The sequence below is a fragment of the Curtobacterium sp. MCBA15_007 genome (genome assembly GCF_001864905.1).
Classification (GTDB): Bacteria; Actinomycetota; Actinomycetes; order Actinomycetales; family Microbacteriaceae; genus Curtobacterium; species Curtobacterium poinsettiae.
Genome location: NZ_MJGM01000003.1, coordinates 86,758 through 143,423 on the forward strand (window position 1 = coordinate 86,758; position 56,666 = coordinate 143,423).

Below are 56,666 nucleotides of genomic sequence, written 5' to 3' on the forward strand. Positions count from 1 at the left end.
CCCGGCGCGGTTGCGGACGATGGAGGACTTCCCGAACGACGACCTCGACCGGTCGATCTCGGACGGCGACCTGCTGCTGCAGGTGTGCGCGCACAACACCGACACCGTCCTGCACGCCGTCCGCGACATCGCCCGGGCCACCCGCGGCGGCATGCAGGTGCGCTGGCGCCAGGACGGTTTCGCGTCCCCGCCGCGCCCCTCCGGCACCCCGCGCAACCTGCTCGGGTTCAAGGACGGCACCGGCAACCCCTCCACCGCGGACCGCAGCGTGATGGACGACCTGGTCTGGACCCGCGGTGGACAGGACGGCGAACCCGACTGGGTCACCGGGGGCAGCTACCACGTCGTGCGGACCATCCGGATGTTCGTCGAGTTCTGGGACCGCGTCTCGCTGCACGAGCAGGAGAACATGATCGGCCGGCACCGCGACTCGGGTGCCCCGCTCACCCGCAGCGGCGAGTTCGACGACCCCCGGTACCAGGACGACCCGACCGGCGACGTCATCCAGATGGACGCACACATCCGGTTGGCGAACCCGCGCACCGCCGAGGCCCGTGCGCAGCAGATGCTCCGTCGTCCCTACAACTACGACAACGGCACCGACACGAACGGCGACCTCGACATGGGCCTGTTGTTCGCGTGCTTCCAGGCCGACCTGGAACGGCAGTTCGTCGCCGTGCAGAAGCGCCTGGTCGACGAGCCCCTGGTCGACTACGTGTCACCGGTCGGCGGCGGCTACTTCTTCGCCCTGCCCGGGGTCCGCCACGCGGACGACTGGCTGGGCCGTCGACTGCTCGCACGGACCTAGCAGGGCCGACGCTCGCACATCCCAGCCCGGGCCGTCGCCCGCACGGCCCCGCCCGCACGGACCCGCCCGGACCCGCCCGCCCGCCGGGCCCCACCGCTCCCCCACCACCCCACCGTCCCGACCAGTGAGAGGTTCCACGTGTTCCGACCTTCCGAACGACGCGTCCAACAGGGCGCGCTCGCCATCATGGCCCTGGCGGCCGTCGCCGGGACGGCCCTCGCCATCCCGCAGTCGGCGTCCGCCGCGGACAACTCCCTCAGGACCACCACCCCGATCAAGCACGTCGTCGTCATGTACGACGAGAACGTGTCGTTCGACCACTACTTCGGCACCTACCCGAAGGCCGCGAACACCGACGGCACCCGCTTCACCGCCGCACGGAGCACCCCGAAGGTGAACACGCTCGCGTCCTCCGGCACCCTGACGAAGAACCCGAACGCCTACGCCCCGTCACGGCTGACGCCCGCCCAGGCGCTCACCTGCGACCAGAACCACAACTACCTGCCCGAGCAGAAGGCCGTCGACGGCGGTGCCATGGACAAGTTCGTCGAGAGCACCTCGGTGGACACCTGCACCGGGCTGTACGGCTCGCCGGGCCTGACGATGGACTACTACGACGGCAACACCACGACCGGGCTGTGGAACTACGCCCAGAACTACGCGATGAGCGACAACGCCTGGGACACCGGCTTCGGACCCTCCACCCCCGGGGCGCTCAACCTGATCAGCGGCAACACCCACGGCGGCACGGGCGTGGACTCGGTCACCGGTGCCACGGTGCCGACCTCGACCGCCGTCGTCGCGAAGGACGCCGCGGGCCAGGGCACCGTCACCGCCGACCCGGACCCCGCCTACGACGACTGCTCCGACAAGGACCACACGTCGACGTCGAACCTGGTGAAGATGTCGGGCAAGAACATCGGCGACCTGCTCAACGCGAAGGGCGTCACCTGGGGCTGGTTCCAGGGCGGCTTCACCCCGACGACGGCCTACGCGGGCACCGGCACGCTCGCCAAGTGCGACGCCACCACGACGAACGTCGGCGGCTCGGTCAGCAACGACTACTCGCCGCACCACAACCCGTTCGCGTACTACGCGTCGACGTCGAACCCGCACCACCTGGCACCGACGAGCGACCGCATGATCGGCTCCACCGACCGGGCGAACCACCAGTACGACCTGTCCGCGTTCGACACGGCCCTCGCCGAGCACCGGATGCCCGCCGTGTCCTTCCTCAAGGCACCCGAGGCCCAGGACGGCCACGCCGCGTACTCCGACCCGCTCGACGAGCAGAAGTTCCTGACGTCGAAGATCAACGAGATCGAGCGGTCGCCGGAGTGGTCGAGCACGGCCATCGTCATCAACTACGACGACTCGGACGGCTGGTACGACCACGTCGCGCCGACGATCCTGAACGGCTCGACGGACTCCTCGAACGACACCACGGTCTGCACCACGGCCGCGACCAAGGTCGGTGTCGCCGGTGGGTACCTCGACCGCTGCGGCCCCTCGCAGCGGCTGCCGTACCTGGTCATCTCGCCGTTCGCCAAGCAGAACCACGTCGACCACACCGCCATCGAGCAGACCTCGACCACGAAGTTCATCGAGGACAACTGGTCGACGGGCCGGATCGGTGACCAGTCGTTCGATGCTCGTGCCGGGTCCCTCCGGGGCATGTTCGACTTCACGCACCCGCAGCACCGCGAGGTGCTCCTGAACACCAAGACGGGTGCGGTCTCGCGGATCGTGTCGACGGCCGTCACGCCGAAGCCGACCCCGAAGCCCACGACGAAGCCGCACACGGGCTCCGGCAGCGGTACGGGCGCGAGCACCGGTTCCGCTGGTGGGACCGGCAGCGGCTCGAGCACGGGTGCGGGCACGGGGAGCGGGGCAGCGCCGGTCTCGAGTGCCTCAGCAGGAGCCGGGGCCACGGGGCAGACCGTCGCCGCCGACCCGTCCGCGACCGACCCGTCGGCGACGCGCCTGGCCTTCACCGGTGCGCAGCTCACCGGGGTCACGATCGCCGCGATCGTGTTCCTGATGTCCGGCATCGCGCTGGTCGTCATCCGCCGTCGCCAGCTCCGCCGTCGGGCCGACTGACACGGAGCGTCGGGCCGACTGACACGACGCGTCGGGCCGACTGACTCGACAGACCGGTGCCCCGGAGCGTGCTGCGCTCCGGGGCACCGTCGCGTCCGCGCGGGCTCGCCCCGCGCCCGTCGGCGCAGCGCCAGTCGGCGCAGCGTCCGCCAGTGCAGCGCCCGTCGCGTCCGTTCCCTCAGACCACGTCGGCCTGGAGGCGCGGCTCGCCTCCCGGCACCACGACCGCCCCCATGGGCGGTACCGTCCGCCACCGCTTCGCCAGCCGCCGCGGTCGGTCGTCGTACCAGGCGACGACCCCGCCCGCCACGATGCCGAACGCGAGCACCCCGAACGAGAACAGCCCGATCAGGCCGAGCAGGGTCAGCTTCCCGAAGTCGCCCGTGTCCGCGGTCGCCGAGAACCCGATCGACCCGAAGTCCCAGAAGGCGTGCAGCAGCACCGGTGCGAGCAGGGACCCGGTCAGCCGACGCGCGACGTACAGCGTCGACCCGAACGACGCCGCGAACACGACCTGGATCAGCGTCGGTCCGATGCCCGCCCCGGCGAGCGCGTTGAGCAGGTGCAGCAGCCCGAACAGCACACACGACAGCGCCCAGACACCCATCTCGGGCAGGCGGCGGCGCAGCCCGACGAGCAGGGTCCCACGGGCCATCAGCTCCTCGAACACCCCGACGAACAGCACCCCGACGGCGAGCAGCAGGAAGTAGTGCGCCGGCAGCGCCGTCCAGTCGATCAGGGGCAGCCGCACGACGCACACCACCAGCACGAGGATCGGCGCGAGCATCGTCCACCGCACCCGCGTCCGGACCGGGTCGACCGTGGCGATCCGCCACCAGCCGAGCGCCGTGACGAACACGGCGAGCGCGGCGACGGCGATGCCCTCGGGGATGACCAGGGCGTGCACGACGCTGTCGACGGTCTGCGCGAGGGTCGCGTAGTCGTCACTCGGCCGCGAGCGCCAGGCGCTGATGGCCGCGAACACCACGAGCGGCGCGAGCCCGAGCAGCAGCGACGGGGGCACCGGCCAGCGACGGCGGCGGGCTCGGGTGGGGGTGGTCGTGGTCACCTCCCGGTTGTACCAGGCGGGACGTACGATTGGCGGTATGCGCCTGCCCTCCCTGTCCACGATGGCAGAGGACTACGTCAAGCTCATCTGGAAGGCCAGCGAGCGCGGCGGGCCCGGGCTGGCGACGCGGGACATCGCCGCGTCGCTGAAGGTGTCGGCGTCGACGGTGTCGGGCAACCTCAAGAAGCTCGACCGTGACGGCCTGATCGAGCACACCCCGTACTACGGCGTCGTCCTCACGCCCCTGGGCCAGCAGGTCGCGGTGGCGATGGTCCGCCGGCACCGGCTGATCGAGACGTTCCTGGTGCGGCGGCTCGGCTACTCGTGGGACGAGGTCCACACCGAGGCCGAGGCCCTCGAGCACGCGGTCTCGGAGCGGTTCCTGGACCGTGTCGACGCCGACCTCGGGCACCCGACGCACGACCCCCACGGTGACCCGATCCCCGGCGCGGACGGCATCGTGCCGGACTCCCCCGGCACGCTCCTCGGCGCGATCGAGCCCGGTGCGTGCGGCACGGTCGACCGGGTCTCGGACGACGACCCGTCGCTGCTGCGGTACTTCGACGAGCTCGGGGTCCGGCTGGGCACGCACCTGCGGGTGGAGAGGGTGCGCGACTACGCCGGCGTCATCGCGGTGTCACGACGCTCGACCGACGGTTCGGAGTCCCTCGTCGACCTGCCGGCCGCCGCCGCCGCGTCCATCTGGCTGGCGCCCGACGGCGACTGACCGCGCTGCGGGCGCTGGCCGGCTGGTCGCGGCCGGTCGGCCGGTCGGCCGGTCGGCTGGTCGGCTGGTCGCGACACGCCGCTCACGTCCGCCGAGCGGTCACGAACTGTCGTCCGACAGCCCCGCAACCGACGATTCGCGACCGCTCGGCGCCGAGCGCACGGGGTGTCACGACCGCACCGCGGCCCGCGAACGCGCGTGGCGACGGACGGGAGGCTCAGCGCGCGACCGCCACGCGCCTCCCGTCCGGCACCCCCGCCGGTCACGACACCCCGCTCACGTCCGCCGACCGGTCACCATCCGTCGCCCGACAGCCCCGAAACCGACAGTCCGCGACCACCCGGCGCGCCCGGCCGGGCGCGCCCGCCGGCCCTACCCCTTGACCGAACGCGTCCGGCCGAGGGCGACCTCGCGCCGAGCCCGTTCGAGCGCGTACTCGGAGGCGACGCCGGGGTCGTGCAGCAGGCGTTCGGTCTCGCGCACGTGCTCGCGGACGACGTCGGAGCCCCGGTCGGCAGCCGCTGCCAGCACCGGCGCGACGGTGTCCTCGCCGAGTCCCACCAGCGCACGCGACAGGCTGAGCCGACGATCCCGGTCGCCGACGCCGAGCTGCACCGCGAGGGTCCGCGCGAGCGACGCCCGCTCGTCGCCGGGGACCAGGGCGACCGCAGTACGCCAGGCGGCTCGGAGCACCTCGTCGTCCTGGTCCCCGAGCAGCGGGCGCACCGCCGGCCAGGCGTCCGGGTCACCGATCTTCGACAGGGTGTGCAGCGCCTGGCTGCGGGCCTGCGGCTCGGGGCGCTCGAGTTCGGGCAGCACCCGGGCCACGACGTCCTCGGCCCGGTGTCGGGTCAGTGCCCACGTCAGCATGTCGCGGACGAAGAAGTCCGGCTCCACGGCGCACTGCGCGACGAGCACCTCGAGGTCCGACGGGTCCGGGGTGGTGCCCGCGGCCATCACGGCCTGCAACCGGGCAGAGGATCGCGCGTCGGTGAGGGCATCGGTGAGCGTGGTCATCCCTACATCGAAGCCCCTCGCGCCGGGGCCGTGTCAAGCATCGGGGCATAGCGTCGGGAGACGTGCGGTTCGCTCCCACCGCACCTCCGACCACGAAAGGACCTCCGCATGCCCCGCATCGGTACCAGTGACCTGCACGTGTTCCCACTCGCCCTCGGCGGCAACGTCTTCGGGTGGACGGCGGACGAGTCGACCTCGCACCAGGTCCTCGACGCCTACACCGCGGCCGGCGGCGACTTCATCGACACCGCCGACGTCTACTCCGCGTGGGCGCCGGGCAACTCGGGTGGCGAGTCCGAGCGTGTGATCGGTTCGTGGCTCCGGGCCTCGGGCAAGCGGGACGACGTCGTCATCGCCACCAAGGGTTCGCAACACCCGGAGTTCCAGGGCCTGGGCGCCGACACCGTCGCCGCCGCTGCCCGCGCCAGCCTCGAGCGCCTCGGCACCGACCGGATCGACCTGTACTACGCGCACTTCGACGACCAGTCGACCCCGCTCGAGGAGACCGTCCGCGCCTTCGACCAGCTCGTGCAGGACGGTCTGGTCCGGTACACCGCGATCTCGAACTACTCGAAGGACCGCGCCGCGGAGTGGATCCGCATCGCGACGGAGAACGGCCTCGCCCAGCCCGTCGCGATCCAGCCGCACTACAACCTGGTCACCCGCCAGCCGTACGAGTCCGACATCGCACCGCTCGCCCACGAGCACGGGCTCGGCGTCGTGCCGTACTTCTCGCTCGCCGCGGGGTTCCTGACCGGCAAGTACCGCACGAAGGACGACTTCGCCGGCAAGGACCGCGAGGGCCAGGTGTCCGGCTACTTCACCGACGAAGGGCTCGCCGTCGTGGATGCGCTGTCCTCGATCGCCGATGCGCACGGTTCCGAGATCGCCACCATCGCACTCGCCTGGCTGCAGGCGCAGCCCGACGTCGTCGCGCCGATCGCGAGCGCCCGGAACACCGAGCAGCTGCCGGCGCTGCTGGCCTCGGCGGAGCTCGAGCTCTCCGCCGACGAGCTGCAGACGCTGTCCGACGTGTCGGCGAAGGTGCCCGCGAGCGCCTGACGCCCGCGCGCCAGCGGATGCGCGTGCATGTTCCGACATCCCACTCGTCGTTCGACGGGTGGGATGTCGTTCGTTGCGCACGCATCCGCTGCGTGTGCAAGTTCCGACAGAGCACCCGTCGATCACGGGGTGGATCGTCGCAGAACGGGTGCGCCCCGCCCCGCGCCCCTACGCCCCCGGAGCCAACGACCCGGTCAGCGGCTGCCCCGACGACCGCGTCACGAAGCACGCGATGAACCGGTCACCCTGGTCCCACGTCGCCTGGTCCGGCGCGTAGGAACCCTGCACCTGCACGTCGCCCACGGCAGCCGCGGCCGAGGCGTTCAGGGCCGTGTCGGACTGGCACTGGTCGGCCGCCTGGGTCGCAAGGGCCTCGGCACCGGGGTAGGTGTCACCCTCGACGGCGAGGCGTGCGGTCAGCTGCCCGATGTGCGGCGTCGCGCAGTCCACCACCGTGAAGGTCTGCGACCACGCGTTCGTGAACGGGGACAGGCACTCCCCACCGGCCAGGTCGGTCCACGGGTGCTCACCGGGCAGGGCAGGGGTCGTCGCGAACTGCAGCGCGGCGGCGGGTGCGGTGGCCTCGCTCGACTGCGCGGTCGAGGGAGCGGCGGTCGGGGCCGCCGATGCCGAGGACGCAGCCGAGGGCGACTTCGTCGGGACGGCCTGGTCGGCGATGTTGTTGCCGAGGATCCACTTCGACAGCAGGAAGACCAGCACGATGAGCACGAGGATCAGGGCGATCGACCCGTAGATCAGCAGCTGCTTGCCGCGCTTGCCCTCGTTCCGCAGCCGCGCGAAGCCCTCGTTGATGAAGTTGTCGCGTTCGCCGGGCTGTCGGTCCGGAGCAGCCGCGGACCGGCCGACACCAGCACCAGCAGCAGGGCGGGCCGCAGCCGGCGCAGCAGCAGCCGTGGGCACGGCAGCCGCGGGCATCATCCGCGTGCCGGTGTCCTCGGGGTCGTAGCCGGTGTCACCGAGCTGCCCGACGGCCTCGGTGCCGAACAGGTCCTTGATGGCGCTCGTGTCGCTGGTCTCGCGGCCGTCCCACTCGGACTGGTCCAGGTCGTCCGGCGCGGCGGCGGGCAGCGACTCCGGCTGAGGACCGGTCTCGGTCCGGCCCAGTCCGAGCACGGCGTCGAGGTCTTGTCCGACCGACGGCGGCAGGTGTGCCGGGTACTCCTGGGCACCCGCGGTCGGCTCCACGAGCGGCGGCGCAGCGGTCGGCGGCACGGTCGCGTCGGGCTCGGACCACCAGGGCGTCCCGGCTGCCGGGATCGCGGTGGTCGGGGCGTCAGATCGGAGGCCCTCGGTCGCCTCCGCTTCGTCGGCTCCGGTGGACGCACGGGGCGCGTCCACTGCCTCGGTCGGGTCCGCGGGGTCGCTCGTGTCCGGCGAAGCGGCGCCGGCAGCAGCAGCGGCGGCGGCACCTGCGCCGGTAGCGGTGGCACCGGCAGCGGGCACAGCCGGCGGCACCACGGGCGGGACCGGCACGGCCGGCGGCACCGGGTAGGTGCGCGGCGCCTGGGGCAGCCCGGCGGCCGGGGTGTCGACCTCGCCGGCCACGACCTCGTCCTCGTCGTCGAACTCGTCGGCGAGCGACCAGGACCCTGCGGACAGTGCGGTGGTGTCGAACGAGTCGGTGGTCAGCGTCGCCGGGACCTCGCCGGGCTCGTCGTCGTCGCCGATCGCCCAGTCGAACGGCCGGTCGTGGGCGCCGGTCTGCGTGGGGACCGGCCCGGTGCTCGTGATGCGCAACAGGTCGGTGAAGGTCGGCGGCTCCTCGGTCGGGGGCAGCACGTTCTCGACACCGAGGGGCTGCGGCGCAGCGGGCGCCACGGGCTCCGGGTGCGATCCCGTCGCACGGCCGAGCCAGTCGACGTCGGCACGGCCCTCGCCGAACGGGTCGACGCGGCGACGCTCGTCCTCGATCGCCTTGGACGCGGCGGCACGTTCGTCGCGGTGGGCCTGGGCCGTCGGCAGCACGATCGACGACGGGTGCGGTGCGGTGGAGTCCGGGGGGACGTCCGCGGCGGCCGGGATCCGGTCGTGCAGCGTGGAGCGCTCGTGCTCGACGGCGGCGTCGGGGTTCTCCGACGGCGCGAGCAGCTCGGCGGGCATCGAGATGGCCTGGGTCGAGTCGTCCGGCGCAGCAGGAGGAGCAGGAGCAGGCGCAGGCGCAGGCGCAGGCGCAGGCGCAGCATCTTCGGGCTCGGGCACGAACGGCTCGGGCAGCGGTGCGCCCGTCTCACGCGCGGTGCGCTCGGCCTCGCGACGCTCCCGGCGCGACGGCCAGTCCTCCTCGCCCCGCGGGGCCCCGAAGATGTCCGCAGCGCTGCGGAGACCGTGGAACGGAGCGTCCGATCCGGACGCACGCCGAGCCTCCTGGCCGTCGTCCCCGTCTGCCGGGCCGGCGGTGCCGTCGGGTTCGCGTGCGTCGTCCGGACGCTCCTCGGTCACGCGGTCAGCCCCAGATCAGCCAACCCGATGGCTGCGAAGTACGGGTAGCCAGCCGCTTCGATCGTCTCCTTGGCACCGGTGTCCCGGTCGACGACGACCGCGACGGCGGCGATGATCGCGCCCTCGCGCTCGAGCGCCTCGGCCGCCTTGAGCGGCGAGCCACCGGTGGTGGAGGTGTCCTCGAGCACGACGACGCGCTTGCCCTGCAGGTCCGGGCCCTCGACCTGCTTGCCGCGGCCGTGGTCCTTCGGTTCCTTGCGGACGACGAAGGCGTCGTAGGTCAGTCCCTGGGCGGCGGCCTGGTGCAGGACGGCGCTGGCGATGGGATCGGCGCCCATGGTGAGCCCGCCGACGGCGGAGACGTCCGGCACCTGCTGCACGAGCTCGGTCATGACCTGTCCGATCAGCGGCGCGACGCGGTGGTCCAGGCTGACCTTCCGCAGGTCGATGTAGTACGTCGCCTTCTTCCCGCTGGTCAGGGTGAAGTCGCCGTGGAACACCGCTTCGGAGGAGATGTACTGGATCAACTGTTCGCGCGCGTCGGTCACAGCGCACAAGGGTAGCCGGTCGGGCCCGCAGCGCGCTCCCCCAGCCTGAGCGTCTGTGCGTGCTGGCACCGAGGCAGCGTCGGTACGCTCCGGGGCATGTCCCGTGCACCGCGTCGCGCCGCCGTGGAGCCGGCTCCGGCCGGCGGCCGCCGGCCCGGTGCCGTGGCCGTCACGATCGGACGGGAGGCCCTTGGCGGCCTGGTCGCGCTGGCCCTGGCCGTCATCGCCCTGCGCCACGTCGTCGCGACGGAACGGGTGGCGTTGCTCTGGTACGACGGCGACTCGGTGCTGCTGCCGCTCGTCGAGCGTTCGCTGCAGGCCGGGCAGCCGTTCGAGTGGGCGATGTCGCCCGCGCTGTTCTTCTTCCCCGAGCTGCCCGCGTACCTGTTCAGCGCGCTGGTGACCGCGACGCCGCAGCAGGCCCTGGCGTTGAACGGGGTGCTCGTGCTCCTCGCCGTCTACGCGCTGGTGCGTGCGGCCGCGAACGAACTGATGCCGTCCGCCGGGCGCCCCGCCCGGATCGCGGTGTCGGCCGGGGCGCTCGGCCTCGTCACCCTGCTGGTGCTGACCGAGTCGTCGGCGACGGCGACCTCGCTCGAGCTGGCGTCGCTGCTGCTCACGACGACCTACTACTACGGTGCCGTGCTGGCGATGCTCGGCACCGCGGTCCTCGTGCTGCGGTCGGTGCGGCTCGGCCGGGCGTCGGTGCTGCTGCTCGTGGTGCTCGGACTCGTCGCCGCGTGCACGACGGCGTCGAACCCGCTGTACGTGCCGTGGTCCGCCGCTCCGGTCGTCGTCACGCTCGGGCTCCTGGTGCTGGCGCGCCGGGTGCCGTGGCGTCCGGCGGCGCTGCTGTCCGGTGCCGTCACCATCGGCTCGGTCGTCGGGTACCTGGTGCGGATCCCGCTGCGGCCGTTCGTCTCCCTCGACCCCGCGACGTACGTGCAGCCGTCGCGGGCCGGTGAGACGCTGCGGTTCTTCGCGGCGCTGACCGACGACCGGGCGGGCACGGCACCGGGCGACGTCGGCCTGCTGCTGCTGTTCGCCGGCGTGCTCGTCACCGTCGGCGGCACGGTCTGGGCCTGGCGGGTCCGCACCGCCCGCACCGTGCTGGTCGCGACGCTGCTCCCCCTGGTGACCGTCGTCGCGGTGTCCGTCGGGGTCGTCGTCGCCGGGTCCGAGACCCCGCGCTACCTGCAGCCGATCGTGACCGCACCGCTGCTCGCACTCGTCGCCGTGGCCGAACTCACCCGCACCGCGGTGCGCCGGACACGGGTCCACCGTCCGCACCGGGGCGTCCGAGCATGGGTCGCGGTCGCGATGGCCGCCGTGCTCGCGGTGGGCGTCGCGGTGACCCCCGGGACCGCCCACGCCGTGGCGACCGCCCGGTACCCGGCGGCGGCGTGCCTCGACCGTTGGGCGCACGGACGCCAGGTCACCGGCGTCGGACAGTTCTGGACCGTCCGTCCCCTCGCCACCTACGCGTCGACGAACCTCGAGCTGCTGCAGGTCCGCGACACCTTCGAGACGTACCCGTGGCTCGTCGACCTCGGGGCGTACCGCGGTGCCGACCCGAGCTTCGTGGTGGTCGGGTCGCACGACCTCTGGACCACCGCGGTCGAGGACTCCCTCGGCCCGCCGGCGACGATCACCCACTGCACCGGCTTCGACGTCTACGACTACGCCGGCACCGCGGGGCAGGCCCTCCTGCGGCGCGACGTCGTCGGGAGCGCCGACGTCATCCGCCGCGAGCGCGGCTTCTGATCCGCTGCTGAAGTTGTCCACAGCGGCGCGTTGCCGTCCGATGCTCGCTGTACGGATGTATAGGCTCGTGCTCGATGTCTCGCCCCTCACGCCTCCGTGTCCCCCGTGTCCCCGTGCGCCTGCGCCTCGCCGTCACCGGCCTGGCGCTCGCGGGCCTCGTCGGCACGGTCGTGGTCGATGCCCCGGCGGCCCAGGCGGTGACCTACCCCACGTGGGACGAAGTGAAGTCCGCCCGTGGCAAGGAATCCGCGAAGCAGGGGCAGATCACCGAGATCCGGGGCATCATCAGCGAACTCGACGCCAAGGTCGAGGCTGCCGAGGCGAAGGCGCAGAAGCTCGGTGACGTGTTCTACAAGGCGCAGCGCAAGGCCCAGACCGCCGCAGAGAAGGAACAGCAGCTCCGCGCCGACGCGAAGGAGCACGCGGAGGTCGCCGACCAGAGCGCCGCGCAGGCCGGCCAGTTCGCCGCGCAGATGTCCCGCTCCGGTGGTGCCGACGTCACCACCTCGGTGATCACCCAGGGCAAGGACGCCAGCGACCTCCTCTACAACCTCGGCGCGCTGAGCAAGCTCTCCGAGCAGGCCGAGCGTGTGCAGGCCGCCGCGAGCTCCGACGCCGCCGTCGCCAGCTCGCTCGAAGCGCAGGCAGACCGCGCCGCCGAAGCACTCGGCGACCTCGCCGCCGAAGCAGAAGACCGCATGCAGGAAGCCCAGACGGCGTCCGACGCCGTGCAGGCCGCCTACGACGAGCAGCAGTCGAACAAGGCACGACTCGACGCCCAGCTCGCGACGCTGACCTCGGGCCGGGTCCGGACCGAAGCCGAGTTCGCCAAGGGTGAGCGCATCCGCAAGGCGGCGGAAGAGAAGGCGGCACGCGAAGCCGCAGAGCGCGCAGCAGCCGCGCAGCGAGCGGCCGCCGCACAGGCTGCCGCGAACTCCGGCGGGGGCGCTCCGTCAGGCGGCGGCTCGACCGGCAGCAGCGGCTCCGGCGGCGGCGGTTCCGTCGGCGCGGGCTCGGGGACCGGCTGGGTCCGCCCCGCCAGCGGCTACGTCATCAGCCCCTACGGGTACCGCGTGCACCCGATCACCGGCGTCGTGACCATGCACGAGGGCACCGACCTGGCGAGCGGCTGCTACACGCCCATCGTCGCGGCCTCGGCCGGCACCGTCGACTACGTCGGCTGGTACGGCGGGTACGGCAACTACGTCCGGATCAACCACGGCGGCGGCGTGCAGACCGCGTACGGCCACATCGTCGACGGCGGCTTCCGGGTCGCCACCGGACAACAGGTCTCCGCGGGGCAGCTCATCGCACTCGTCGGCTCCACCGGGGCATCGACCGGCTGCCACAGCCACGTCGAGGTGCACATCAACGGCGCCACCACCGACCCGGTGCCGTTCATGTCGGCGCGCGGCGTCGCCTTCTAGCGGACCAGCCCGCCTCCGGCTCAGCCCGCGGCAGGCCCCACGTCGTCCACGTCGGTGTTCCACAGCGCCCGGTACCACGCGGTGCGCTCCGGGTCGTCCGGCAGCCCGTACGCCCGGTGGAACAGCGGCTCCCACCCGGGTCCGTAGTTCCAGCCGAGCGCCATCGTCGCCACCGCGATGTCGGCCCAGCGATCAGCGACGCCCATCGCATCCAGGTCGACGTGCCCGCTCCACCGCCGGTCCGCACCGATGAGCGTGTTCGGCGTGCACGCGTCGCCGTGACAGACGACGATCCGGTCGGTCGGCGGCTCCGGACCGAGCGAGCCCGGCCCCCGGTCGGCGTCGGTGTCGGCCGCACGCGCGCGATCGAGCCGGTCCACCGTGGACCACGTGAACGGGCAGTCGTCGACCGGCAGGGCGTCGTGCAGCGCGCGCAGGCCCTCCCCCACCGCGACCACCGCCGTCCGGGGTTCGTCGTGCCAACGCGGGTCGACGGCGCTCCAGCCGGGCACCGCGCGGGTGTGCAGCCAGACGCCGTCCTCGTCGGTGTCGTGGTCGAGCACCTCCGGCACCCGGGCGTACCGGGACGCCCACGTCAGCCGCGCGGCCTCGCCGCCGACCCACGAACCGTAGGCGTGCGGCAAGACCTTCACGAACTCCTCGGCGTGCGCGTCCGGTCCGATGCGGAACGTCGTCCCGCCGATCTGGTTGTGCCAGACGAGCGCGACCTCACGCCCTCGGGCCGCCTGGGCGACGACGTGCGGCACCGGGACGGTCTCGCCCGGCCGGGGCAGTCCACCGATCGAGCGCACCACGGCGACGCTCAGTGCACGCGGTCCGGGCGGGACGACCCCGAACCGCCACGGGCGATCTCGAGCAGCACCGGCAGGCGTTCGCCGAGCAGGGCGTCCAGGTCGGCGACGACGGCCTCGACCCGTTCGGTGATCTCCCGCGGCGCGGCTCCCCGCCGCGGACGGACCCGCACCCGGATCGCCCGACCGCCACGGACCCGGTAGACGTCGACGGCGAGCGAGCCGACCTGGGGCAGGTCCCCGATGGCCGAGGAGAGCGCGTGCTGCACGGCGGTGGACTCGATGCGCACCGAACCGGCGACGCCGTCCGCTGAGCCGTCGCTGTCCACCACGGTGCTCTCGCGACCTCCGCCGAGCGTCGTCAGCACCACGAGTGCGAGCACGCCGAGCACGACACCACCGCCGAGCACGCAGGTCCACGCGAACACCGAGTCGTCACGCGACGCTCCGGTGCCGAGTCCGGCGAGGGCATCGCCGACCACGCGCCACCACGATGCGACAAGGGGCAACCTCTGGGCGGTCTGCACCAGAATCGCGGCGACCCCGGCGACGAGCAGGACGAGCCCGAGCACGATCAGTGCCGTGCGTCCGAGTGCGCGGTTCGTGGCGTTCATCCGTCCACCCGCCCCGTCGGCTGCACCCGGACGCGCGCGGCGAGGGCCGGCTGCGCGTCGATCGCGGCGAACTCCCGCTCGACGGCCTCGGTCGCGGCCACCGCGGGGACGTCCACCCCGGCTGCGGGCCGGAGCACGACGTCGACCGTGCGACGGCCGACTGTGCCCACGGCGGCGTCGGCGCCCAGACGGGTCGCGGATCGGGCGGCGCGGGCCGCGGCGGAGGCCAGGACCTCGTCGTCGACGACCACGGCGAGCCGGTCGGACGACATCGTGTGGCGTGGGCGCCGCTGCGGCAGGATCCCCTGCAGCAGGAGCACCAGGCCGATCAGGGCGACGACGGCGCCGACACCGATCACGATCGTCGTGTCGAGGCCGTCCGGCGCGGCGAGGGCGGCGTCGACCACGGCACGGGGGTCGACACCGAGCACGTTCTGGTCGAGCAGGACGAGCGCCCCGGCGAAGACCGCAGCGGCGGCGAGCACCAGGGCGATGAGCATCGCGACGACGACGGCGCCCGAACGGGAGACGTGGGTCTCCCGACGCAGCAGGCGCCGGTAGGTGGCAGCGTGGTCCCCGGCGGGCGCGCCGACGAGGGGTGGGACGGTCACCGGACCCTCCGCGGGGTGTCCACCACCGACGACGCGAACGTCACCGTCACGCGGGCGACCTGTCGGCCGGTGATGGTCCGGAAGCGCTCGGCGATCGTGCCGCGAGCCCGGTGCGCCGTGGCGACGACCGGTTCGTCGGGGAGTGCGTGCGCGCCCAGCACCGGCAGGGCGAGCGGGGCCGTGATCTCGACCGCCAGCGCACCGCGGCCGTCGTCGGCGACGCGGGCACGGACCTCCCGGGCGGCAACGCGCAGCGCTTCGGCGGCGACCGCCTGCGCGGTCCGCACCAGCGCGTGGGCTCCGATCCTGTCGGAGCCGGGGACCCGGACACCGACGGGAGCAGCGCCAGGACCGGAACCGGGGACCCGGACGCCGCGGTCGCCGGTCGTGGCGACGGCGGGGTCCCTCACGACGAGCTCCGGCGTCCGCGCAGCACGTCGAGCAGGCGACGGAAGTCGACGTCGCCGGTGACGATGCGTGCGACCAGTGCGCCGAGCGCCATGCAGACGGCGACCACGACGAACGCCCAGAACCCGAGCGTCACGGCGACGATCGCGAGCAGGGCACCGACGCCCATCCCGACGACGGTGGCGTTCAACGGACCCGACCGTCCCGGGTGTCGAGCTCGTCCGCGACGCCGTTGAGGGCCGGGATGTTCACGTCGTTGATGGCGATGTTGACCTCGGTGACCTCGAGGCCGACGAGTTCGGTCACGGCGCTCGTGACGGCGGCGCGGACCGCGGAGGCGACCTCCATCATCGGCGTCGGGTAGTCGACGACGATCGTCAGGTCGACCGCCACCTGGGTCTCGCCGACCTCGACGCGGACGCCCTGGCCGAGCGCGCTCGAGCCGATGGCGTCGCGGATGGCGCCGAACGCGCGCGAGGCGTTGCCGCCGAGCGCGAAGACGCCCGGCACGTCGCGAGCGGCGATGCCCGCGACCTTCGCGACGACCGTGTCGTCGATGATGGTCTTGCCCTTGGCGGTGACCTGCGTCGTGGTGGTGCCTGCGGGCTGGGTGTTGCCTGCCCCGGTGCCGAGCGTGGCCCCGGTCGGGGTCCCGTCGACGCGGTTCGTCGTCGATGCCATTGCTGCCTCCGTGCGGTCGATTGCTGGCCTCCAGCGAACACCATCGTGCCGGACGCCGCACAGACGATGCACGTGCCGACCTCGTCGTCAGTCGGCACCGGTAGGTTCTTGTTCCATGCGCGTGGCGACCTGGAACGTGAACTCCGTCCGCACCCGAGTGGGTCGGATCGTCGACTGGCTGGTGCGTGAGGACGTCGACGTCCTCGGTATGCAGGAGATCAAGTGCAAGCCGGAGCAGTTCCCGGTCGAGCAGTTCGAGGCTGCGGGCTACCACGTCGAGGCCCACGGCCTGAACCAGTGGAACGGCGTCGCGTTCGCCAGCCGTCTGCCGCTGGAGGACGTCACCCGCGACTTCCCGGGCCAGCCCGGGTTCCTGAAGGGCCACGAGGGGCCGGACCTGCCGGTCGAGGCCCGCGCGATCGGCGTCACGGTCGACGGCGTGCGGCTCTGGAGCCTCTACGTGCCGAACGGCCGCGAGCTCGGCGACCCGCACTACACGTACAAGCTCGACTGGCTCGCGCAGCTGGCCGACCGCACGTCGGAGTGGATCGAGGCGTCGCCGGAGACCCCGCTCGCGCTGATGGGCGACTGGAACGTCGCACCGCTCGACCAGGACGTCTGGGACCTGCGGGTGTTCGAAGGGTCCACGCACGTCAGCGAGCCCGAGCGGGCAGCGTTCCGCGAGTTCGAGGCCCGGGGGCTGCAGGACGTCGTCCGCCCGATCGTGCCCGACGGGTACACCTACTGGGACTACAAGCAGCTGCGGTTCCCGCGCGACGAGGGCATGCGCATCGACTTCGTGCTCGGCTCGCAGGCCTTCGCCGACGTCGTCATCGACGCGTCGATCCACCGGAACGAGCGGAAGGGCGACGCCCCGAGCGACCATGTGCCCGTGGTGGTGGACCTCGACCTGGACACGTCGCTCGACGACGACCGCCCGATGATCTTCTGAGCGGAGCCGGGGCACCAGGCCGGAACGTCGGCACCCGCTCTGTTACGCCCGGCGTCCGCCGTCGCGCCGAGGACCGTCACGTCGACGTAGGTTTCCTGCACCGAACCCCTTCGAGAGCAGGTGAAGCCATGTCCCGCACGACGATCCTTCCCATCCAGCGCCTCATGGCGACCGCGGCCCCCGCTGCGTGGCGCGACGGCATCGTCGTCGAGACCCGCGCAGCCGACGCCGTGGTGCTGTTCCTCGACGGGAGCATCACCCAGCTGCGGGTGGCGGACGCGGACGGCGTCCTGTCGGTCGGCGAGCCGGTCGCCCACCACCCGGTCGCCGAGATCCTCAGCGCCGGCAGCCGGCAGACCACCGCGCGCGTCGCGTAGCGCAGCCGGAGCGGCTCACGCGGCCATCGCGTCGAGCATCGCCTGGCACTTCGACACCATCTCGTCGCAGGCCATCGCGCAGTAGCGGCACGACTCGTCCATGTCCTGGTGCGTGCGGCACTCGGCGGCGCACGCGGTGCCCATCGCGACGACGGCCATGAGCATCGCCTGCATCGCGGCCGTGTCCATGCCCATCGGACGCATCATCATCCGCATGCCGGTGTCGGCGAGCATCGCGGTGTTCGAGCACATCGCGGCGCAGGTGGCCATGTCGCCGCCCATGCGCATGTCGGCCGCGGAACACATCGTCGCGGCCATCGACGCGGCGTTCATCGCCATCATCGTGTCCTGCATCGTGCTCATGTCCATCTGCACGGGCATGTCCGTCGTCGACATGTTCTGCATCATCGCCATCGTGTCCATCGGAGGTCTCCTCGTCGTGGTCATCGGTCGCGAGGCGGTCCGCCCCGCGTGCCCGCCACCATACGCGCGCGCTGTTCCCACTTCGTGAGCAGGAACGGTCGGGTCGGCGGGCGCCACCCGACCGTTCCTGCGCACGGTCCGCGGTGGTCGCCACCACGTGACGGACGGGAGGCCCGGTGCAGCCCCGCCACGCGCCTCCCGTCCGTCCCGCCGCAGGTCCAGGACGCGGAAGACGCCGGCGTGCGCGCACGACGCCCGCAAGTGCGCGAGACGCCGCCGAATGCGGCGGCGTCTCGGCGAGATCGAGGCGTCTCGGCAACACGACGGCGTCTTCCACAAAGCCACACGCCGGCGTCTCGACAACACGACGGCGTCTTCCGCAAAGCCACACGCCGGCGTCTCGAGCGCTACGGGTGCAGCAGGGCGGCGATCGCGACCAGCACGGGCACCGAGCCGAGGGTCGAGATGAGCACGACGTCACGCGCCACCGGCACCGCGGCCCCGTAGCGCTGCGCGTAGTTGAAGACGTTCTGCGCCGCGGGCAGGGCGCCGAGCGTGGTGAGCACGAAGACGTCCTGGTCCCCCAGGCCGAACACGAACCGCGCGAACACGAACGCCACCGCCGGCATCACCACGAGCTTGATCGACGACGCCACGATGACGTCCGTCCGGATCGCCGGGTCCCGCAGCGGGGTCGCACCGTGCAGGCTCATCCCGAACGACAGCAGCACGACCGGCACCGCGGCAGCGCCGACGAGCGAGAACGGCTCGAGCACGGGGTCGGGCAGGGTGAGCCCCGTCGCCGAGCACACGAGCCCGACGAGCGAGGCGATGATGATCGGGTTCCGGAACGGCCCGGCGATCCGCCTGCCCCACCCGCCACCACCCGCGGTCGCGGCGTCGAGGATCGTCAGCGCGATCGGGGCCATCACGACGAGCTGCAGCAGGATCACCGGCACGACCGCGGTCGCCTGCCCCAGCACGTAGACGGCCACCGGCAGCCCGATGTTGTTCGCGTTGACGTAGCTCGAGGCCAGCGCTCCGACGGTGGTCGTGGTGACGGACCGCCGCAGCACGAAGCGGAACACCACGGCGGCGGCGAGGGCGACCACGGCAGCACTCAGCAGTGAGACCCAGAGCATCGACGACAGCAGCGACGCGATGTCGGCCGTCGCGATGGTGTGGAACAGCAGGCACGGCATGAGCACGAAGAACGCGAGCCGGCTCATCACGAACTGTGCGTGCGGGCCGAGCAGACCGATGCGTCCGACGACGTACCCACCGGCGATGATCACGCCGATGATCGCGAAGCCGGTCAACACGCCACCCATCCCCTCCATCCTGGCACCTGGAGGCGGGGATGTGACGTCACTCAGGTCGGAAATGCGTACGCATCGAATACCGTTGAGCGCACCATGACCTCGACGAACGCTGACACCCTGACCCGGTCCACCGACTCCAGCCAGCCGCTCGTGCCGCTGCTCGAGGAGCGCTGGAGCCCCCGCTCGTACGACGGGACCGCGACGATCTCGGACGACCAGCTCGACGCCGTCCTCGAGGCAGCTCGCTGGGCACCGTCGGCCATGAACTTCCAGCCCCGCCGCTTCATCGCTGGCCGCCGCGGTACCGAGACGTTCCGGAAGATCAACGAGAACCTGCTCGGCTTCAACGCCGCGTGGGCCTTCCGTGCCAGCGCCCTGGTCGTCGGTGTGCTCGAGACCGTGACCGCCGACGGCGACGAGCGTCCCTTCGCCCAGTACGACCTCGGCCAGTCGCTCGCCGCCCTGACGGTGCAGGCCCACGCCGAGGGGCTGCACGTGCACCAGATGGCGGGCATCGACGCCGCCGGACTGCGCACCGCGTTCGACCTGCCGGAGCGGTTCGTCCCGTACACCGTCACGGCAGTCGGCACCGTCGCGCACCCGTCACAGCTCGACGAGAAGGCCGCCGAGCGCGAGGTCGCCCCGCGCAGCCGCATCGCCCTCGACGAGGTCGTCCTCGTCAAGGAGTGAGCGACGGCGGCACACCGCCGCCCCTGGATCGTCACGACGGCCGTGTCCCTGCGGGGGCGCGGCCGTCGGCGTACCATGACGTGACATGGATCAGCACCAGGACGACGCCCCGCCGGAGATGAACTTCTACACCCGGAAGTGGGTGCGACCGGAGGACCTCAACGCGAACGGCACCCTGTTCGGTGGCAGCCTGCTCCGCTGGATCGACGAGGAAGCCGCCGTCTACGCGATCATCCAGCTCGGCAACGGCAAGGTCGTCACGAAGTACATGTCGGAGATCAACTTCCTGTCGTCGGCGAAGGAGGGCGACATCGTCGAGATCGGCCTCGTCGCCACCCGATTCGGCCGGACGTCGCTCACCATGCGGGCCGAGGCGCGCAACCTCTTCACGCACCGGAGCATCCTGACGATCGACGAGGTCGTGTTCGTGAACCTCGACGAGGACGGCAACCCCGCCCCGCACGGCTACACCGACATCACCTACGCCCGCGACCGGGTCCCTGCCACGCACCGCGCGTGACCCCGCAGACATCACGCAGCACCCGGCAGCCCGGAGCACCGCACGCGGCATGTGATCGGCGGCCTCTGGCAGGATCAGGGGCATGACCACGCCCCGCCTCGTCGCCTTCGACCTGGACGACACGCTCGCCCCGTCGAAGTCCTCCCTCGACCCCCGCATGCTCGAGACCTTCGCGTCCCTGCTCGAGGTCGTGCCGGTCGCGGTCATCTCCGGCGGCAACTTCACGCAGTTCGAGCAGCAGCTGGTCACCCCGCTCCGGCAGCGCGACGGGCTGACGCTCGACGCCCTGCACCTCCTGCCGACCTGTGGCACCCGCTACTACCGGTGGCAGGACCAGGACTGGGCGCTGCAGTACGCCGAGGACCTCACCGACGAGCAGAAGGACCGCGCCCTCGCCGCGGTCGAGACCCGTGCGAAGGAAGCCGGGTACTGGGAGTCCGAGACCTGGGGCCCCATCCTCGAGGACCGCGGGTCCCAGATCACGTTCTCCGCCCTCGGCCAGTCGGCACCGGTGGACGTCAAGAAGCAGTGGGACCCGACGGGCGAGAAGAAGGACCACCTGCGCCGCCTGGTGCAGCAGGACCTCGCCGACCTCGAGGTCCGCTCGGGCGGTTCGACGAGCATCGACATCACCCGCAAGGGCATCGACAAGGCCTACGGCATGCAGCGCCTCGCCGAGATCACCGGCATCGCGCTCGACGACATGCTCTTCGTCGGGGACCGGCTCGACCCAGAGGGCAACGACTACCCGGTGAAGGCGCTGGGCGTCCCCTGCCACGCGGTCGAGGGCTGGGAGGACACCGACGCGTTCCTGACCGAGCTCATCCCCACCCTGCGCTGATCCCCGCGCGAGACGCCGGCGTCTCGCCAGGACGCCGCGGCGTCGCCGAGACGCCGCCGGATCCGGCGGCGTCTCGGATGCATCGCGGCGTCGACAGGACACGACGGCGTCTTCCGCGCCCGATACGGACGCACGGCGGACGGGAGGCCCGGGGCGGGCCCGCCCCGCGCCTCCTGTCCGTCCGCGGTCGCGTCCAGAGCCGCGTCCGCGGCCGATCGGCGCGAGCGCGCGCTCAGCCCAGGCTGCGGACGGCCTCGACGAAGGCGCGGATCTTCGCGGGGTCCTTGACGCCGCGCTCCGACTCGACGCCGCTCGACACGTCGACGCCGTCGGGGTCGAGTGCCTCGACCGCGGCGACCACGTTCGCCGGGGTCAGCCCGCCGGCCAGGATCCAGGCCTCGTCGACGCCGTCGATCGTGGCCGGGTCGATCAGTCGGCCGCTGCCGGGCACAGCCGCGTCGAGCAGCAGCAGGTCGTGGTCGAACGCGGCGCGCTGTTCGGGCGTCTCGCGCAGGTAGTCCTCGGCCGCGAGGGCCCGGATGGTGAAGAAGCCGGCGTCACGCGCCCGGGCGAAGTCGGACGGCGACTCGCCACCGTGCAGCTGCAGCGTGGTGAGTCCGACCTCGGACGCGATGCCGACGATCTCGTCGATCTTCTGGTCGCGGAAGACCCCGACGGCGTCGATGCCGTCCGGCACCCGCTCCACCAGTTCCTTCGCCAGGTCGGCGGTGACGGTGCGGGGGCTGCCCGCCGCGAAGACGAACCCGACGGCGTCGGCACCCGCGTCGACGGCGGCGTCCACGGTGTCGGGCGTCGACAGGCCGCAGATCTTGATCCAGCGCTGGTCGGTCATGCTTTCCATCTTGCCAGGGTGCCGCTGTCCGCAGCGCACCGGTCTCCGGAGTCCGGAGTCCGGATCCGCGGGTGGGTCAGTGCAGGGCGCCCGCGACGTAGGCGGCCACGCAGGCCGCGGTGACGCCGAACGCTGCGAAGGACCCGACCAGGACGTTCCGTCGGCGCCACCGGCGGACCGCCGAGAACGTGCCGCGCCGGGCGTGGCGGTGGGCAGCGCGGTGCATGCGGTGGTCGCGCTGGTGCTTCACGCGCTCCGGGCCGAGCGGCACGGGGCCGGTGATCTGGGTGGACCCACCGCGCAGCGCGTTGGCGATCGCGACCGCTGTGGGCCGGCGCTCGGGGTCGCGGGCGGTCATCCGGCTGAGCAGCTCGCGCCACTCGTCGGCGACGTCGTCCGGCACTTCGGGGTCTCGGCGGAGCCGGGCGAGCGCTGCCTCGATCAGGGTGCCGGAGTACTCCTGCTTGCCGGTCAGCGCCTCGAGCAGGACGAGTCCGAGCGAGTACACGTCGGTGGCGAAGCTGATGGGCTCGCCGGCGACCTGCTCCGGGCTGAGGTAGGCGGCGGTGCCGATGACCGTGCCGTCGTTCGTCAAGCGGGAGCCGTCGACGAAGTGGGCGACGCCGAAGTCGGTGAGCTTGACGGTGCGGGCGAACCCGGACGAGCCCTCGTCGCTGATCAGGATGTTGGCGGGCTTGACGTCGCGGTGCACGATGCCGCGCGAGTGCACGTAGGCCAGGGCGTCGGCGAGCTGTGCGCCGAGGTCGGCCACCTCGTAGTTGTGCAGCGCGCCCTCGGACAGGCGGCGCAGCAGCGTCGTGTCGGCGATGAGCTCCATCACGATGAACCGGTGCGGGCCGTCCTCGAACTCGTGGGTGCCGGCGTCGTACAGCGGGATCAGGCCGGGGTGGGAGAGCATGCTGAGCAGCCGGATCTCGCGCTCCTGGCGCACACGGTCAGCGGTGGTCATCTTGTCCGGGGTGGCGAAGAGCTTCACGGCCACGGCGCGGTACGTGTGCTCGTCACGGGCTTCGTAGACGGATCCCATGCCGCCGGTGCCGATGAGCTTCACGAGCCGGTAGCGCGCAGCGAGGACGGTGTCCGCCCGCGCGCTGTCCAGCAGGGTCATGGTGTCCGTCGTCCCGTTCCGGAGCCCGTGGTTCCGCGGCCGCTGCCGACGTGTGGACTCACGGGAAACGGTACGCGTCCGACTCTGTATCCGCAGGGGCCGTTACGACATCGTGACCGCCGTACTTCCCCGGTTTTCCGGGGATCTCCGGGGATCTCCGGGGTACAGTCCGACACCCATCAGGAAGACCGAACGCGCAAGGAGGACATCATGGCACTGTCGAAGGGTGACGAGGTGCGCTGGAACACCTCGCAAGGCAAGACGACGGGCACGCTCGTGCGGAAGCGCACGAGCGACTTCGAGTTCGACGGACAGCACTTCAAGCCGACCGACGACGACCCGTACTGGATCGTCGAGTCGGGCAAGAGCGGCAAGCAGGCCGCCCACAAGGAGTCGGCGCTGACGAAGGCCTGAGGGTCAGTCGCGGGCGGGCTCGGCGCGACGACGACCCCGGGCACCGCTCGCGGCCGGGCTGCTGCTGCCGCGGTCGTCGTGGTCGTCGGACCCGCCCGCACGACGCTCGGCCCGCACCCGGCGGAGCCGCCGCACCACGAAGCTCACCACGACCACCGCGATCGCGACGTAGAGCACGCGGTCGATCCACTCGGTGTAGGCCTCGACCTTGTCGTACTGCGACCCGAACGCTGCACCGAGCAGCACGAGTGCACTGTTCCAGATGCCGCTCGCGATGATCGTGAACACCGAGAAGGTGCCGAGGTGCATGCGGTCGGCGCCGGCGGGCAGCGAGATCAGGCTGCGGACGATCGGGATGAACCGGCCGAAGAAGACCGCGCTCTTGCCGTGGCGGTGGAACCAGCCGGCCGCCTTGCGGAAGTCGTCCTCGTCGACGAGGGGCAGCTTGCCGAACCACCGCGTGGTGCGTTCGAACCCGATCTTCGCGCCGAGCCAGTACAGCACCAGGGCCCCGAGGTACGAGCCGATCGTCGCCAGCACGAGGACCAGCACCAGGTTCATCTGACCGGCACCTGCCAGGAACCCGGCCAGCGGCAGGATCACCTCGGACGGGATGGGCGGGAACACCGTCTCGACGAAGAGCATCAGCCCGACGCCCCACTCCCCCAGGGCGTCGATCAGCTGGAGCACCAGGCCGGAGAGCCCACCGAGGTCCGAGGGGGCGGTGGAGTCGCCACTGGCGACGGTCATGGCGCGGGCGGTCACGGCAGTCGTCATGCCCCCAGCATCCCTGAACGCCCTGTCAGGACCCGGCGCGCCACCTGGGTGTCGGCCGAGTTCGTGCAGAGCGACGACCTCGGTTTCGGCCTCGGTGGAGCCGCCCGGTCACGACACCCCGCTCAGCTCCGCGGACTGGTCAGCAAGTGTCGGATGGAACCGGCGCAGACGACGATCCGTGACCAGTCGTTGTGATTCGGCGCGCGTGGCGGGCGAAGGCGACGGGACGACGGACGGGAGGCCCGGTGCCAGCTGGCACCGGGCCTCCCGTCCGTCGAATGGTGGCGTTGACACCGCGAGACACCGTCGTCTTGCTGAAGCGCCCGTGCTCCCGCGAGACGCCCCCGAATCCGACGGCGTCTCGGCGACGCCACGGCGTCTCAGTCGGACGCCGGCGTCTCGCGGATCTACTACGCGGCGACCGGCGCGCGCTGGCCGATCGTCTCGCCGGCCACGGCAGCCTCGCTGCCCGCAGCGGCCTCGTCGACGGGGCGACGACGCACCCACTTCTTCAGGGCGACGAGCACCAGCGCGGACACCACGGTCCCAGCCAAGATCGCGACGACGAACATCAGGACGTCACCGATCGCGAAGAAGACGAAGATCCCGCCGTGCGGCGCTCGTGAGGTCACACCGGCAGCCATCGAGATCGCGCCCGTGATCGCGGCCCCGACCATCGACGCCGGGATGACGCGCAGCGGGTCGGCTGCGGCGAACGGGATCGCACCCTCGGAGATGAAGGACGCGCCGAGCAGCCACGCGGCCTTGCCGTTCTCGCGCTCCGGCTTCGTGAAGCCCTTGCGGTAGAGCACGGTCGAGGCGAGCGCGAGTGCCAGCGGCGGCACCATGCCGGCGGCCATGACGGCGGCCATGATCTCGAACGGCACGACGTTCGTGGCGGTGCCGGCACCGAGCCCGGCGACGGCGAACGCGTACGCCACCTTGTTGACCGGACCACCGAGGTCGAAGGCCATCATCAGGCCGAGGATGATCCCGAGCAGCACGGCCGAGGCGCCGGACAGGGAGTTGAGCCAGGCGGTGAGCTCGGTCATGACCCAGGCGATCGGGCCACCGAGCACCAGGAGCATCAGCCCCGAGGCGATGATCGAGGCGAAGAGCGGGATGATCACGACGGGCATCAGGCCACGCAGCCAGCGCCAGGTCGGGATGCGCCCGATCCAGTAGGCGGCGGCACCGGCGATCAGGCCACCGACCAGACCACCGAGGAACCCGGCGTTCATGAAGACGGCGATCGACCCGGCGACGAAGCCCGGTGCGATGCCCGGGCGGTCGGCGATGGCGTAGGCGATGTACCCGGCGAGTGCGGCGACCAGGAAGCCGAGCGACACCTGTCCGATCTGGAACGCGGCGGCGCCGAGGTAGTACCCGAGGCCCTCCGGCGGCAGGTTCAGCAGCGTGGAGTTCGTGAGCGTGTAGGCGGCGTTGCTCATCCCCGAGTCACCGTGGTCCAGCGCGATGCCGTACCCGGAGAGCAGGAAGCCGAGCGCGATGAGGAGCCCGCCGCCGGCCACGAACGGGATCATGTAGCTGACGCCGGTGAGCAGCCAGCGCTTGAGCGACTGGCCGAAGTGCTCGTTCTTGGCGGTGGACTCACCCTCGACGGCGGCACCACCCTGCACGCGTGCGGCGTGCGGGTCCTCCGAGGCGCGGATGGCCTCGGCGATCATCTTGTCGGGCTCGTCGACACCGCGCTTGACGGGGCCGGACACCAGCGGCTTGCCGGCAAACCGGCCGCGGTCGCGGACGTCGACGTCGACCGCGAACACGACGGCGTCGGCACGGGCGATGAGGGCTGGGTCGAGGGGCTCGACCTGCGAGGACCCCTGCGTCTCGATGTGCATCTCGGCACCGGCACGCTGGGCGGCGGCGACGAGGGCGTCGGCAGCCATGTAGGTGTGTGCGATGCCGGTCGGGCATGCGGTGACGCCGACGAAGACCTTGCGGTCGGCAGCGGGGGCCGCGGCGGTCGCGCTGCCTGTCGTCGCCGGAGCGGAGGCGCTGCTCGCCGTCCCGACGCCGGCCTCGGCCACTTCGCCGCTCACCTCGTCGTCGACCAACCGGACGATCTCGTCGGCCGTGGTCGCGGCGCGGAGCGCGGCGGTGAAGTCCTCACGGATGAGTGCGCGGGCCAGGGTCGAGAGGACCGTCAGGTGGTCCTTGTCCGCCCCCTCGGGCACGGCGATCATGAAGACGATGTCGGCGTCGCCGTCCGGAGCGCCGAACGGCACCTTCCGGGCCAGGCGCGAGAACGCCAGCGTCGGCTCGGACACCGACGCCGACCGGGCGTGCGGGATGGCGATGCCACCGGGGACGCCCGTGCCGACGCTCGCCTCGCGCTTGATGGCGTCGTCGGCGAGCGTGGCACCGTCGGCGGCGCGGCCGGTCGCGGCGACGCGGTCGGCGAGCACCCGGATCACGTCGGTCGACGTGGCGCCGAGGTCCTCGTCGAGGCCGACGAGCTGTGCGCTGATGAGGCGCGGACTCGAGTCTGCGGACATGTGCTTGCTCCTTCGCAATGGCGCTGATCGCGCGGTGGTGCGGTGTTCGTGGGGTGATCGGGTGGGGTGGGGATCAGGCGGGTTCCGGAGCCGGGTGCGTTTCGAGCACCCGGACGGAGACCGCCGTCGGGTCGGTGTGGTCGAGTGCCGGCACGTCACTGCCGGGCAGTGCTGCGGCCGCGGCCCCGGTGGCGACGGCCTGTGCGAGACGCTGCTCCGGTGACGCTCCCGCGACCTCGGCGAGCAGGTAGCCGGCGAGCGAGGAGTCCCCCGCGCCGACCGTCGAGCGGGCGATGATCTTCGGTGCGGCCGCGGCGAAGGCCCCCTCGTCCGAGACCAGCACGGCTCCGGCGCTGCCCAGGGTGAGCAGGACGGTGCCGACGTTCTTGCGCCGCAGCCGCTGGGCTCCGGCGACGGCGGCGTCGAGGTCGCGCTCGTACTCCTCGGGGTCACCGCCGACGACCTCGGCGAGTTCCTCGGCGTTCGGCTTCACCAGGTCGAGGTGTTCGCCGGACTGCAGCAGCGCGGTGAACGGCACCCCGGACGAGTCGACGGCGACCCGGACATCCGCACCGTGGCGGGCACGGACGGCCCGGACGAGCACGGCGAGGGCGTCGTCCGGCAGACCGGGCGGCAGGGACCCGGCGACCACGACCCAGCGGGCGGCGGGGCCGGTGGCGGTCGCGGCGGCGGTGTCGGCCACCAGGGCGGCGAGGTCGTCGAGGCGCCCGGCGAGCGAGGGGCCGGGTTCGTTGAGCTTCGTGGTGGTGCCCGTCGGCTCGGTCACGGTGACGTTCGAGCGGAGCGGTGCCCCGATCGGCAGCGCGGCGGTCGGGATGCCGCGCGTGGCCAGGCCGAGCAGGACCGGGTCGAGCTCGTCGCCGGGCAGGACCGCGACGGTGTCCCCACCGCTCGCGACGACCACACGGGAGACGTTGACGCCCTTGCCGCCGGGCTCCGCCGTGGACCGGGTCGCGCGCTGGACGGCGCCGCGCTGCAGTTCACCGGCGAGCTCGATCGTGCGGTCGAGCGACGGGTTCGGGGTGACGGTGACGATGCGGGCGTTCATGCGACGACCACCTCGACGTCGGCGTCGGCGAGTGCTCCGGCGAGGTCGGCCGGGGGCTGGTCGTCGGTGACGAGCGTGTCGATCTCGTCCAGGCGTGCGAACCGCATCAACGCCTCGACGCCGTGCTTGGCGGCGTCGGCGAGCACCACGGCGCGTCGGGCGGCGAGCACGTAGGCACCCTTCACGGCGGCCTCGTACTCGTCGGGGGTGCTCAGGCCGAAGCCGGCGGACAGGCCGTTCGTGCCGATGAACGCCACGTCGGGGCGGAGCGCACCGATCTGCTCGACGGTGGCCGTGCCGACCGCCGCGCTCGTGACGCCGCGGACCCGGCCACCGAGCAGGTGCAGTTCGAGGTGCTCGCTGTGCTGCAGGGTCGCGGCGATCGGCACCGAGTTCGTGATGACGGTGATCGTCGAGCCGGCGACCTCGGGCTCCCAGCGGGCGAGTTCGGAGGCCACGGCGGCGCAGGTGGTGCCGGCGTCGAGGGCGATCGAGCCGGTGAAGGTGGGCGGCACCAGGCGCATCGCGGCGCGGGCGATGGCCGACTTCGCGGTGCCGTGCTGTCCCTCGCGCTCGGCGACGCTGAGTTCGACCACGCTCGAGCGGCCGACGGGCACCGCTCCCCCGTGCACCCGGCGCAGGACCCCGGCGGACTCGAGGGCGTCGAGGTCACGGCGCACGGTCTCGGTGGTGACGTCGAAGTGCTCGGCCAGGCCTGCGACGGACACGCGACCGGCGGACTGCAGCTCGGCGGCGATGGCGGTGTGCCGCTCGGTTGCGTACATGCCCGAACTCCTTCGTTCCGTTGGGTTTCGAGCACTGTACGTCGCAAACCCACAAGAACGCAACCGTTCCGTCCTGAAACCAACAGGTCCACAGGTGCCGGCCGTCACGCCCGCGGGGCCGCGGCGACCGCCTGGAGGCCCGGTGCCGGTCCGGCGGACCGGCACCGGCCCTCCTGTGCGGACGTCCACCGCACGCGTCAGACGGCCGCCAGGGCGGACGTCGGTGGGATCCTCGCCGCGCGCGCCGCCGGGTAGAGCCCGGAGACCCCGCCGATCACGACGGTGGCGCCGAGCCCCCCGACGACGGCCCAGACCGGCAGCGCGACCGGCCACCCCTGGGTGACGGCGAACACGACGGTCACCCCGACCCCGAGGACGACACCCGCCACCCCACCCAGGAACGACAGCAGCAACGACTCGACCAGGAACTGGTCGCGGACGTCCCGACGACGTGCGCCGAGGGCACGACGGACACCGACCTCGGCGCGGCGCTCCAGGACGGTGATCACCATCGTGTTCGCCACCCCGATGCCACCGACCAGCAGCGCCACCCCGCCGATGCCGACGAGCAGCCCGGTGAACGAGTCGTCGGTGGCGTCCTTCGCCGCCAGCGCGTCCGACGGCCGGGTGACGCCGACGTCCTGCGGGTCCCCCGGCCGGACCGCGCCGGCGAGCAGGTCCCGCGACCGTTCGACGTGCGCCGGGTCGACGCGTGTGTAGACGGCGGTCGGTGCCCCGTCGAAGCCCAGCTGCTCGGCGAACCCGCGGGGCACGAACACCCGCGAGTCCAGGTCCGCGGCGAGCGCCACGGGTTCGAGCACCCCGACCACCTGCACCCACTGCCCACCGAGCCAGACCCGGCTGTCCGGCCGTGGGTCGCCGATGCCGAGCACGACTGCGGCCCGCGCTCCCAGCACGACCTGCGGCGGGGCACCGGCGGCGTCGTCGATCCACCGCCCGGATGCGAGCCGCCCGCCGAGCACCCGTGGCACGTCGCCCCACGCAGCGAGGACCCCGAGGCCCTTCGTCTGGGGTGCCGGGACGAAGTCGTTCCGGTACACCCCGGTGTCGGGCACGGTGCCGACCGCAGCAGCCGACTCGACGTCGTCCTGTCGCAGCACCGACTCGAGTGCGGTGGACGGCAACGGCACCGGTTCGCCGAGGCCCTGCGCCTGGGTTAGGGTGAGCACGTTCGTGCCGAGCGTGTCGAGCACCTGGTCGACCTTCGCCTTGCTCGACGACGAGATCCCGACGACCGCGAGCATCGCCGCGATGCCGATCGCGATGCCCAGCGCGGACAGCACGACGCGACCCGGTCTGGTCCGCAGCCCGAAGACGCCGAGGCGGAGCAGGTCGAGTCCGCCCACGGACCGACGGCGGCTCACGGGGCGACCTCGTCGACCGGCGCGACCTCGGGCTCGATCATGCCGTCGCGCATCCGGACCTGCCGGGGCAGCGATGCCGCCAGGTCCAGGTCGTGCGTGATGACCACCACCGTCGTGCCCGCAGCGTTGAGCTCGCGCAGCAGCTCGACGACCGTCGCACCGGACGCCGTGTCGAGCGCCCCGGTGGGTTCGTCGGCAAGCAGGATCGTCGGGTCGCCGACGACGGCCCGCGCGATGGCGACGCGTTGGCGCTCGCCGCCGGAGAGCTGGTGCGGTCGGTGGTCCACCCGGTGGGCCAGTCCCACGCGGCCCAGGGCCTCGACGGCCAGGCGGTGCCGCTCGCGCCGGGGGACCCCCTGGTAGAGCAGGCCGTCGGCGACGTTCTCGGCGGCGGTCGCCCCGGCCTGCAGGTGGAAGTGCTGGAAGACGAACCCGATGTGGTCGGCACGCAGGCCGGACAGATCGTCGTCGGACATCGTCGCGACGTCGTTGCCGGCGATCGTCACCGTGCCCGAGGTGGGACGGTCGAGCGTGCCGACGACGTTGAGCATCGTCGACTTGCCCGAGCCCGACGGGCCGACGACCGCGACGAGCTCCCCCGCGCCGACCTCGAGCGAGACCCCGCGCAGGGCTCCGACGTCGCCGTGGGTCTTCGTGACGTCCCGGAGCGACAGGACGGCGGCCGCCGGCAGGACGGCCGTGACGGGCACGGCGGGAACGACGGGAACGACGGCGCTCATCCGGGCACCACCACCCGGTCGCCCGCGGTCAGGGCGCCGGTGACCGCGACCCGCCCGTCGGCGCTGAAGCCGGGCTCGACCCGGACCCGCTCGGTCGTGCCGTCCCGCTGCACGACGTCGACGGCGTACCTGCCACCGGCACCCGCGACGAGGGCGGCGACCGGCACGGACAGGACGTCGTGCTCGGTGGCGCCCTCCGCGTCGACCTGCGCGGACGCGGCCTCGGGCAGGGACCGCTTGCCCGGGTCGAACGACACCGAGACGTCGACGGCCGTGCCGCCGTCCTCGCTCGTCGTCGGCTGCACGTCGACGACGGAACCGGGCATGGCCCCACCGGCGCCGTTCACGCGGACCTCGACGTCGGTGCCGACGGCGAGCCGCTCGGCATCGCGCTGCGGCACGGTCGCCGTGACGACCCGCCGGGTGCTCGTGACCTGCAGCACGTCGGTCGTCGCGCCCGCGCTGCCGGCACCGGTGCTCGCTCCCACTGGACCGGCGCCGGCCGCTGCACCAGCACCACCCGCGGCCGCTCCCGCACCACCGTCGATCCGCTCGCCGAGGCGCCCCTCGACCGAGGCGACCCGGACCGCGCCGTCCACGAAGGCGACGTCGTCCGCAGTGAGCACCCCGGTGCCCTCGTGTCCCCGGCCCTCGTGCCACTGCCGGACTGCTCGCTCGGTCCGCGGGCCGAACCGGTCGTCCACGGACACGTCGTACCCGAGCGCGGCCAGGTTCTCGTTGAGCTGCCGGACGTCGGCGCCCTGCAGCCCCCGTTCCAGATCGCGCCAGAGCGGCACGGTGCCGTACATCGACCGGACGTCACGCTCGTCGACGGCGTACAGCGCCCCGTCGCGTTCGACCACGTCGCCGACCCGGGGCAGCCAGGTGATCGTGCCGGCGGCTGCACCGGGGACCCCCGAGGCCGCGCCGTACCCGAGCGTCCCGGCGAACACCTTCGAATCCGTCAGGTCACCGCGCGTGACGGTGCCGGTGGCTCCGGCGGGTGCAGTCCCGCCGCGCGACGCACTGCTGGCCGAGGCGCCCGCACCGTTCGGCGCCACGGCGAGGGCCCACGTCCCGACCCCCGCGGCCACCGCTGCGACGAGGCACCCCGACATGATCACCCGGCGACGGGCGCGTCGGTGGGTCACGACCCGGCTCCGCCCTGGACAGCCTCGAACGCCGCGTCGGTGCACGGCCCGGCGGCCTCGTCGAACGCCTGTTGGTCGTCCGGCTGGAACCGCTTCTGCGCGTCCTGGTCGTCCGGGTAGTCCGGGAACCCCTGCTCCCGCAGGCACTCCGCCGTCCTCCGGGCGATCTCCTCGGTGCCGGGCATCGGTTGCGCGGCCTGCGCGTCACCCGCGGCCGCAGAGTCGTCGAGGCAGCCCTTGAGGTCGTCCTGGTACTGCTCGGGGTCGACGCCGTCCGGTGCGCTGAGCTGCATCGACCCGCCGCCGGTGCCGGGGTCCGGCATGTCGTAGCCGCGGTCGCGCATGCACTCGGCGAGGGCGACGCCGGGTGCCGCGCCCCCGGAGGCGGTCGTCGCGTCGTCGTCGGGTGCCGGGTCGGAGCAGCCGGCCAGCAGCAGGGGCAGCAGGACGACGGCCGCGGCCACGCTCATCAGGGACCGGGTGCGACGGGTGGTCGTCATCGTGGTGTGGTTCATGCCTCCAGCACAGCGGACGGGCTGTTTCGCCCCGCGTGCACGTCGGGTTGCACCGGCGAAACACCGACCCGGACGAGCAGCCCACCGGTCGGCCGTGCGGTGATCGACAGCGTCCACCCGTGCGCGTGCACGATCGCGGCCACGATCGACAGGCCCAGACCGCTGTGCTGCCCACGTCCGGCGTCCGCGCCGCCGCGACGGAAGGGTTCGACGAGCAACGCCGCCTCGTCCGCCGCGACCACCGGCCCGTCGTTCTCGACCACGAAGCCGTCCGGTTCCGTCGTCACCCGCACGGCACCGCCGGGTTCGTTGTACTCGACGGCGTTGCCGACCAGGTTGCCGAGCAGCTGCCGCAGCAGCGTCGGCTCCCCCGGGACGACCAGGCCGGGAGGCCCGGTGCGGCGCTCGTGGGTCAGCGTCACCCCCGCCTCGGCCGCGTCCCGGGCCGCCCCCGCGACGACCTCGTCGGTCACCTCGACGAGGTCGACGGCCCGTGTCGCGCCCGCCAGGCCGCGGTCGGCCTCGGCGAGCACGAGCAGTGACGCGACCAGCCGCTCGGTCCGCCGGTTCTGCTCGAGCAGCTCGGCGCGGACGGCACGCACCTCGGCCGGGTCGGCGTCGTCGTGCAGCCCGATCTGCACCGCGGCGCGTTGCACTGCCAGGGGTGTCCGGAGTTCGTGGGACGCCTGGGCGACGAACCGTCGCTGGCTCTCGAACGCGGTCTCCAAACGGGCCAGCAGGTCGTCGACCGTCCGCGAGAGCCGTCGGAGCTCGTCGTCGGGTCCGCCCAGGGCGATGCGCTCGTGCAGGTTCGACGCGGAGATCCGGTTCGCGGTCGCCGTGATCCGGTCGATGGGACGGAGCACCCGGCGGCTGACGATCCAACCGATGCCGCCGGCAGCGATCCCGGCACCGGCGGTCCCGATCGCGGACCACTGCCACTGCTGCACCGCGACGAGGCGGATCACCGCCACGGCACCGGTGCGCTCGTCCGCCGCCGCTGGGTCCACCGCGAGCGGGGCCGGAGCGGTCGTGGCGCTGTCCGATCCGGACGGTGGTCGCTCGACGGCCGCCGTGTCGAGACCCGCGCCGACGCCCGCCAGGGACATGGTGTTCGTGAAGACCACGACCCCGGTCGCGAGCGCCATGGCCGCCAGCGCGAACGTCAGGGCCGTCCGGGTCCGGATGCTCCAGCCTCGGGCCCACCGACTCACAGCGAGTAGCCCTGGCCGGGCACCGTCCGGATCGGGTCCGGGTCCCCGAGTTTCCGGCGCAGCTTCGACATCGTCACGCGGACCGCGGCGGTGAACGGGTCGGTGTTCACGTCCCAGACCTTCTCGAGCAGGTGCTCGGCGGAGACGATGCGACCGTCCGCGCGGAGCAGGGTCTCGAGCACCCCGAACTCCTTCGACGTCAGGTCGAGCGGGTGACCGTCACGCGTGGCCATCCGCCGGTTCGTGTCGACGACGAGTCCCGCGCGTTCGAGCACGGGGGCGACGGGTGGGACGCTCCGCCGACCGAGCGCGCGGACCCGGGCGACGAGTTCCGGGTACTCGAACGGCTTGGTCAGGTAGTCGTCCGCACCGAGCTCGAGCCCCTGCACCCGGTCGCGCAACGTGGTCGCTGCGGTGAGCAGGAGGATCCGTGTGAGTGCGCCACGAGCGGTGAGACGCCGTGCGACCTCGTCGCCGTGCAGCCCGGGGACGTCGCGGTCGAGCACGACGACGTCGTAGTCGTGCACCGCCAGCAGCTCGTCGGCGTCGTCGCCTCGGTAGGCGACGTCCACTGCCATGTCCTGTCGGGTCAGGCCCGTCGCGATCAGGTCGGCGAGGGGCCGTTCGTCGTCCACCACGAGTACGCGCATCGATACATCACACGTGACGTACCTGTACTGGACCTGGGAGGCAGATCAGGCGTCGAACGGCACCTCGCCGTGGTCGCTGACGCCGGCGCGCTGCCGGTAGGACAGGTGTCCGCCCAGGTACCCGCCGACACTCACGACGGCGAGCCCGGCGAAGCCGAGCAGCTTGCCGGCCCCGTGGTTGCCGCGCTTCCGCTGCAGCCACGACAGGCCGTACAGCGACAGTCCGGTCCAGTTCACGGCCTGGTGCACCCATCCGGTGCGGAGCTGCTCGCGGTCCAGCTCCGACCAGTCGCCGTAGCCGGCGACCGAGGCGCTGCTCGCCGAGACGACCCCGACGCCGACCAGGGTCTTGGCGGCCTTCGCGTTGCCCTTCCCGCCGAGCAGGTCGAGCACCGCGGCGGAGATCCAGGCGCCGAGCGGCACCTGCACCATGAGCGGGTGGATCGGGTGACCGAACGGGACTCCGTGCAGCAGCTGACGCAGAGCCTTCGGCTTGGCCAGGGCATTCACGACGGCACGGTCGATGTCGACGGCCTTGTCGAGCACGCTGGCGTGCTCGACGGCGTCGGTGAGGCGGCGGAGCGCGCGGATCTCAGGCATGCTCTGCAGCCAACACCCTGGAGGCCCGGCACCGGTCTCAGGAACCGGTGGCGGGCCTCCCGTCCGTCTTGGTGGGCTACTCCTCGACGATCTCGGCCAGCTCGAAGGGCTCGACCGTCAGGCCGTCGCCGTCCGCGGCGACGTCCACCCGGACGGTGTCGCCGTCACGGACGTCACCCGACAGGATCGCGCGGGCCAACCGGTCGTCGATCTGCCGCTGCATCAGGCGACGCAGCGGCCGCGCACCGTAGAGCGGGTCGTACCCGCGCTCCGCGAGCCAGCCGCGCGCCTCGGGGGTGACCGCGAGCTCGAGCCGGCGGTCGGTCAGGCGACGAGCCAGCCGGTCGACGTAGAGCGACACGATCTGTCCGAGGTCCTCGGCGGTCAGGGCCTGGAACACCACGATGTCGTCGAGGCGGTTGATGAACTCGGGGCGGAACGCCTGCTGCACGAGCTCACGGACCGCCTCCTCCCGCTGCACGTCACTCAGGGACAGGTCCGTCATGAACTGCGACCCGAGGTTCGACGTCAGCACCAGGATCGTGTTCCGGAAGTCGACCGTGCGGCCCTGGCCGTCGGTGAGCCGTCCGTCGTCGAGCACCTGGAGCAGCACGTCGAACACCTCGGGGTGGGCCTTCTCGATCTCGTCGAGCAGGATCACCGAGTACGGACGACGCCGGACGGCCTCGGTGAGCTGCCCACCGGCCTCGTACCCGACGTACCCGGGCGGGGCACCGATCAGGCGGGCAACGGAGTGCTTCTCGCCGTACTCGCTCATGTCGATCCGGACGAGGGCCTTCTCGTCGTCGAACAGGAACTCGGCGAGCGCCTTGGCCAGCTCGGTCTTGCCGACGCCCGTCGGGCCGAGGAACAGGAACGAACCGGTCGGACGGTCCGGGTCGGAGATGCCGGCGCGGGTGCGCCGGACGGCCTCGGACACGGTGGTCACGGCCGTGCGCTGCCCGATGATCCGACGGCCGAGCTCGCTCTCCAGGTGCAGGAGCTTCTCGGTCTCGCCCTGCAGCAGTCGGCCGAGCGGGATGCCCGTCCACTGCGCGATGACGGCGGCGATGTCCTCGTCGGTGACGCTGTCGTTCACCATCCGGTCGGCGCTCTCGGCCTGTTCGGCGGCGGCGAGCTCGGCCTCGATGCGGGGCTTCTCGCCGTACTCCAGGCGGGAGACGAGTTCGTAGTCGGCCTCGCGCTGGGCTCGCTGCGACCGCATGTTCAGGTCGTCGAGCTGCTGCTTGAGCTCACCGATGCGGTTCAGGCTCGCGCGCTCGGCCTGCCAGCGCTGCTCGAGCTCGGCCAGCCGGGCCCCGCGCGTGTGCAGCTCGTTGCGCAGGGTCTCGAGGCGGGCCTTGGAGGCGTCGTCCTTCTCCTGCTTGAGCGCGAACTCCTCGACACGGAGACGGTCGACGTTCCGCTTCAGCTCGTCGATCTCGACGGGGCTGGAGTCGATCTCCATGCGGAGTCGACTGGCGGCCTCGTCGATCAGGTCGATGGCCTTGTCGGGCAGCTGGCGGCCGGAGATGTACCGGTTCGACAGGCTCGCGGCGGCGACCAGTGCGGAGTCGTTGATCGTCACCTTGTGGTGCGCCTCGTAGCGTTCCTTGAGCCCGCGGAGGATCGCCACGGCGTCCTCGACGCTGGGCTCACCGACGTAGACCTGCTGGAAGCGACGCTCGAGGGCGGCGTCCTTCTCGATGTACTCGCGGTACTCGTCGAGGGTCGTCGCACCGATGAGCCGGAGCTCACCGCGGGCGAGCATCGGCTTGAGCATGTTCGACGCCGCGACGGACCCCTCGCCGCCACCGGCCCCCATCAGCGTGTGCAGCTCGTCGATGAACGTGATGACCTGCCCGTCGGAGTCGTTGATCTCCTTGAGCACGGCCTTCAGCCGCTCCTCGAACTCGCCGCGGTACTTGGCGCCGGCGATCAGGGCGGAGATGTCGAGCGAGATGAGCCGCTTGTCCTTGAGGGAGTCGGCGATGTCGCCGGCGACGATGCGCTGCGCGAGCCCCTCGACGACGGCGGTCTTGCCGACGCCGGGCTCGCCGATGAGCACCGGGTTGTTCTTGGTGCGGCGCGTGAGCACCTGGGACACGCGCCGGATCTCGGAGTCACGTCCGATCACGGGGTCGAGCTTGCCGCTGCGGGCGATCGCCGTGAGGTCGATGCCGTACTGCTCGAGGGCGGTCTTCTGTCGTTCTTGCGAGTCAGGAGCGCCCTGGAGGTTCGCCATGCGTTCCGTCCTTTCGTTGCGGTGGTCCTGGACTTGAGTCTACTCCACTCAACTTACGTCCGCGCGGGCGTATTCCGGATCCCGACCGCGCAGACGACGGCACCGGCCAGCAGCAGGAGCGCCATCACCACCATGGCCCGGTGCAGCCCCTCGACGCTCACCTCGCCACCGAGCACGACGCCAGCGAGTGCCACCGTGACCAGGCCGGCGATCCGGGCGAAGGCGTTGTTGACCGCCGACCCGGACCCGGCCTCGGACTGCGGGACCGAACCGAGCACCGCACTCGTCAGGGGTGTGACCATCAGCGCGATGCCCACGCCGATCAGCACCAGTCCGGGGAACACCGACCACCAGTAGCCGTCCGGGTCGTCGCCGGCGAACAGCAGCAGGAGCGCCCCGACCGCACCGACCGCCGGCCCCGCGGCCATGAACCAGCGTGGGCCGTACCGACCGGCGAAGGACCCGACGGCGGTGGAGAGCACGAGCAACATGATCGTCGGCGGCAGCGTCGCGAGGCCGGCGAGCCAGGCCGGGAACCGCCAGACCTCCTGCAGGAAGAGCGTGACGACGAAGAAGACCATGCCGAGTGCGCCGTAGATGGACAGCGTCGCGAGGTTGCCGACGGTGAAGTTGCGCGCCCGGAACAGTTCGAGCGGCACGAGCGGCGACCCGGCCGTCCGGGTCACCCGCAGTTCCCACGGCACGAACGCCACGAGGGCAGCGGCACCGAGCACGAGCGCGGCGACCACCACCGGGGAACCCCATCCCAGCCGCTCCTGCTCGATGAGCCCGAGCACGACACCGCCGACCCCGACCACGGCGAGCAGCGCCCCGACGACGTCGATGCGTGGGCGGACGACTGGGTGCACCTCGCCGGTGATGCGCAGGACCAGGGGGATCGTCACGGCGATCGGCACCGCGGTGAGCACGAAGATCCACCGCCACCCGATCCCGTCCACCACCAGGCCGCCGGCCACGGGCCCGAGGATGGTGGCTGCACTCGACCAGGCTGTCCACGTGCCGATCGCCTTCGCCTGCGCCGCCCCGCGGAACGCCGCCACGATCAGCGCGAGCGCACTCGGCATGACGAGCGCCCCGCCGACGCCCTGCAGCGCGCGGGCGACGATGAGCACCTCGCCGGCCGGGGCGACCGCGCACGCCACGGACGCGATGCCGAAGACCACGAGCCCCCACGTGATGATCCGCACCCGGCCGAACAGGTCGGACAGGCTCCCGGCGACCAGGATGAGCGAGCCCAGGGTGACGAGGTAGGCGTCGACGACCCACTGCTGCACGACGAGTCCGCCGCCGAGCTCCTGCCGGATCGCGGGGAGTGCGACGTTCACGACGCTCGAGTCGAGCCCGACGACGAACGACGCCAGGATCGCCACCACCAGCACGATGCGTCGGTCGTCCCGGAGCGGTGCGACGGCGTGCGGCGCGGGGACGGGAGCGGTCATGTGCTCATCCTGCGGCACGGGGTGCCCGGCGGTCGATCCCGCACGACGAAGCCCCCGCGACCGATGTGGTCGCGGGGGCTGCCGACAGGACGGGGCTGGGTGTCCTAACGCCGGGAGTCGGTGTTGGGCTGCGCGCTCGGCCCCGGGTTCAGGACCGGACCGGCGGCGGGCTCGGCGGGAGCGTTCTGGACGGTGCTGTTGTGCACCGTGCCGTCCGGCGCCGCACCGTTGGCCTGGGCCTTCTTCTCGTCGTCGGACATCTCCTTCTTGAAGATGTTGATCGACTGACCGAGGCCCTTGGCGAGCGCCGGGAGCTTGGTCGCGCCGAACAGCAGGATGACGATCCCGAGGATGATCAGCAGGTGAATGCCGCCGAGGTTTCCGAGCATCATGACTCCTTGTTGTGGAACTGGTCGCCGTCCGGTGATCGTCGTCGACCCACGCGGCGGAAGTCCGTGTGCCTCCATCGTAACTCCCCCGCCCCTGGAAGCCCAGGCCGGCCCCCGGAACGGACACCGTTCGTCCAGGGAAGCGCAGCGCTCAGTACGCGCCGCGGGACCGCAGCACCGACGGGACGGTGCGGGCGAGGATCACCAGGTCGTGCAGGAACGACCAGTTCTCGACGTAGTGCAGGTCGAGCCGCACCCCTTCGGCCCAGTCGAGGTCCGATCGGCCGCTGACCTGCCACAAGCCGGTGATCCCCGGGGTCACGAGGAGTCGGCGGTCGGCGAAGTCCTCGTACAGCGCGACCTCGCGGGGCAGGGCCGGTCGGGGGCCGACCAGGCTCATCGACCCGGTGAGCACGTTCCACAGCTGCGGCAGTTCGTCGAGCGAGGTCCGTCGCAGGAAGGCACCGACCCGGGTCACCCGCGGGTCGTCCTGCATCTTGAACAGCGGACCGGCGCCCTGGTTCTCGGACTGCAGAGCAGCCATGCGCGCCTCGGCGTCGACGCACATCGTCCGGAACTTCAGGATCGGGAACTCCGCGCCACCGCGACCGACGCGGACCTGCCGGAAGAACACCGGCCCGCCGTCGTCGGCGCGGACCGCCAGCGCGACCGCGGCCAGGACCGGGGAGAGCAACGCCAGGCCGAGCACGGCGCCGACAACGTCGAGCGCCCGCTTGCCCATCCGGCGGCGGTAGTCGGGGGTCTCGACGTGCATGAGCGGCAGCCCGTCGACCGGGCGCTCGTGCACCCGCCCGGCGGCGATGTCGGCCAGGGGCGAGGACACCACGAGCTCGACGCCGTGTTCCTCGAGCTGCCACCCGAGGCGACGGAGGCGGGCGTGCCCACCACGGACGGCACCCGCGACGACGACGGCGGAGACGCCCTCGGCCCGGGCGTGCGCGAGCACGTCATCGATGCCCCCGACGATCGGAGCCGTTGCCGCCCCCAGGTCGACACGGGCCCCGGCCGGAGCGCAGTCCGTGACGACGGCCCGCACGCGGTAGCCGGCACTCGGCGCAGCGGCGATCCGCGCACCCACGTACCGGACGTCCTCGGCGTCGCCGACGATCAGGACGTCCTGCAGGTGCTCGCCCCGGGCGCGACTCCGGGCGAGCACTGTGCGGACACCCTTGCGGCCGAGCGCCAGGAACGCGAGCCCCAGCGGGAACGCGATCGCGACGTACCCGCGGGCCAGGTCGAGCTGCGCCGCGTACGCGACGACCGCGACCCCGGCGATGGCGACGAGGCTCGCGGTGACGAGGCGGCGGTACTCCTCGCCGCCGATGCCGGCGATCCGGGGGTCGCGGGTGCGGAACGCCGAGAGCAGGAGCATCCAGACCACGACGATGGCGGGGGCCACCACGAACTCGAACCAGCCCGAGCGTGGTCGGACGGATGCGAGCTCCCAGGGGAACCGCACGACGTGGGCGATGGCGAACGCGGTGAGCAGCAGCGCGAGGTCGAGCAACGCCACCGCGGGGACGAACCCCCGGCGCGCCCCCGCCGGAGCGACCGTCCGGAGTGACGCCGTGGCACCGACCGGCCCGGCGGACGTCGGCACCGTCGAGTTCAGCGCGGTCGGGTGGAGCATGGTCGAGTGGAGCACGGTGGGGACCGCTCCGGTGGGTGGGCGCATCGCGAACGACATCTGGGGCCTCCTGTCGACCGATCGACGAGGAGATCGATCGGACGCCGGAGTCGTTCAGGTCACGACATCGAGCGGCGCACCGTCAAATATATCACCGTGTCGTTCTGCATATCAACGGTCGAGCGCGCGGTCCAGGCTCCACAGTACGGGCGCTTCCCGGAGCGCGGGGACGTCGGCCTCGGTCACCCCGCGCAGCCGGAACACCACCCGTTCGCCGGGCAGCAGCGTCATGAACCCGCGGTCGACCGTGCCGCCGGCCGCCACACGGTCCGGCTGCACGAGCAGGTCGCGGACGAGCGAGTCAGCCTCGACGGTCAGGTCCACGCCGCCGCCGACCACCGCGAACGCGGTCCGGTAGCGCGCGGGCTCCCAGCGCATCGCAGCGTCGGGGCCGGGAGTCCAGACCGCACGGCGCCAGTCCATGTCCGCGACGATGAGCTCGTTCGCCGGGTCGTCGACGACGCCCACCGACTCGGGCAGCGACACCACCGCGACGCCGGCGCCGGACAACCGGACCGGCAGCGACACCTCGGCCAGGATCGTGCCGGCCGTGGTGATCCGGCGCACCCGGACGACGCTGTCGTGCCCGGTGCGGGTCGACCGGACTGCCACCTCGACGGGCGAGGACCCGAAGGCGCCGGGCGAGACGCCCAGCGAGAGCGTGTCCGCGAGCGCACCCAGATCGGCCGTCTCGCCGACCGCAGGCGGCGCACCCGGGTGATCCGGGCCTCCCGTCCGCTCCGCACCCGACGCACCCGACGCACCCGACGCGCTGGTCGGAACGACCGCACCGGACGCGTCGGCCGCCCCAGGCGCCACCGACACCGACGACACCGGACGGATCGTCAGCAGCACGTCGTCGTACAGGCGGCGCAGCTCGTGCGCCAGCGGCTTCAGCCGCCCTGCCGAGTCGATCGCGGACCACGACGACACCGGCCACAGGTCGTTCAGCTGCCACACCACCACGCCGGTGTTCCGCGGCCAGTGCGTGCGCCAGTGCTCGATGCCGGTCGCGATCGCCCGTGCCTGCTGCAGCTGCGTCAGGTAGTGCCAGGCGTCGAACGCTGCCGGGTCGACCGTGCCGAAGCGCGGCTCCAGCCCGCGGGCCAGCTTGGCCATCCCGTCCGCCGCCTTCTGGTGGTGGACCACACCGGGCGAGTCGACCCGCAGCGGCGCGTCCGTGACCGCCTCGCGCAGCGTGCGCCAGGCGGGCGGCGCCTGCCAGCCGAACTCGGACACGAAGCGCGGCACCGACTCGCGGTAGGCGGTGTCGGGCAGCCGGTTCCAGACGTCCCACGAGTGGTGCGTCTCGTGGTCGACCTCGTTCGCGGGCAGCGACTCGGAACCGGACCACGGCGACGCGACCGTGTAGAAGCGCGACGGGTCGACGGCGTCGACGATGGTCGGCAGCAGGTCGAGGTAGTAGTCGAGGCCCCAGCCCCGATCGCCCAGCTCGGCACCCCAGCCGTCGGCGTCGTGCAGCCAGATGTTCTCGTTGTTGCCGTTCCAGACCACCAGCGAGGGATGGCGGGCGAGCCGGGCGACGTTGTCCCGCGCCTCGGCGATGACCTCGCTGCGGATCGGCTCGACCTCCGGGTAGGCGGAGCAGGCGAACGGGAAGTCCTGCCAGACGAGCAGCCCGAGTTCGTCGCAGACCTCGTAGAAGTCGCGCGATTCGTACACGCCGCCGCCCCAGACGCGCACGAGGTTCGTGCCGAGCGACGCCGCGGCACCCAGCCGGGACTCGAGCCGGGCGCGGTCCACGCGCGAGACGATGACGTCGTCGGGGATCCAGTTGACGCCACGGACGTCGACGAGGGTGCCGTTGACGTGCACCGCGAAGGGGCGACCGATGCCGTCCACCTGGGTCTCGATCCGGGTCGACCGGAAGCCGGTGCGGAACGTGTCGCGGTCGAGCACCTCGCCGTCGACGGTCTGCAGCTCGACCACGACGTCGTACTGCGGCTGCGCGCCGTAGCCGCGCGGCCACCAGCGTCGTGCCTCGGGAACGCGCACGGTGACGACCGTCTCGTCGTCCTTCGGGGTCAGCTGCGCGCGGGAGCGCTGACGCGTGGTGGCGCCGTCCTCGGTCTCGCCGCTCACGGTGACGACGAGCACCAGGTCGTCGTCCTCGCCGTCCTGGTCCAGGTCGTTCATCCCCGAACGCTCGACGGTGATGTGGGCGTCGAGCACGCCCTCACCGGCCTCGACGTCGACGAGTGGACGCACCTCGCGCAGGCGCGCGGTCGACCAGCGCTCGATCGCGACCGGCCGCCAGGGGCCGCTCGTGACCGCGGTCAGGCCCCAGTCCCAGCCGAAGTTCGACGCCATCTTGCGGATGTACGGGAACGGTTCGTCGTACGGGCCCGGCATGCTGCCGGCCTTCGCGGCCACCCGGCCGGCCTCGCGGTACGGCGACTCGAACAGGATCTCGAGGTCCTTCGTGGTGCCACCGGACCCCGTCTGCACCCGGGCGTCGAACCGGTAGCGGCGGTGCATGTTGCGGGTCGTGCCCACGACGACGCCGTCCAGGCTGAGCTCCGCGACGGTGTCCAGGCCGTCGCAGACCAGGTCGACGCGCTCGTGTCCGCGCGGGTCGACGTCGACCGTGCGGCGGTAGGCCCAGTCGGCGCGGCCGACCCACTTGGCGTCCTGCTCGTTCAGGTGGAACGTCGGGTCCGGCAGCAGGCCCTCCCGCTCCAGGTCGGTGTGGACCTGGCCCGGCACCGTCGCCGGGATGGTGCGGCCCACGACGCCGTCCGGCGCACCGGTTCCTCCGGCCATCGTCACGGTCCAGTGGTCGCGGAGTTCCTCGCGTTCGAGGGTCATGCGGGTCCTTCTCTTCGGCGGCAGGGTGTCCGTCAGCCTCGGTCGGGGACGCCGGCCGGCGGCCCGGCCCACGACCGGTCCCACGGCCTGGAGGCGCGGCACCGGTTGCCCGGGCGTCGTCACGCCGCGCGCGCGAACGGGGTGCGCTCGCGCGAGGGGTGCTCGGCGATGCTAGTACGGGATGCTTTCGGCAACCTAGGTGGTGACAGGGGCGGGTCGCGCGGGCAAGGTGGGAACGTGATCACCGTCGAACTCGCCAGGTCCCTCCGTGACGCCGGCCTCCGCTGGCACCCCGAGACCGGGGACCGGTTCGTGATCGACAAGCCCGGCATCGACGACGACGTCTACACGGTGTCCGAGATGACCGTCGAACGGCACGACTCCCCCACCGGCACGATCCTCGGCTTCAACGGCACCACGGAGTGGGCCCTCGACTCGGTCACCGCGTCGGAGTCGCTCTGGCTGCCCCGCGAGGACCAGCTGCGCGACCTGCTCGGGCCGTCGTTCATCGGGCTGACCCGGGTGCCGGTCGGCGGGCGCCTGGTCTTCACGGTGACCGCGACGATCGGGGGCGTCGACCGCAGCTTCGCGTCCGAGGTGCCCGCGATCGCGTACGGGCAGGCACTGCAGGCGTACATCACGGCTGCGCTCTCCTGAGCTGCGCAGCCCGCGCGGCGCAGCCCGAGCGGCGCGCCCGGGCTCGCCGTTCCTGGGTGTCGGCGGAATGCGCGCTGAGGAGCGTTTGGTTGCATGGGTCCATGACCGTTCCGAACATCACCCTGAACGACGGCAAGACCATCCCGCAGCTCGGCTTCGGCGTCTTCCAGATCGACCCCTCCGAGACGAAGGCCGCCACGCTGGCTGCGCTCGAGGTCGGCTACCGCCACATCGACACCGCCGAGATGTACGGCAACGAGAAGGAGGTCGGTGAGGCGATCGCTGCGTCCGGCATCCCGCGTGAGGAGATCTTCGTCACCTCGAAGCTCAACAACGGCTTCCACGACCCCGAGGCTGCGCTGGAGAACGGCAAGAAGTCGGCCGAGCTGCTCGGCGGCTACACCGACCTCTTCCTCATCCACTGGCCCCTGCCCACCGTCTCGGACTTCGTGCCGACGTGGAAGGCCTTCGAGGAGCTCTACGCCGCCGGTACCGCCCGGTCGATCGGTGTCTCGAACTTCCAGACCAACCACCTCAACCGCCTCGCCGCCGAGACGACCATCACCCCGGCCGTGAACCAGATCGAGGTGCACCCGTACCTGGCGCAGGACGAACTCCGCGCCTACAACCGTGAGCACGGCATCGCGACCGAGGCGTGGTCCCCGATCGCGCAGGGCCTCGTGCTCGACGACGAGACCATCACCCGCATCGCCTCGTCGGTCGGCAAGTCCCCGGCGCAGGTCGTCCTCCGTTGGCACATCCAGCGCGGCGACATCGTGTTCCCGAAGTCCGTCACGCGCGCCCGCGTCGAGGAGAACTTCGCGATCTTCGACTTCGAGCTCTCGGACGAGGACATGACGGACATCACCGGCCTCGACAAGGGCCACCGCACGGGTCCCGACCCCGACACGTTCGACTACGTGCCGGCCTGATCGATCCCAGCACAGCAGCACGTCGCGAGAGCCGTCCGGGTCAGCCCGGGCGGCTCTCGCCGTCCGTGGCCGTCAGCGGTTCGTCGCGACCGAGGCCGTCACGGTGAACTTCGGGGTCCTGACGACCTCGCGGGTCGGCCCGACCAGGCGCGAGAGGACCGGCCGGTAGCGCAGGTGCGTGTTCCAGACGCACCACAGTTCACCGCCGGCCTGGAGGATCGTGGCCGCGTTCCGGAACATCGCCTCGGCGGTGTCCGTGGTCACCGCCGTGTCCGCGTGGAACGGCGGGTTGCACAGCACCAGCTGCGCGGACCCCTCGGCGAGCTCGTCGCCCGCGTCGGTCCGCAGCACCGTCACCCGGTCGGCGACCCCGTTGGCTTCCGCCGTCGCGCGCGTCGACTCCACCGCGATCCGCGACACGTCGGTGGCGACCACGCGGACGTTCGGTCGGCGCAGCGCGATCGCCGCTGCGATCACGCCGTTGCCACTCCCCAGGTCCACGACCGTGCGCGCGGTGGGGACCGCTCGGTCCATCGCGTCGAGGAGCACCCGCGTGCCCTGGTCGAGCGACGTCCCCGCGAACACGCCACCGTGTGCCACCAGGGTCATGCCGAGGTCGTCGACGTGCACCGACCGGGGCCAGGGGTTCGTGGTCGCGGCACGGGTGGCCTGGGCGCGGAGCGGGTCCTGCGCGATGAGCAGCCGCGACTTGCCCCGGCCACGCGAGGCAGCGACGTCGCCGAACGACCGGCGCAGCACGTCGTTCTGCGACAGGTTCATGTACTTGACGTTGCCGCCGCAGAGCAACACGACGTCGGGCGCGGCGAACCGGGCGACGGCGCGGGCGATCTCGTCCAGACGGTCGTGCGACTTCGACAGCCGCAGCACGACCAGCCGGACGTCGCGGAACGCAGCCTCGAACGAGTCGGGGTGGTGGAACCCACGGAGTCCGAAGGTGCCGGCGTTGGCCTCGAGCGCCCGCTCCCCCACCAGGGAGTCCTGCACGACCCGGATGTCGCTCGCGCCGTACTGCGTGATGAGGCCGAGCGTCAGCACCCCGTACCGGTCGTCGACGACCGCGACCTCGCCCGGCTGCCGGAGTGCGTCGCCGTGCACGTGCGGTGCTTCGTCGAGCAGGAAGCGGTCGGTGCCGTCGATCGCGATGAGGTCGGGCGCGTCGTCGTCGCGTCGGCGGAAGAGGTCGGCGAAGTCTGGCACCGCGTCAGCGTACCCGGCGACAGCCCGCGGCGAAGCGCATGGTGATTGCACTCGCGATATCAACAGCCTGTGTATTTCACATGTCAATACACTGGGAGTCCCCCCACCAGAAGGAGCCCTCAATGGCATCCACATCGTTCCGGAGCGCCGCGGTCGTCTGCGGCGTCCTCACCGCTTCCCTCGGCTTCGGCTTGCTGACGCCCGCGGCCGCCACCGCTGCCACCGCCACTCCCGCAGCCGCCTCGTCGTCGGACTCCACCGTGCAGGAGACTCTTCCGGACTTCGATTCCATCCCCGTCGATCCCTCGCTGGAGGCACTGCGCTTCTCCATCGACTGGAGCACCCCGTGGTCATCCCGCATCGTCGGCGGACGAGCCGGTGGTGGCGACGACGTCTGGCTCGTCAGCGGCAACCAGGTGTACGACCGGAGCACCACCGGCATCTTCTTCCTCGTCGTGCAGGACCGCCACAAGGACGAACCGCTCGAAGCGATCCGCGTCCACACCGCCGCCGACGGCACCCAGACCCGCGGCGAGCGCACCCCGATCCCCCGCACCATCAAGATCGACGGACTGCAGCAGCAGAACACGTTCACGCCCGGCACCACCCACTTCGCCGGCAGTGCGACCGCCGGTGCCACGATCGTCGCGAAGGACACCACCTCGGGCGCCACCCTGTTCACGACCGAGGTCAGCGGGGCACGCAACGGGACCGGCACCTGGAACGCCGATGCCGACCTCGCCGACTCCGACCACGTGATCACCCTCACGCAGACGACGACCGACGGTCGGAAGAACGAGCTCCGCGACGTGCGGTTCTCGCCGGCGGCATCGGAGGCGCCGCAGGCGCCGACGGTCGTGCAGAAGGGGCGCGTCCTCGACGGGTCGTTCGTCGTGGCGGGTTCCGTCGCTGAGGACGTCGACTCGGTCGTCGTGCAGGACGAAGCCGGCTCCACCATCGCCGACGCCAGCCTCGGCGAGACCGGCTACTCCGCTCGGCTCCCGCAGGACCGCGTCGGCTCCACGGTCTACGTCGTCGGACGCACTGCCGACGGCACCTCCTCGGCCCGCGTGCCCGTCGCGCTCGAGCAGCTGCCGATCGACCCGACCGCCGCCGCACCGTCCCTCCGGTCCGTGTTCGTCTACCCGGACGGGCGCGTCCAGGTGGTCGGGGAGCGCGATGACGCTCCTGGGCTCTGGATCCTCGACGGAGACCGCGTCGTCGGGCACACCACCCGCGCCGATGCGGTGTGGAGCTACACGATCGCCGCCGCCGCGACCGGCAAGCAGCTCGACATGGTCAACCTGGTCTTCAACGGCCGCGACTTCAGCGGGACATCGGAGCGCGTTGCGCTTCCCCGCCTCCTGCGGGTCGAGGGCCTCGCGGACGAGAACGACTACACGCCGGGCAAGCGGGCGTTCGCCGGCACCGCCGAGGCCGGCGCGACGATCACCGCGACCGACCAGCGCGGCCAGCGACTCTTCGAGACGAAGGCAGACGGCGCACGGTCGGGCGTGGGCACCTGGGACGCCACCGCCGACCTGACCAGCAAGGACGGGTACGAGGTCACGTTCACGCAGACCACCGCCGACGGACGCTCCTCGGTGATGCGCAACATCGCCTTCACCACCGAAGACGACGCCGTCGCACCGCTCGTGGTCACGTCCCCCGGGATGAACGGCACCGCCTCCGGCCCCCGCCCCACCTTCACCGGCACGGGCCAGGCCGGGTCCACGATCGAGATCCGCGGCACCTCCCGCGTCGTCGGGACCGCCGAGGTCAACGCCGACGGCAAGTGGAGCGCCACGTCGAGCATCGACCTCGGCCGCGGCAGCTACGCCCTCACCGCGAAGCAGACCACCACCGGCAACGCCACCAGCGAAGCCCCCGTCCGCTTCTCCGTCACCGCCACGGCAGCGCCGTTGACGGTCACGTCCCCCGGGATGAACGGCACCACCACCGGACCCCGCCCCACCTTCACCGGCACCGGCCAGGCCGGCTCGACGATCGAGATCCGCGGCACCTCCCGCGTCGTCGCGACCGCCGAGGTCAACGCCGACGGCAAGTGGAGCGTGGCGTCGAACATCGACCTCGGCCGTGGCAGCTACGCCCTCACCGCGAAGCAGACCACGCCCGGCAACGCCACCAGCGAGCTCCCCGTCCGCTTCACCGTCAAGTAAGCCACACAGCCCACACAGAACGCCCCCGGTGACCACTCGGTCACCGGGGGCGTTCGCCTGTCGATCCCCGTCAGCGCGGTCCGCGGTACAGGACGATCTGCGTGTTCCGCTGCGGCCGCGACCCCGCCTTGAGCGAGATCGCCGCACCACTCGCGGTGGCGGCGAAGACCCGCGCACCGGGCCGGTTGATGAGCTGGTCGGCCAACGCCGACTCGAGTTCGCGCACCCGGTCGCGCAGCGCCTTGTTCTCGTTCTCCAGGTCGAGCACCCGCCGGATCCCCTCCAGCGACACCCCCTCGGAGCCGAGTCGCGCGATCTCGCGCAACTGCACGACATCGCGCATCGAGTACCGCCGCGACCCACCCCGGGTGCGACCCGGCACGACCAGGCCGAGCCGGTCGTACTGCCGCAGCGTCTGCGGGTGCATCTCGGCGAGCTCCGCAGCGACCGCGATCGCGAAGACGGGCGAGTTCTCGTCCATGTCGGTCATGGCGCGTTCCTTTCCGTCGTCCGCGTGGGGTGGAAACCAGCCTGGAGGAACGGCGAGCGTCCGTCAGGAAGCCGCGCCGTTCCTCCAGGCCGGGTCTACTGCATTGCGTGCGCGACGCTAGTCGCGCGCCTTGGCGAGGAGGTCCTCGCGGGGGTTCTCGTCGGGCAGCGCAGCCGCAAGTGCCTCGACGGCCTCGCGCTGCTTGTCCGACAGGTGCGACGGCACCGCGACCTGGACGGTCGCGAGCAGGTCGCCCGTGCCGTTCTTCGTCGTGACGCCGCGGCCCTTGACGCGCAGGACGCGACCCGACGGCGTGCCGGGGGCGACCTTGAGCTTCACGGGCGAACCGCCGAGCGTCGGGACCTCGATCGTCGCGCCGAGCGCTGCCTCGGTGAACGTCACGGGGACGTCCACGCGCAGGTTGAGCCCGTCGCGCTCGAACACCGGGTGCTTCCGCACCGACACGGCGACCACGAGGTCACCGGCCTCTCCGCCATCGGGCGAGGGCTCGCCGCGGCCGCGCAGACGGATCTTCTGACCGTCGGCGACGCCCGCGGGGATGCGGACGTTCACCGGTCGGCCGTTGCCCTGCGACAGCTTGACGGTGTCACCGGCGATCGCCGTGGTGAAGTCGAGGGTCGTCGACGCCGTGACGTCGCGGCCCTTCGTCGGCCCGCCGAAACCGCGGTAGCCGCCGGAGGTCTGGCCGAAGCCGCCACCTCCGCCGAACATCCCGCCGAGGATGTCCTCGAATCCACCGGCACCGCCGGGGCCACCCTGGCCGAAGCGGACACGCTGTCCGCCGCCGCCCTGCTGCCCGAACATCCCGCCGAAGACGTCCTCGAAGCCGCCCTGGCCCCCGCCGCCCGCTGTGAAGCGGGCGCCGGAGCCCATGGCGCGGACCTGGTCGTACTCCTGGCGCTGCTCCTTGTCGGAGAGCACCGAGTACGCCTCGCTGATCTCCTTGAAGCGGTTCTCGGCGGCGGCGTCACCCGGGTTGGAGTCCGGGTGGAACTGCCGCGCGAGCTTCCGGTACGTCTTCTTCAGCTCGGCGTCGGAGGCGTCCTTGGACACGCCGAGGACCTTGTAGAAGTCCTTGTCGAACCAATCCTGACTGGCCATGGATCACCTGCCTTCTTCTGTCGTCACCGTGGGGACCCGGCTCAGGCCGGGACCGCCACCGCGACCTTGGCCGCGCGGAGAACGCGCTCACCGAGCTTGTAGCCCGGCTCGACGACGTCCGCGACGGTCTGTCCGGTGGCGCCCGGGGTGGGGAGCTGGACGATCGCCTCGTGGATGTTCGGGTCGAACGCCTCGCCCTTCTCGCCGATCTGCACGAGCTTGAACTTCTCGAAGCCCCCGCGGATCTTCTGGCCGATGACCTGCATCGGCCCCTCGGCGAGGTCACCGTGGGCCTCGGCCCGGGTGAGGTCGTCGAGCGCCGGCAGCAGGGCCCGCACCACTTCGGCGATGGCGACCTCGCGGTTGGCCTCCCGGTCACGCTCGACGCGCTTCCGGAAGTTCACCAGCTCGGCCTGCGCACGGAGCATGTCCGCACGCATCTCCGCGACGAGGTCGCGGTCCTCGGTGCTGAGCTTGTCCTCGGCGATGCCGCGGGCCGCGTCGGCGAGCAGCGCTTCGTCCTCCGGGGAGAGGTCGTTCGCTGCATCGGCCGCCGGGCCCCCGGCGGCGGGGCCGTCCGTCGGTACTTCGACGTCGGGCCCCTCCGCCTCGATGAGGTCCTCGGGCTCGGCCGCGTTCGTGGCGTCGCCCTCGACCTGGGGCTCGTCCTCGTGGGGCGCGTTGTCCTTGGGATCCGTCATCGTTACTTCTTGTCCTTGTCGTCCTCGTCGTCCACGACCTCGGCGTCGACGATGTCCTCGTCGTCGGCCGGCTGCTCACCCGCGGGCTGCTCGCCACCGGCGGCGCCGGCTGCTGCGTCCTGCTGGCTGTAGATGGCCTGGCCGAGCTTGCCCTGCGACTCGTTGAGCTTGTCGAAGGCGGTCTTCACGGCGTCGTCGTCCTCGCCCGCAAGAGCGGACTTGAGCGCGTCGACATCGGCCTGCACCTCGGACTTGACGTCCGCGGGGAGCTTCTCGTCGTTCTCCTTGATGAGCTTCTCGATCGAGTAGACGAGCTGCTCGGCCTGGTTGCGACGCTCGTTGGCCTCGCGACGTGCCTTGTCCTCGGCGGCGTGCTCCTCGGCTTCGCGGACCATGCGCTCGATGTCCTCCTTCGGCAGCGACGAGCCGCCGGAGATGACCATCGACTGCTCCTTGCCGGTGCCCTTGTCCTTGGCGGACACGTGCACGATGCCGTTGGCGTCGATGTCGAAGGTGACCTCGACCTGCGGCACGCCACGGGGAGCCGGGGCGATGCCGGTGAGCTCGAAGGTGCCGAGCGGCTTGTTGTCGCGGGTGAACTCGCGCTCGCCCTGGAAGACCTGGATGGCGACCGACGGCTGGTTGTCGTCAGCGGTCGTGAAGGTCTCGCTCCGCTTGGTCGGGATCGCGGTGTTGCGGTCGATGAGCTTCGTCATCAGGCCGCCCTTGGTCTCGATGCCGAGCGACAGCGGCGTGACGTCGATGAGCAGGACGTCCTTGCGCTCGCCCTTCAGCACACCGGCCTGCAGCGCGGCACCGACTGCGACGACCTCGTCCGGGTTGACGCCCTGGTTCGGGGACTTGCCACCGGTCAGCGACTTGACGACCTCGGCCACGGCGGGCATACGGGTCGAGCCACCGACGAGCACCACGTGCGCGATGTCGTTGACCGAGACACCGGCTTCCTTGATGACGTCGTTGAACGGCTTCTTGGTGCGGTCGAGCAGGTCGGAGGTCATCTGCTCGAACTGTGCGCGCGAGATGGTCTCGTCCAGGTTCAGCGGGCCCTCGGCGGTGAGCGTCAGGTACGGGAGCTGGATGTTCGCCGACATCTGCGACGACAGCTCCTTCTTGGCCTGCTCAGCCGCTTCCTTCAGACGCTGCTTGGCGATCTTGTCCGTGGACAGGTCGACGCCGTGCTCGTCCTTGAACTTCTTGACCAGGTAGTCGACGATGCGCTGGTCCCAGTCGTCACCACCGAGGCGGTTGTCACCGGAGGTCGCGCGGACCTGGATCGTCGAGAAGTCATCGTCCTTGCCCACCTCGAGCAGGGAGACGTCGAACGTGCCGCCACCGAGGTCGAAGACCAGGATGAGCTCGTCTTCCTTGCCCTTGTCGAGGCCGTAGGCCAGTGCGGCCGCGGTCGGCTCGTTGATGATGCGGAGGACGTTGAGGCCGGCGATCTCACCGGCGTCCTTCGTGGCCTGACGCTCGGCGTCGTTGAAGTACGCCGGCACGGTGATGACCGCGTCCGTGACGTCTTCGCCGAGGTACTGCTCGGCGTCGCGCTTGAGCTTGCCGAGGGTGCGGGCCGAGATCTCCTGCGGCGTGTACTTCTTGCCGTCGATCTCGGTGGTCCAGTCGGTGCCGACGTGACGCTTGACCGACGCGATGGTGCGGTCGACGTTCGTCACGGCCTGGCGCTTGGCGGTCTCGCCGACCAGGACCTCGCCGTCCTTCGTGAACGCCACGATCGACGGCGTGGTGCGCATGCCTTCGGCGTTGGCGATGACGGTGGGCTCGCCACCTTCGAGAACGGAGACGACGGAGTTGGTGGTTCCGAGGTCGATGCCTACTGCACGTCCCATGTGTTGCTCCTCTTGCTTGGGGGTAAGTCGTTGGACTTGCGTCCGATGGACTCAACCCTACTCCTGAGTCACCTGGAGTCAACTTCAGGGAGCACAAACCTGCGCCAGTCCCACTCAACTCCCAGTCGGGCGCAAGTGAGGTAGCACGTTCGTATGTTGGTATTTCACGTGATATTCTGAATACACATGCGCCGTTGGAGTCTGTCCACGGGCGTGCCCCCTTCCCGCACAGCCGCCGTCGCGCGGCCTGTCCTGAAAGATGCACATGTCTCACAAGAAGAGGGCATCGACTGCCCTCAAGTCCATGGGTGCGGCCGGGCTGGCCGCTGCCACCATCGTGTCCGGCCTGTCATTCGGTGCAGCAACGGCGATCGCTTCGCCCGAGCCCCGGTCGATCTCGACCCAGGCCACCGCCTCCGGCAAGTTCGTGATGAAGTCCAGATCTAACTCGACCTGGTGGGCTGTCGGATCCAATCTCAGCGCCACAGCCCATTCATCGCTCGCCGCCGCGAAAGCGGCTGCTGCGACTGCAACATTCACTACGGGTACTGGCGAGCTCAAGATCGGATCCTCGTGCATTGTCCCGGCACCGTCGGGCTTCACCCACGACTACACCGTTGGATCTTGCGGCAACGCGGTGCAGATCAACCTCAGTGGCGGCACCCTCTGGGAGGGTTCTTCCCGGATCGGTATCTGGCCGTACTCGAATGAGCCAGCATGGCTTGGGAAAGGCCAGACAGGTTACGAACTCGCGACGTACGATGAGATTTTCCCGAGCACCCGAGCCATGACCGCGCAGGTGACGAAGGTGAACAACATCGCGAGGACCGCTGAGGTGTCGGGTACGGCAACGCCGAACGGCACGGTGACGATCGGCAACAAGACCGTCGACGTCAACTCGAGCGGCAACTGGTCGATGACCGTCGAAGGGCTCTCAGTCGGGGCGAACTCCCTCACCGCGACGCAGCGCTTCAACAACGCGCGGGTCGACGAGAAGACTGTCACCGCGACGATCGTCGAGGGCGGCACGCTCGTCGGTGTCGACCAGGGCCCGATCGAGCTCGAGCGCGGCGAGAGCACCCCGGTGCCGTTCGTGGTCGAGAACCGCGAGGCGCGCACGAACACCGACGGCACGGTCACGCTCGACGCACCCGAAGGCACCACGTTCGACCAGCAGGCCACGGTCCAGGGCCAGATGCGTGACGTCGGAGAGGACGACTGGGCGAACACCACGTCCGTCCCGCTGACCGACGGTTCGCGGTCGAATGACGGCAAGACCATCACGTTCGATGCCGAGTGGGCCGCGAACCACCCCGCCGACGAGCAGTACCGCTTCATGGTCGGCGTGACCGCTGACGAGGACGCTCCCGCCGGTTCCGACGCAATGGAGTTCTCCATGCCGGGCACCAGCAGCAAGGGCGACTTCCTGGCTGAGGGCACGACGACCACCACCATCGAGACCAACGTCGTCGACCTCGTGGCCGACATCGCTTCGATCGACCACGCAGGCAAGTCCGCCGTGATCTCGGGTACCGCAACTCCGGGCGCGACGATCACGATCGGCGACGAGAGCACCGAGGCCGACGCCGAGACCGGTGCGTGGAGCATCACGGTCGACGGCCTCGAGCGCGGCACGAACGCACTACACGTGGTGCAGGAGATCGAAGGCGAGGAGCACGACTCGAAGGACCTCGACGTCGTGATCAACGACGCCGCGATCTCTGGCCAGGCCGGCACCGCAGTCACGCTCGAACGTGGCGAGGTCACCTCGGTGGAATCCCTTTTCAAGACGAACGGTTCGATCAGCCGCCCGCAGGGCAAGGTCGAGTTCACCGCTCCCGAGGGCACCACCTTCGCCGCGGACCAGAGCACGATCGAGGGTTCGTTCAAGAAGCCGGGTGACGACGCCTGGACGAACTCGGCCATGACCCTGACCAACGGGGTCCGTTCCGCGGACGGCACGAAGTACACCTACGACTTCGCGACGACCACCACGACCTGGAACCTTCCCGACGCGTCCCTGATGCGCTGGAACATCGACGTGAACACGCCCGAGGACGCCGAGGCCGGCACCTTCCCGATGCGCACCGTGCTCAGCGGTACCGCCACCGAGGGAGCGTTCAACACCACCAGCACCACGCAGGCCACGGTCGAAGCCGCCGAGGTTCCCGCACCGGACGCGCTCGTCGTCACCACCCCGGCCGACGGCTCCACGGTCGACTCCAAGCGCCCGGTGTTCTCGGGTACCGGCGACGAGGGTGCCACGATCGAGATCCGCGACGCCGAGGACAACCTCGTCGCGACCACCGTCGTGAAGGACGGCGCCTGGAGCGTCCCCGCGACCGCGGACCTCGCGGACGGTTCCTACGAGTTCGACGTGACCCAGACCCCGCTCGCCGGGGCGCCGAGCACCGAGAAGGTCTCGTTCACCGTCGCGACGAACCCGCTCACGACCGAGCTCACCGCGGTCGGCGCCTTCGATGACGACGTCACCAAGCCCGCGACGATCTCCGGCGACGCCACCACGGGCGCGACCGTGATCGTCAAGGACAGCCTCGGCAACGAGGTCGGCCGCACCGAGGCCGTCGACGGGAAGTACTCGATCCCGGTCCCGCCGTCGTTCGCCCACACCGGCGTCAACGACTTCACCGTGACCCAGACGAAGAACGACACGACCTCGCCCGAGAAGGACGTCTCGCTCGACTACGGCATGCCGGCACCGATCCGCATCACCAGCCCGGCGAACGGCTCGACGGTCCAGAAGGACGGCCTGACCTTCACCGGTACCGGTGACGAGGGCGCCCGCATCGACGTCCGCGGTTCCGTCCGAGCCATCGCGACCGGTACCGTCACCGACGGTGTCTGGAACGCACCGGTGACGATCGACCTGTCGAACAACGTCTACAACCTGCGCGCCGTGCAGACCACCAAGGGCGGACTCACGACGCAGGTCCCGATCACGATCACGATCACCGACGAGGCTCCGGTTGCTCCGTTGACCGCGACCGCCGCGTTCAACGCCACGGACGAGAACCTGCCCGCCGCGATCACCGGCTCCGCCAACCCCGGCGCAACCGTCACCGTGAAGGACAGCAACGGCGACACCATCGGCACCGCCATCGCCACCAACGGCCGCTACACGATCACGATCCCCGCGAACAAGGCCCACTTCGGCGTTAACGACTTCACCGTCACCCAGACCGTCCGAGGCCAGGTCTCCGCACCACTGGACCGTTCCCTCGACTACGGCAACCCCGCAGCCCCGGTCATCCAGACCCCGGCCAACGGCGCCAGCGTCACCAACGGCTCCATCCGCTTCACCGGCACCGGAGCCACCGGCGCCAAGCTCGACATGCGCGGCAACAGCTCTTCCGTCGGTGACACCAAGATCGCCGACGGCGCCTGGACCGTGGACGTCACCCGCCAGCTCAACCCGGCGGTCTACGACCTCCACGCACTCCAGACCAGCAAGGGCGGCCTCACCCAGCGCGTCAACATCACCGTCACCGTCCGCAACGAGGCTCCGGTTGCTCCGTTGACCGCGACCGCCGCGTTCAACACCACGGACGAGAACCTGCCCGCCGCGATCACCGGCTCCGCCAACCCCGGCGCAACCGTCACCGTGAAGGACAGCAACGGCGACACCATCGGCACCGCCATCGCCACCAACGGCCGCTACACGATCACGATCCCCGCGAACAAGGCCCACTTCGGCGTCAACGACTTCACCGTCACCCAGACCGTCCGAGGCCAGGTCTCCGCACCACTGGACCGCTCCCTCGACTACGGCAACCCCGCAGCCCCGGTCATCCAGACCCCGGCCAACGGCGCCA

The 56,666-nt window shown here is 71.6% G+C and carries 52 protein-coding genes (1 of these 52 running past the window's edge); 16 read left to right on the plus strand and 36 right to left on the minus strand.

The window, feature by feature from the left end:
• Both efeB and BIU95_RS04050 read left to right on the plus strand, forming a co-directional pair.
• Positions 1–808 carry the 3' portion of an iron uptake transporter deferrochelatase/peroxidase subunit gene (gene efeB / locus BIU95_RS04045; protein WP_235045660.1) on the plus strand. Its footprint begins 617 nt before the window's first position, so the window shows 808 of its 1,425 coding nt (coding positions 618–1,425); its start codon lies beyond the left edge, outside the window; it ends in the stop codon at positions 806–808.
• Positions 809–946: 138 nt separating this feature from the next.
• Positions 947–2,908 (plus strand): phospholipase C, encoded by a 1,962-nt coding sequence (locus BIU95_RS04050; protein WP_081612207.1) that lies wholly within the window; start codon positions 947–949, stop codon positions 2,906–2,908.
• 178 nt (positions 2,909–3,086) lie between these two features.
• Here the strand turns inward: BIU95_RS04050 and BIU95_RS04055 are convergent, their stop codons facing one another.
• Positions 3,087–3,977 (minus strand): CPBP family intramembrane glutamic endopeptidase, encoded by an 891-nt coding sequence (locus tag BIU95_RS04055; protein WP_071250520.1) that lies wholly within the window; start codon positions 3,975–3,977, stop codon positions 3,087–3,089.
• A 37-nt stretch (positions 3,978–4,014) separates the two neighbouring features.
• Between BIU95_RS04055 and BIU95_RS04060 the strand changes: the two genes are divergently transcribed.
• Entirely contained in the window at positions 4,015–4,704 is a 690-nt protein-coding gene (locus tag BIU95_RS04060; RefSeq protein WP_017886335.1) for a metal-dependent transcriptional regulator, read from the plus strand.
• 372 nt (positions 4,705–5,076) lie between these two features.
• Here BIU95_RS04060 and BIU95_RS04065 read toward each other — a convergent pair whose 3' ends face one another.
• Entirely contained in the window at positions 5,077–5,721 is a 645-nt protein-coding gene (locus BIU95_RS04065; protein WP_017886336.1) for a HEAT repeat domain-containing protein, read from the minus strand.
• A gap of 108 nt (positions 5,722–5,829) precedes the next feature.
• Between BIU95_RS04065 and BIU95_RS04070 the strand changes: the two genes are divergently transcribed.
• Positions 5,830–6,783: an aldo/keto reductase gene (locus BIU95_RS04070; RefSeq protein ID WP_017886337.1), complete on the plus strand. Its 954-nt coding sequence runs from the start codon at positions 5,830–5,832 to the stop codon at positions 6,781–6,783.
• 168 nt (positions 6,784–6,951) lie between these two features.
• Here the strand turns inward: BIU95_RS04070 and BIU95_RS04075 are convergent, their stop codons facing one another.
• Both BIU95_RS04075 and pyrE read right to left on the minus strand, forming a co-directional pair.
• The gene (locus BIU95_RS04075) at positions 6,952–9,243 is read right to left on the minus strand and encodes a septum formation family protein (protein WP_071250522.1); all 2,292 of its coding nucleotides are present in this window, start codon (positions 9,241–9,243) and stop codon (positions 6,952–6,954) included.
• Complete coding sequence (gene pyrE / locus BIU95_RS04080; protein WP_017886338.1) at positions 9,240–9,791, minus strand: orotate phosphoribosyltransferase; 552 nt, start codon at positions 9,789–9,791, stop codon at positions 9,240–9,242. Before pyrE ends, BIU95_RS04075 begins: the two co-directional genes overlap by 4 nt.
• A gap of 96 nt (positions 9,792–9,887) precedes the next feature.
• Here pyrE and BIU95_RS04085 point away from each other — a divergent pair, with 96 nt between their 5' ends.
• A complete protein-coding gene (locus BIU95_RS04085) occupies positions 9,888–11,555 on the plus strand; it encodes a hypothetical protein (protein ID WP_071250524.1) in 1,668 nt (555 codons plus the stop codon).
• Between the two features lie 74 nt (positions 11,556–11,629).
• Positions 11,630–12,982: a M23 family metallopeptidase gene (locus BIU95_RS04090; protein WP_083389219.1), complete on the plus strand. Its 1,353-nt coding sequence runs from the start codon at positions 11,630–11,632 to the stop codon at positions 12,980–12,982.
• A gap of 20 nt (positions 12,983–13,002) precedes the next feature.
• Here BIU95_RS04090 and BIU95_RS04095 read toward each other — a convergent pair whose 3' ends face one another.
• Genes BIU95_RS04095 through BIU95_RS04120 form a run of 6 tightly spaced genes read right to left on the minus strand, consistent with a single transcriptional unit; the run spans position 13,003 to position 16,108 of the window.
• Positions 13,003–13,794 carry a phosphotransferase gene (locus BIU95_RS04095; RefSeq protein ID WP_368086286.1) on the minus strand — a complete coding sequence of 264 codons (792 nt, stop codon included), beginning with the start codon at positions 13,792–13,794 and terminating at the stop codon, positions 13,003–13,005.
• 11 nt (positions 13,795–13,805) lie between these two features.
• On the minus strand, positions 13,806–14,408 hold the full coding sequence (locus BIU95_RS18530; RefSeq protein ID WP_071250526.1) for a hypothetical protein: 603 nt from the start codon (positions 14,406–14,408) through the stop codon (positions 13,806–13,808).
• Positions 14,405–15,019, minus strand: coding sequence for a hypothetical protein (locus BIU95_RS04105; protein WP_071250528.1), 615 nt, complete (start codon positions 15,017–15,019; stop codon positions 14,405–14,407). The genes BIU95_RS18530 and BIU95_RS04105 overlap by 4 nt, the downstream gene beginning before the upstream one ends.
• Positions 15,016–15,429 carry a hypothetical protein gene (locus tag BIU95_RS04110; protein ID WP_071250530.1) on the minus strand — a complete coding sequence of 138 codons (414 nt, stop codon included), beginning with the start codon at positions 15,427–15,429 and terminating at the stop codon, positions 15,016–15,018. Before BIU95_RS04110 ends, BIU95_RS04105 begins: the two co-directional genes overlap by 4 nt.
• The gene (locus tag BIU95_RS04115) at positions 15,426–15,617 is read right to left on the minus strand and encodes a DUF2273 domain-containing protein (protein ID WP_017886345.1); all 192 of its coding nucleotides are present in this window, start codon (positions 15,615–15,617) and stop codon (positions 15,426–15,428) included. The genes BIU95_RS04110 and BIU95_RS04115 overlap by 4 nt, the downstream gene beginning before the upstream one ends.
• The gene (locus BIU95_RS04120; RefSeq protein ID WP_017886346.1) at positions 15,614–16,108 is read right to left on the minus strand and encodes an Asp23/Gls24 family envelope stress response protein; all 495 of its coding nucleotides are present in this window, start codon (positions 16,106–16,108) and stop codon (positions 15,614–15,616) included. Before BIU95_RS04120 ends, BIU95_RS04115 begins: the two co-directional genes overlap by 4 nt.
• Positions 16,109–16,223: 115 nt before the next feature.
• Between BIU95_RS04120 and BIU95_RS04125 the strand changes: the two genes are divergently transcribed.
• Positions 16,224–17,060, plus strand: coding sequence for an exodeoxyribonuclease III (locus tag BIU95_RS04125; protein ID WP_071250532.1), 837 nt, complete (start codon positions 16,224–16,226; stop codon positions 17,058–17,060).
• 128 nt (positions 17,061–17,188) lie between these two features.
• A complete protein-coding gene (locus BIU95_RS04130) occupies positions 17,189–17,437 on the plus strand; it encodes a hypothetical protein (RefSeq protein WP_056069500.1) in 249 nt (82 codons plus the stop codon).
• A 15-nt stretch (positions 17,438–17,452) separates the two neighbouring features.
• On the opposite strand, the gene BIU95_RS04135 is transcribed toward BIU95_RS04130, so the two are convergent.
• Both BIU95_RS04135 and BIU95_RS04140 read right to left on the minus strand, forming a co-directional pair.
• A complete protein-coding gene (locus tag BIU95_RS04135) occupies positions 17,453–17,860 on the minus strand; it encodes an aldehyde dehydrogenase (protein ID WP_071250534.1) in 408 nt (135 codons plus the stop codon).
• 407 nt (positions 17,861–18,267) lie between these two features.
• On the minus strand, positions 18,268–19,191 hold the full coding sequence (locus tag BIU95_RS04140) for an AEC family transporter (protein WP_017886350.1): 924 nt from the start codon (positions 19,189–19,191) through the stop codon (positions 18,268–18,270).
• A gap of 84 nt (positions 19,192–19,275) precedes the next feature.
• Between BIU95_RS04140 and BIU95_RS04145 the strand changes: the two genes are divergently transcribed.
• The 3 genes from BIU95_RS04145 to BIU95_RS04155 all read left to right on the plus strand — a co-directional run bounded on the left by BIU95_RS04145 (position 19,276) and on the right by BIU95_RS04155 (position 21,233).
• A complete protein-coding gene (locus tag BIU95_RS04145) occupies positions 19,276–19,872 on the plus strand; it encodes a nitroreductase family protein (RefSeq protein WP_071250535.1) in 597 nt (198 codons plus the stop codon).
• An 85-nt stretch (positions 19,873–19,957) separates the two neighbouring features.
• Positions 19,958–20,392: an acyl-CoA thioesterase gene (locus BIU95_RS04150; protein WP_017886352.1), complete on the plus strand. Its 435-nt coding sequence runs from the start codon at positions 19,958–19,960 to the stop codon at positions 20,390–20,392.
• An 82-nt stretch (positions 20,393–20,474) separates the two neighbouring features.
• The gene (locus BIU95_RS04155) at positions 20,475–21,233 is read left to right on the plus strand and encodes an HAD-IIB family hydrolase (protein WP_017886353.1); all 759 of its coding nucleotides are present in this window, start codon (positions 20,475–20,477) and stop codon (positions 21,231–21,233) included.
• 232 nt (positions 21,234–21,465) lie between these two features.
• Here BIU95_RS04155 and BIU95_RS04160 read toward each other — a convergent pair whose 3' ends face one another.
• Both BIU95_RS04160 and BIU95_RS04165 read right to left on the minus strand, forming a co-directional pair.
• On the minus strand, positions 21,466–22,086 hold the full coding sequence (locus BIU95_RS04160) for a phosphoribosylanthranilate isomerase (protein WP_017886354.1): 621 nt from the start codon (positions 22,084–22,086) through the stop codon (positions 21,466–21,468).
• Positions 22,087–22,162: 76 nt separating this feature from the next.
• Positions 22,163–23,215, minus strand: a complete 1,053-nt coding sequence (locus BIU95_RS04165; RefSeq protein ID WP_051067362.1) for a serine/threonine-protein kinase — start codon at positions 23,213–23,215, stop codon at positions 22,163–22,165.
• 210 nt (positions 23,216–23,425) lie between these two features.
• Here BIU95_RS04165 and BIU95_RS04170 point away from each other — a divergent pair, with 210 nt between their 5' ends.
• A complete protein-coding gene (locus tag BIU95_RS04170) occupies positions 23,426–23,629 on the plus strand; it encodes a DUF2945 domain-containing protein (RefSeq protein WP_017886355.1) in 204 nt (67 codons plus the stop codon).
• Between the two features lie 3 nt (positions 23,630–23,632).
• Here the strand turns inward: BIU95_RS04170 and BIU95_RS04175 are convergent, their stop codons facing one another.
• The 16 genes from BIU95_RS04175 to BIU95_RS04250 form a co-directional block, all read right to left on the minus strand.
• The gene (locus BIU95_RS04175) at positions 23,633–24,406 is read right to left on the minus strand and encodes a DedA family protein (protein WP_228499450.1); all 774 of its coding nucleotides are present in this window, start codon (positions 24,404–24,406) and stop codon (positions 23,633–23,635) included.
• Between the two features lie 410 nt (positions 24,407–24,816).
• The gene (locus tag BIU95_RS04180) at positions 24,817–26,925 is read right to left on the minus strand and encodes a fructose-specific PTS transporter subunit EIIC (RefSeq protein ID WP_071250539.1); all 2,109 of its coding nucleotides are present in this window, start codon (positions 26,923–26,925) and stop codon (positions 24,817–24,819) included.
• A gap of 73 nt (positions 26,926–26,998) precedes the next feature.
• The gene (locus BIU95_RS04185; RefSeq protein ID WP_017886358.1) at positions 26,999–27,994 is read right to left on the minus strand and encodes a 1-phosphofructokinase family hexose kinase; all 996 of its coding nucleotides are present in this window, start codon (positions 27,992–27,994) and stop codon (positions 26,999–27,001) included.
• Positions 27,991–28,779, minus strand: coding sequence for a DeoR/GlpR family DNA-binding transcription regulator (locus BIU95_RS04190; protein WP_056069518.1), 789 nt, complete (start codon positions 28,777–28,779; stop codon positions 27,991–27,993). Before BIU95_RS04190 ends, BIU95_RS04185 begins: the two co-directional genes overlap by 4 nt.
• A gap of 197 nt (positions 28,780–28,976) precedes the next feature.
• The gene (locus tag BIU95_RS04195) at positions 28,977–30,164 is read right to left on the minus strand and encodes an ABC transporter permease (protein WP_254783260.1); all 1,188 of its coding nucleotides are present in this window, start codon (positions 30,162–30,164) and stop codon (positions 28,977–28,979) included.
• The gene (locus BIU95_RS04200) at positions 30,161–30,904 is read right to left on the minus strand and encodes an ABC transporter ATP-binding protein (RefSeq protein WP_071250543.1); all 744 of its coding nucleotides are present in this window, start codon (positions 30,902–30,904) and stop codon (positions 30,161–30,163) included. The genes BIU95_RS04195 and BIU95_RS04200 overlap by 4 nt, the downstream gene beginning before the upstream one ends.
• Complete coding sequence (locus tag BIU95_RS04205) at positions 30,901–32,055, minus strand: peptidoglycan-binding protein (RefSeq protein WP_139179639.1); 1,155 nt, start codon at positions 32,053–32,055, stop codon at positions 30,901–30,903. Before BIU95_RS04205 ends, BIU95_RS04200 begins: the two co-directional genes overlap by 4 nt.
• Entirely contained in the window at positions 32,052–32,570 is a 519-nt protein-coding gene (locus BIU95_RS18535) for a hypothetical protein (protein ID WP_071250547.1), read from the minus strand. Before BIU95_RS18535 ends, BIU95_RS04205 begins: the two co-directional genes overlap by 4 nt.
• Positions 32,567–33,784 carry a HAMP domain-containing sensor histidine kinase gene (locus tag BIU95_RS04215; protein WP_071250550.1) on the minus strand — a complete coding sequence of 406 codons (1,218 nt, stop codon included), beginning with the start codon at positions 33,782–33,784 and terminating at the stop codon, positions 32,567–32,569. The genes BIU95_RS18535 and BIU95_RS04215 overlap by 4 nt, the downstream gene beginning before the upstream one ends.
• Positions 33,781–34,434, minus strand: coding sequence for a response regulator transcription factor (locus tag BIU95_RS04220; RefSeq protein WP_042538709.1), 654 nt, complete (start codon positions 34,432–34,434; stop codon positions 33,781–33,783). Before BIU95_RS04220 ends, BIU95_RS04215 begins: the two co-directional genes overlap by 4 nt.
• 45 nt (positions 34,435–34,479) lie before the next feature.
• Positions 34,480–35,034 carry a DUF2231 domain-containing protein gene (locus BIU95_RS04225; RefSeq protein ID WP_071250553.1) on the minus strand — a complete coding sequence of 185 codons (555 nt, stop codon included), beginning with the start codon at positions 35,032–35,034 and terminating at the stop codon, positions 34,480–34,482.
• 76 nt (positions 35,035–35,110) lie between these two features.
• Positions 35,111–37,279, minus strand: a complete 2,169-nt coding sequence (locus BIU95_RS04230) for an ATP-dependent Clp protease ATP-binding subunit (protein ID WP_083389221.1) — start codon at positions 37,277–37,279, stop codon at positions 35,111–35,113.
• Between the two features lie 53 nt (positions 37,280–37,332).
• Positions 37,333–38,739, minus strand: a complete 1,407-nt coding sequence (locus tag BIU95_RS04235; RefSeq protein ID WP_071250555.1) for an MFS transporter — start codon at positions 38,737–38,739, stop codon at positions 37,333–37,335.
• A 104-nt stretch (positions 38,740–38,843) separates the two neighbouring features.
• Positions 38,844–39,128: a twin-arginine translocase TatA/TatE family subunit gene (tatA, locus tag BIU95_RS04240; protein ID WP_031259354.1), complete on the minus strand. Its 285-nt coding sequence runs from the start codon at positions 39,126–39,128 to the stop codon at positions 38,844–38,846.
• A 151-nt stretch (positions 39,129–39,279) separates the two neighbouring features.
• Positions 39,280–40,836, minus strand: a complete 1,557-nt coding sequence (locus BIU95_RS04245; protein ID WP_083389222.1) for a sugar transferase — start codon at positions 40,834–40,836, stop codon at positions 39,280–39,282.
• A 111-nt stretch (positions 40,837–40,947) separates the two neighbouring features.
• Complete coding sequence (locus BIU95_RS04250) at positions 40,948–43,665, minus strand: glycoside hydrolase family 2 protein (protein ID WP_071250558.1); 2,718 nt, start codon at positions 43,663–43,665, stop codon at positions 40,948–40,950.
• Between the two features lie 237 nt (positions 43,666–43,902).
• Between BIU95_RS04250 and BIU95_RS04255 the strand changes: the two genes are divergently transcribed.
• Positions 43,903–44,322: a hypothetical protein gene (locus tag BIU95_RS04255; protein WP_042538705.1), complete on the plus strand. Its 420-nt coding sequence runs from the start codon at positions 43,903–43,905 to the stop codon at positions 44,320–44,322.
• A 101-nt stretch (positions 44,323–44,423) separates the two neighbouring features.
• The gene (locus tag BIU95_RS04260; protein WP_017886373.1) at positions 44,424–45,254 is read left to right on the plus strand and encodes an aldo/keto reductase; all 831 of its coding nucleotides are present in this window, start codon (positions 44,424–44,426) and stop codon (positions 45,252–45,254) included.
• A gap of 72 nt (positions 45,255–45,326) precedes the next feature.
• Here BIU95_RS04260 and BIU95_RS04265 read toward each other — a convergent pair whose 3' ends face one another.
• Positions 45,327–46,472, minus strand: coding sequence for a class I SAM-dependent methyltransferase (locus BIU95_RS04265; protein WP_071250560.1), 1,146 nt, complete (start codon positions 46,470–46,472; stop codon positions 45,327–45,329).
• A 122-nt stretch (positions 46,473–46,594) separates the two neighbouring features.
• Between BIU95_RS04265 and BIU95_RS04270 the strand changes: the two genes are divergently transcribed.
• The gene (locus BIU95_RS04270; protein WP_017886375.1) at positions 46,595–48,652 is read left to right on the plus strand and encodes an Ig-like domain-containing protein; all 2,058 of its coding nucleotides are present in this window, start codon (positions 46,595–46,597) and stop codon (positions 48,650–48,652) included.
• Positions 48,653–48,722: 70 nt separating this feature from the next.
• On the opposite strand, the gene BIU95_RS04275 is transcribed toward BIU95_RS04270, so the two are convergent.
• The 5 genes from BIU95_RS04275 to BIU95_RS04295 form a co-directional block, all read right to left on the minus strand.
• Positions 48,723–49,133, minus strand: a complete 411-nt coding sequence (locus BIU95_RS04275) for a heat shock protein transcriptional repressor HspR (protein ID WP_027464889.1) — start codon at positions 49,131–49,133, stop codon at positions 48,723–48,725.
• Positions 49,134–49,259: 126 nt separating this feature from the next.
• Entirely contained in the window at positions 49,260–50,264 is a 1,005-nt protein-coding gene (locus BIU95_RS04280; RefSeq protein ID WP_017886377.1) for a DnaJ C-terminal domain-containing protein, read from the minus strand.
• A 41-nt stretch (positions 50,265–50,305) separates the two neighbouring features.
• Positions 50,306–50,965, minus strand: a complete 660-nt coding sequence (locus BIU95_RS04285) for a nucleotide exchange factor GrpE (RefSeq protein ID WP_082046895.1) — start codon at positions 50,963–50,965, stop codon at positions 50,306–50,308.
• A 2-nt stretch (positions 50,966–50,967) separates the two neighbouring features.
• On the minus strand, positions 50,968–52,833 hold the full coding sequence (gene dnaK, locus BIU95_RS04290) for a molecular chaperone DnaK (RefSeq protein ID WP_017886379.1): 1,866 nt from the start codon (positions 52,831–52,833) through the stop codon (positions 50,968–50,970).
• A gap of 270 nt (positions 52,834–53,103) precedes the next feature.
• The gene (locus BIU95_RS04295; RefSeq protein WP_139179641.1) at positions 53,104–53,394 is read right to left on the minus strand and encodes a hypothetical protein; all 291 of its coding nucleotides are present in this window, start codon (positions 53,392–53,394) and stop codon (positions 53,104–53,106) included.
• 226 nt (positions 53,395–53,620) lie between these two features.
• On the opposite strand from BIU95_RS04295, the gene BIU95_RS04300 reads away from it, so the two are divergent.
• A partial coding sequence (locus BIU95_RS04300; protein WP_139179642.1) for an Ig-like domain-containing protein occupies positions 53,621–56,666 on the plus strand: 3,046 nt, incomplete at its 3' end.

Excerpts from the sequence above, each read along its gene's own strand:
- BIU95_RS04060 (WP_017886335.1), top strand. The coding sequence starts at position 4,015 with ATGCGCCTGCCCTCCCTGTCCACGATGGCAGAGGACTACGTCAAGCTC.
- BIU95_RS04065 (WP_017886336.1), bottom strand. The coding sequence starts at position 5,721 with ATGACCACGCTCACCGATGCCCTCACCGACGCGCGATCCTCTGCCCGG.
- BIU95_RS04070 (WP_017886337.1), top strand. The coding sequence starts at position 5,830 with ATGCCCCGCATCGGTACCAGTGACCTGCACGTGTTCCCACTCGCCCTC.
- BIU95_RS04085 (WP_071250524.1), top strand. The coding sequence starts at position 9,888 with ATGTCCCGTGCACCGCGTCGCGCCGCCGTGGAGCCGGCTCCGGCCGGC.
- BIU95_RS04090 (WP_083389219.1), top strand. The coding sequence starts at position 11,630 with ATGTCTCGCCCCTCACGCCTCCGTGTCCCCCGTGTCCCCGTGCGCCTG.
- BIU95_RS18530 (WP_071250526.1), bottom strand. The coding sequence starts at position 14,408 with ATGAACGCCACGAACCGCGCACTCGGACGCACGGCACTGATCGTGCTC.
- BIU95_RS04120 (WP_017886346.1), bottom strand. The coding sequence starts at position 16,108 with ATGGCATCGACGACGAACCGCGTCGACGGGACCCCGACCGGGGCCACG.
- BIU95_RS04125 (WP_071250532.1), top strand. The coding sequence starts at position 16,224 with ATGCGCGTGGCGACCTGGAACGTGAACTCCGTCCGCACCCGAGTGGGT.
- BIU95_RS04130 (WP_056069500.1), top strand. The coding sequence starts at position 17,189 with ATGTCCCGCACGACGATCCTTCCCATCCAGCGCCTCATGGCGACCGCG.
- BIU95_RS04135 (WP_071250534.1), bottom strand. The coding sequence starts at position 17,860 with ATGGACACGATGGCGATGATGCAGAACATGTCGACGACGGACATGCCC.
- BIU95_RS04140 (WP_017886350.1), bottom strand. The coding sequence starts at position 19,191 with ATGGGTGGCGTGTTGACCGGCTTCGCGATCATCGGCGTGATCATCGCC.
- BIU95_RS04145 (WP_071250535.1), top strand. The coding sequence starts at position 19,276 with ATGACCTCGACGAACGCTGACACCCTGACCCGGTCCACCGACTCCAGC.
- BIU95_RS04150 (WP_017886352.1), top strand. The coding sequence starts at position 19,958 with ATGGATCAGCACCAGGACGACGCCCCGCCGGAGATGAACTTCTACACC.
- BIU95_RS04155 (WP_017886353.1), top strand. The coding sequence starts at position 20,475 with ATGACCACGCCCCGCCTCGTCGCCTTCGACCTGGACGACACGCTCGCC.
- BIU95_RS04160 (WP_017886354.1), bottom strand. The coding sequence starts at position 22,086 with ATGACCGACCAGCGCTGGATCAAGATCTGCGGCCTGTCGACGCCCGAC.
- BIU95_RS04165 (WP_051067362.1), bottom strand. The coding sequence starts at position 23,215 with ATGACCCTGCTGGACAGCGCGCGGGCGGACACCGTCCTCGCTGCGCGC.
- BIU95_RS04170 (WP_017886355.1), top strand. The coding sequence starts at position 23,426 with ATGGCACTGTCGAAGGGTGACGAGGTGCGCTGGAACACCTCGCAAGGC.
- BIU95_RS04175 (WP_228499450.1), bottom strand. The coding sequence starts at position 24,406 with ATGACGACTGCCGTGACCGCCCGCGCCATGACCGTCGCCAGTGGCGAC.
- BIU95_RS04180 (WP_071250539.1), bottom strand. The coding sequence starts at position 26,925 with ATGTCCGCAGACTCGAGTCCGCGCCTCATCAGCGCACAGCTCGTCGGC.
- BIU95_RS04185 (WP_017886358.1), bottom strand. The coding sequence starts at position 27,994 with ATGAACGCCCGCATCGTCACCGTCACCCCGAACCCGTCGCTCGACCGC.
- BIU95_RS04190 (WP_056069518.1), bottom strand. The coding sequence starts at position 28,779 with ATGTACGCAACCGAGCGGCACACCGCCATCGCCGCCGAGCTGCAGTCC.
- BIU95_RS04200 (WP_071250543.1), bottom strand. The coding sequence starts at position 30,904 with ATGAGCGCCGTCGTTCCCGTCGTTCCCGCCGTGCCCGTCACGGCCGTC.
- BIU95_RS18535 (WP_071250547.1), bottom strand. The coding sequence starts at position 32,570 with ATGAACCACACCACGATGACGACCACCCGTCGCACCCGGTCCCTGATG.
- BIU95_RS04220 (WP_042538709.1), bottom strand. The coding sequence starts at position 34,434 with ATGCGCGTACTCGTGGTGGACGACGAACGGCCCCTCGCCGACCTGATC.
- BIU95_RS04225 (WP_071250553.1), bottom strand. The coding sequence starts at position 35,034 with ATGCCTGAGATCCGCGCGCTCCGCCGCCTCACCGACGCCGTCGAGCAC.
- BIU95_RS04230 (WP_083389221.1), bottom strand. The coding sequence starts at position 37,279 with ATGGCGAACCTCCAGGGCGCTCCTGACTCGCAAGAACGACAGAAGACC.
- BIU95_RS04235 (WP_071250555.1), bottom strand. The coding sequence starts at position 38,739 with ATGACCGCTCCCGTCCCCGCGCCGCACGCCGTCGCACCGCTCCGGGAC.
- tatA (WP_031259354.1), bottom strand. The coding sequence starts at position 39,128 with ATGCTCGGAAACCTCGGCGGCATTCACCTGCTGATCATCCTCGGGATC.
- BIU95_RS04245 (WP_083389222.1), bottom strand. The coding sequence starts at position 40,836 with ATGTCGTTCGCGATGCGCCCACCCACCGGAGCGGTCCCCACCGTGCTC.
- BIU95_RS04250 (WP_071250558.1), bottom strand. The coding sequence starts at position 43,665 with ATGACCCTCGAACGCGAGGAACTCCGCGACCACTGGACCGTGACGATG.
- BIU95_RS04260 (WP_017886373.1), top strand. The coding sequence starts at position 44,424 with ATGACCGTTCCGAACATCACCCTGAACGACGGCAAGACCATCCCGCAG.
- BIU95_RS04270 (WP_017886375.1), top strand. The coding sequence starts at position 46,595 with ATGGCATCCACATCGTTCCGGAGCGCCGCGGTCGTCTGCGGCGTCCTC.
- BIU95_RS04275 (WP_027464889.1), bottom strand. The coding sequence starts at position 49,133 with ATGGACGAGAACTCGCCCGTCTTCGCGATCGCGGTCGCTGCGGAGCTC.
- BIU95_RS04280 (WP_017886377.1), bottom strand. The coding sequence starts at position 50,264 with ATGGCCAGTCAGGATTGGTTCGACAAGGACTTCTACAAGGTCCTCGGC.
- BIU95_RS04285 (WP_082046895.1), bottom strand. The coding sequence starts at position 50,965 with ATGACGGATCCCAAGGACAACGCGCCCCACGAGGACGAGCCCCAGGTC.
- dnaK (WP_017886379.1), bottom strand. The coding sequence starts at position 52,833 with ATGGGACGTGCAGTAGGCATCGACCTCGGAACCACCAACTCCGTCGTC.